Raw genomic sequence first — 56,910 nt, 5'->3', positions numbered from 1 at the left:
AGGTCACGGTGAAGTACGACTTCACGTGCCTGGTGCCGATCGCGGGCGCGGACGTCGGCCGCCCCGATCGCCTGGGCCTGGCGGCGATCCTCGAGCAGTTCCTGCTGTACCGCCAGGAGACCGTCCGCCGCCGCTTCGAGTACGACCTCCGCAAGCTGCGCGAGCGGATCCACATCCTCGAGGGCTTCGAGAAGATCTTCGACGCGCTCGACGAGGCGATCAAGATCATCCGCCGCAGCGACGGCCGCGCCGACGCCGGCCGAAGCTGATGAAGGCGTTCGACCTCGACGAGATCCAGACGGACGCGATCCTCGAGACGCGGCTCTATCGCCTGGCGAAGCTCGAGATCCAGAAGATCCGCGAGGAGCTCGAGGAGAAGCGCAAGGCGGCGCGCAAGATCGAGGCGATCCTCAAGAGCCCCGAGAAGCTGTGGGCCGAGATCAAGAGCGAGCTCGAGGCGGTCGAGAAGGAGTTCGCCGAGCCGCGGCGGACCCGGATCTCCGACGAGGACGTGACGGAGGAGTTCACGGCCGAGAGCTTCATCGTCAAGGAGGACGCGATCGTGCTGGTCACCCGCGACGGGTGGATCAAGCGCCAGCGGACCATCAACCTCGCCAGCACGCGCATGCGCGAGGGCGACGAGGCGCTGGCGCTGGTCGGCGGCAGCACGACCGAGTCGGTGATCCTGCTGACCAACAAGGGCTCGGCCTACAACGTGCGCATCAACGACGTGCCGCAGTCGACCGGCCACGGCACGCCGGTGCAGCAGCTGTTCAAGTTCAAGGACGGCGAGCGCCTGGTCGCGGCCGTCGGCACCGACGCGCGGGTGATGCCGGAGTTCGGCATGCCGAAGCCCGAGCTCGGCGAGGAGTACGAGGAGCCGTACCCGCACTTCCTGGCGGTGACGCGCTCGGGCATGGCGCTGCGGTTCACGCTGTGGCCGCACCGCGAGGTCAGCACCACGCGCGGGCGCATGTTCGGCAAGCTGCGCGAGGGCGACGAGTTCGTGGCCGTGTTCAAGGTCTACGCCGAGGACGACGTGTGCGCGCTGACGCGGTCGGGGCGGCTCTTGTGCTGCACCGCGCAGGAGGTCAGCCTGCTGTCGGGGCCGGGCCTCGGCGTCGTCCTCGTCAAGCTCGACGACGGCGACGAGGTCGCGGGGGCGTTCCCGGGCAGCGTGACGGTCGAGGTCGAGAAGGCCACCGGCGGGTCGATGAAGGTCGGCTCCGGCGCGGTCAAGCCGACGGCCCGCGGCGGCAAGGGTGCGGAGCTGTGGAAGCGCGGCGCGGTCAAGAAGATCACGCTGCCCGAGCCGACGCTGCCCGACCTCGAGGCAAGCGAGGCGGCGAAGAAGCAGAGCAAGAAGGCGTAGCGGGGGAGGACGTTAGCGATGGCCAAGACAACCAACTACGACGCGTCTTCGATCCAGTTCCTCGAGGGCGTGGACCACGTCCGCAAGCGCCCCGGCATGTACATCGGCGGCGTCAGCAAGGAGGGCCTCCACCACCTGCTGTGGGAGATCCTCGACAACGCGGTCGACGAGGTCATCAACGGCCACGCGACCCAGATCGAGGTCAAGCTCGACAAGGACGGCAAGGGCGCCAGTGTGACCGACAACGGCCGCGGGATCCCGGTCGAGAACCACCCGACGCTGAAGATGCCGGCGATCGTCGCGGTGTTTACCAAGCTCGGCGCCGGCGGCAAGTTCGACGGCACGAGCTACAAGCACTCCGGCGGCCTCCACGGCGTCGGCGCGGCGGTCGCCAACGCGCTGTCGGAGCAGCTCGTCGCCAAGGTCTGGCGCGACGGGTCGATGTGGGAGATCGAGTTCGTCCGCGGCGTGCTCGACGGCAAGCTGCGCAAGCTCGGCAACGCCCGCGGCTCGGGCACCGCGATCTACCTGCGACCGGACCCGCAGATCTTCGGCAAGACGACCGCCTTCGACGCGGTGGTCATCCGCGACCGCCTCGAGGCCAAGAGCTACCTGCACAAGGGGCTCAAGATCGTCTTCATCGACGAGACGGCGGGCAAGACCGAGACCTTCCACCACGCCGAGGGCGTGTCGGAGTACCTCAAGAAGCTGATCGAGGTGCGCGCCAAGCCGGCGGTGCACCCCGGCATCTTCTACCTCGACCGCGCCGACGACCCGAAGCTCGAGGTGGCGTTCGCGTGGACCGAGGGCACCGACGACGCGATGCACTCGTTCGTCAACGGCGTGCCGACGCCCGACGGCGGCACCCACGAGCAAGGCCTGCGGGCGGCGCTCGGCAAGGGCATCCGCGCGTACATGCAGACGCACAAGCTCGAGCCGAAGGGCCTCTCGATCGGCCTCGACGACATCCGCGAGGGCATGGTCGCGATCCTCAGCACCTACGTGCTGGAGCCGCAGTTCCAGAGCCAGACCAAGAACCGCCTCAACAACCCGGAGGTCGCGGGCCAGGTCGAGGGCGCGATCCGGGCGGCGCTCGAGCAGTGGCTGCACGAGAACCGCAGCACCGCCGAGGCGATCGTCGCCCGCGTGATCGCGTCGGCGCGCGCGCGGGCGGCCTCCCGCGCGGCCAGCCAGCAGGTCTCGCGCAAGGGCCCCGGCGGGGTGCGCCTCGGCCTGCCCGGCAAGCTCGCCGACTGCTCCGAGCGCGACGCCGCCAAGTGCGAGCTGTTCATCGTCGAGGGCGACTCGGCAGGCGGCTCCGCCAAGATGGGCCGCAACCGCAAGACGCAGGCGATCCTGCCGCTGCGCGGCAAGGTGCTGAACACCGAGCAGGCGAGCCTGGCGAAGGTGCTGGAGAACGAGGAGCTCGGCAACATCGTCAAGGTGCTCGGCTGCGGCGTCGGCAAGGACGTCAACATCGAGCAGCTCCGCTACGGCAAGGTCATCCTGCTGATGGACGCCGACTCCGACGGCCATCACATCGCCACGCTGCTGCTGACCTTCTTCTACCGCCACATGCGCGAGCTGATCCGCAGCGGCCACGTGTACCTGGCCCAGCCGCCGCTCTACCGCGTCGACATCGGCAAGGAGACGCTGTGGGCCGCCGACGACGCCCACCTGCAGCGGATCCTGGCCGACAAGGGCCGCGGCAAGCCCGAGATCCAGCGCTTCAAGGGCCTCGGCGAGATGATGCCCGAGACGCTGCGCGACACCACGCTCGACCCCAAGAAGCGCGCGCTGGTCCAGGTCAAGATCCGCGACGAGCTGCAGACCGACCAGACGATCAGCAGCCTGATGGGCAAGGACGCCGGCGCGCGCTACTCGTTCATCATGGACCGCGCGGCCGAGGCCGACTCGCTCGACGTCTGAGTCGACCGCCTCCGCGCCCGCGCGAGGCGCCCGCAAACAGGAACGGAGGGGCATGCCCCTCCGTTCCTGTTCCGAAGGTACTGTCCTTCAGTACCTGGCTCTTGGTACCTGGTCTCCGGTACCTGGCTCTTCGCTCACGCGGTTCCGCGCCTCAGTCGAGGCCGCGGGTCATGCTGTGCGGGTTGGTGGCGTGGACCAGCTCGACGCGGCTGTGGACGCCGATCCGGCGGTAGATCTGGCGCACGTAGGTCCGCACGGTGCTGAACGAGAGGCCGGTGCGGGTGGCGATCTGCTTGTCGGTGCAGCCCGAGATGACGAGGCGGGCGATCTTGGCGAGGCGCGGGGGGAGCTGCGGCTCGGGGGCGGAGCTCTGGGTCTCCATCGCCATGTCCGGGATCGCCAGCGTGTAGACCTGACCGTCGGTCTGGATGGTCGCGCGGCGCGGCCAGTCCTTCGGGTCAGCCGGGGCGGCGGGCTCCGGGTCGCCGGGCTTGCGATCGAGGGCGCGCATCGCCGGAGCGTTCATACAGAGGATGGCCCCCTGCTCGGTGAGCACGACGGCCGGACGGCGGTAGCCGTGCACCAACTCGGTCAGGACCGACACCATGGACACGGACCGCGTCTCCTTGGCATCGACCTCGGGTTGGCTTTTGGACCAGGAGTTGGCTGCGCCGCGCGCGGCAGTGTCCACAGTGCTTGGATGGGTGCTATCGAGCTGCATACCAGGTTCCGCGTGAGTGACTCGAAGTTGAAGAGTTCAGGCCCGAAGGCCGAAGAGCGCTTGGGGCCCGCTGCCCCGTTCATCGGCCGAGGTAGTGCGGGCCGCGATCCGGTCGATCACACTTTCTTCTGAAAACGCCTCAGGATGAGGAACTGGCCGAAATGCCTGGCCGACACGCGTGGACCGGGGATGCTCCGCGTCGCCGCGGCGAACCTGCCACCTCCAACATGCCTCGTGAATCCGCCTCCGGCAGGGCCTGGATCGCGCCGCCGTGAACGACCGCCGACGCGACCTCTCGGACACGACGATCGAGAGCCGCCGCGACGAGCGACGACCGCCGAACTGCGCCGCCGCAGGTCACTCCTCCGACGACAGTGAACCACGCCGCCGCGGGTCACTCGCGGGACGACCGCCGAACCGCGTTGCCGCGCGTCATTCCCCGGACAACGGGCGCGCAACGATCGGACCCAGCCGTCGAGATCGCTGAAGGTCGCCCGCAACAGCTCGGGGGTCCGGGCCAGGCTGCTCATCTTGTCGGCCAGCGCTTCCTTGGCGCGGCGCAACCGGCTGCGCACCGTGCCCTCGGGGATGGCCAGCACCTGCGCGAGCTCGGGCGCGGCCATGTCCTCCCAGTAATAGAGCTCCAGGACCAATTGGTAGTCGAGCGGGATCCGGCGCAGCGCCTCGAGCAACAGCCGCTGCTCCTCGTGCGCCGCGAACACGGCGCTCGGCGACGGGGTGAGCTCGTCGGTCGACGTCTCGCTGAGGTCGGAGGCCAGGCCCTCGCGCCGCCGCTCCCGGAAGTGCGCGCGCAAGATGTTGTGGGCCACCGCGAACAAGTAGGTGCGGAAGCTCGACTGCTTCTGGAACCGGTCGCGCGCCTCGACGCAGCCCAGGAAGGTCTTCTGGATCAGGTCGTCGACGCCGTGCGTCACCTTGTTGGCGAAGAAGCGACAGACGGCGTCGAAGTGACGCTCGAACAGCGCGTTGCCGGCCTCTCGGTCGCCGGTCCGCCAAGCATCCAGGAGCTCGAAATCCGTCGCCACGGGGCTACGCGATCATTTCTATCACCGCCACCGCCCGAGTTGAAGCCATGGTAAGGTGAGTCGTGCAGCGGGGTAGGTCGGGTGCAGACACGCTGGGCGAGCAGATCCAAGCCGCTCGCGTGTTCGCGCCCGGGCTGGAGATCCAGCAAATCAAATCATCCGTGCGTGCGCGCCTGTTCGGCACCTTCGACGGCGCACCCAGCCTGGGCGGCTACACCCTGCGGCGAATGATCGGCCGTGGCGGCACTGGAGCGGTGTTCGAGGCCGTCGGACGCGACGGCGAGACGGTGGCGCTCAAGGTCCTCCGCGGGTTCGAACCGGCCGCCCTCTACCGCTTCAAGCTCGAATTCCGCGCTCTGGCCGACATTTCGCACCCGAACCTGTCACTGCTGCACCACCTCGTGGTCCGCGGCGACCAGGCGTTTTTGACGATGGAGCTGGTCGACGGGGTCGATTTCCTGTCGTACGTGCGCCAGCACCCCGCACGCCTGCGAGCGTGCCTCGCGCAGCTGACCGCGGGCCTCGAAGCGCTGCACGCGGCCGGCAAGCTCCACCGCGACATCAAGCCGTCCAACGTGCTCGTGACCCGCGAAGGCCGAGTCGTGATCCTCGACTTCGGCCTGGTCCACGAGCTGACCGCCGGCCGCGGCGTCGAAGTGGTGGGAACGCCGGCGTACATGGCCCCGGAGCACGTCCACGGGGCGACGCCGACGCCGGCGTGCGACTGGTACTCGGTCGGCGTGATGCTGTTCGAAGCGCTGACAGGCGCGCTGCCGTTCGCAGGTCCGATGCTCGAGGTCCTGCGCGACAAGTGCGAACGCGTGGCGCCTCCGGCGCTCGGCGCGGCGGCAGAACCGCAGCTGGCGGCGCTGTGCGCGGCGCTCCTGAGCGAGAGCCGCTGCGTCGCGCGGGCGGAGCGGAGATCGCTGCAGTGCTCCTCGACGCCGAAAGTCCGCTGCCTCCTCGAGCGCACGTGCCGCCGAATCAACGCGGTTACGCGTCGCCGCCCGGCGGGCTGATCGGTCGCGAGGTGCCGTTCGCGGCCGTCGGCGCGGCGCTGACGGAGAGCCGCAAGCGCGCCGTGGTCACGCTGCTGCGCGGACGCTCGGGCCTCGGCAAGTCGGCGCTGCTGCGGGCGTTCGCCGAGGCGGCGCAGGCGGGCGTGGCCGGCATCACGATGGGCGCGGTGGTGCTCGCGGGCCGCTGCTACGAGCGCGAGCAGGTGCCGTTCAACGCGTTCGACTCGGTCATCGACGCGCTGACGGGGCTGTTCCTCGGGGTGGCGCCGAGCGAGCTGGCGACGCTGGTGCCGCCCGACATCGCCGCGGTGGCCCGCCTGTTCCCGGTGCTCCGCCGCGTGGCGACGATCGCCGAGGCGTGCCCGCCCGAGCCGCCGGGCGACGTCGACGCGGCGTCGCTGCGCCACGCGTCGGCTGTCCTTCGCGACATGTTCCGAAGGATCGCCGACCGGGTCCCGCTGGTGGTGATCGTCGACGACGTGCAGTGGGGCGACAGCGACAGCGCGTCGCTGCTGGTCGAGCTGCTGCGCGGCCCCGACGCGCCGCGCTGCCTGGTGGTGCTGGCGGCCAGCGAGGGCGAGGCGCTGCCGAGCGCCGACCTGACGACGCTGGTCGAGCGCCTGCGCGCCAACGGGCCGGTGCTCGAGCTCGGGCTCGAGCCGCTGCGCACGCACGAGGCGACGACGCTGGCCGAGCTGCTGCTGCGCCGCGGTCCGTGCGAGCTCGAGGGCGAGGCGCTGCAGACCCGCGCGGCGGTGATCGCCGCCGAGGCCGGCGGGGTGCCGCTGTTCGTCCGCGAGCTGGCCCACCATGTCCGAACGACCATGGTCGGAGAGACATCCCTCGGCGACGTGCGGCTCGAGGCGATGGTGGCCGAGCGCGTCGGACGACTGCCGGCGGCGGCCCGCGAGATGCTGGCGGCGGTGATCGTGGCCGGACGCCCGCTCGAGCTCGAGATCGCGTCGGCGCTGTCGGGCGGCGGTCGCCGCGAGCTGCAGCAGCTGCGCGCGGCTCACCTGGTGCGCGTCAGCAAGTCGCCGCGCGGAGAGCTGGTCGAGGCGTATCACGATCGGATCCGCCTGGCGGTGTTGGCCGGCGTCCGCGACGAGCAGGCGCGGGCGATCCACGGCCAGATCGCGGAGCAGCTGCTGGGCCGCGCCGGCGTGCCGCCCGAGCTGCTGGCCGACCATCTGCGCGCCGCCGGCGACCGCGTGCGCGCGGCCGAGGTCACGCGCGTGGCGGCCCAGCACGCGGCTGAGGCGCTGGCGTTCCGCCGCGCCGCGGAGCTGTACCGCGACGCGGCAGGACTGCTGCCGATCGAGGACGTCGTCGGACGACGCGAGGCGCTGGCCCGCGCCGGAGAAGCGCTGGCGGCCGCAGGTCGCGGTTCGGAGGCCGCCGAGTGCCTGCTCGCCGCCGCCGCCTTGGCGCCCGAGGTGGTGGCGCTGGCGCTGCGTGAGCGGGCCGAAGAGGCGCTCCGCGCGGCCGTGTGAGCGGCGGGGCGGCCCAGCAGGGCGAGACGGCCTGCATCGGCGAGGTGCTCGAGTGGTCCGCGCGGTGCCGACGTGTCGGCCTCGGCGGACGGGAGAGCCCACGAGGTCGGGCACACGCACGGTCGCCGTGGACGGGGACGAGCGCGAGGGATGGCGGCGGTGACAGGGCGTCGGGTCGCGACGGTCGCCGAGCACGATCGACGGGGCGAGTGCGAGTGACGAGTGCGGGTCGCACGATCGCTGGACCTGATCGATACGGGGGCCGCCGGGCAGGTGCGATCGCCAGCCCCGCCGCCGCGGCCGTCACCTGTGAGATGGCGGTTCGGACATGTTTGAAAGGGCAGCCGATCGGGCCCGCGTCGGGCTCGCCTGCGCGCGCCGGGCCGCGCGCGCGTGGGACCTTGCGCCGGGGCGGGCGATCGTTCACCCTCCGCCCGTGATCGAGGGGCCGCTCATCGCCGAGCCTGGACTGCGGGTACCCGTTTGGGCGCTGCGCTGGAAGGCCGTGCGCTCGGGCGGGCCGGGCGGGCAGAACGTCAACAAGGTCGCGTCCAAGGTCGAGCTGCGGGTGACGATCGCGTGCATCGAGGGGCTGACCGCGCAGACAGGCGCCCGCCTGCGCGCGCTGGCCAAGACGCGGCTGGTCGGCAACGACGAGCTGGTGATCACGTCGGAGCGCACGCGCGACCAGGGCCGCAACCTCGAGGACGCGCTGGCCAAGCTGCGGGTGCTGCTCGAGGCGGCTCAGCGCCAGCCGCGGCCGCGGCGGCCGACCCGACCGACGCGCGGCTCGGTCGAACGCCGCCTGGCCGCGAAGCAGCGCCGCGGCGACACCAAGGCGGGCCGGCGATGGTCCGACGAGGGCTGACGGCCGCCCTGGCGCTGCTGCTGGCGCCCGCCGGCTGCGAGCCGCGCGTCGAGCTCAAGCCCGGCGATCCGGAGCTGGTCCGCGCGGCGCGGCAGATTTCGAGAATCGCTGCGCCAACTGTCACGGCCCGCACGGCCGCGGTGACGGCCCGGCCGGGCGGGCCCTGTCGCCGCGCCCGCGTGACTTCGGCGACCCGGCCTGGCAGGCCAGCGTGGACGACGCCCGCCTGCGCCAGGTCATCGTCGGCGGCGGGGCAGCGGTCGGCCTGTCGAGCCACATGCAGGCCAACCCCGACCTGGCCGACAGCCCGGTGCTGGTCGGCGAGCTGATCGGCATCGTCCGGGCCTGTGCTTCAGGACATGATTCGAAGGACATGTTCTCGGGGACAGAGAAGAGCCCGCCCTGAGGCCGACCGGCTCCGCCAACCGTGCGGAAGATGCTTCTCGGGTCAGACGTTCGGGCCGTGAGCTGGATGCGCGGTCCGAACGATATGTCCCGTGGGTCAGGCGCTCGGGCCGTGAGCTGGTGGCGCGGTCCGAACGACATGTCCCATGGGACAGGCTCCCGGCCGCGAGCTCGGCGCAGTCCGAAGGGCATGCCCCGTGGGCGGACGCTCGAGCTTTACGCAGCCCGCAGGACGTGTCCCGTGGGGTGGACGCTCGAGCTTTGCCCGGTCCGCAGGACATGTCCCGCGGGGCGGACGCTCAGCCCGTGAGCTCGCTGGAGCAGCGCATGTCCCTGGGGACAGGCGCTCGTGCTTCAGCCTGGCGGCACGGGGCGGGGCACTCAGACCTTGAGCTGAGCGGCGCGGGCGGCGGCGGCGCGGGCGGCCTCGGCGACGGTGCGCGAGAAGCTGCCGGAGCGGCGCGACAGCGACAGCTCGTGCGGGTCGGAGTAGGGCAGGCGCACCGTGAACATGGTGCCGACGCCGAGCTGCGACTTGACCTCGATGGTGCCGCCGAGCATGTCGCAGAAGGCCTTGGAGATGGCGAGGCCGAGGCCGGTGCCGCCGAACCGCCGCGAGGTCGTGCTGTCGCCCTGCGAGAACGCCTGGAACAGCTTGCCTAGCTGCTGCTGCGTCATGCCGATGCCGTTGTCGGCGACGATGAACTGGATCGCCGGGGTGCCGTCGCGCAGGGTCTTGCTGGCGGTGAGGCGGATCTCGCCGTGGTCGGTGAACTTGACCGCGTTGCTGAGGAGGTTGAGCAGGATCTGCCGCGTCTTGGTGAGGTCGGCGTGGATGAAGCCGATGCTGGCCGGACAGACGACGACGACGCGGTTGTGACCGCGGTCGGCGAGCGGGCGGATCGTGCCGAGGACGGCCTCGACCATGTCGGCGACGTCGAAGGTCTCGAGGTGGACGTCCATGCGGCCGGCCTCGATCTTCGACAGGTCGAGGATGTCGGAGATGAGGCCGAGCAGGTGCTTGCCGGCGAACTGGATCTTGCGCAGCTCGTCGACCGAGCCCTGCAGGCCGCGCTCGTCGGACTCCTCCATGAGCATCTCGGCGTAGCCGATGACGGCGTTGAGCGGGGTGCGCAGCTCGTGCGACATGTTGGCGAGGAAGCGGCTCTTGGCCAGGTTGGCCTCCTCGGCCATCTGCTTGGCCTCGCGCAGCGAACCCTCGGCGCGCTTGAGGTGGGTGATGTCGGAGGCGACGCAGACGGCGCCGATCGGCTCGCCGTGATCGTCACGCAGGTCGGAGCGGGCGTAGAGCACCGGGATCTCGCGGCCGCCGGGGGCCCGGTAGACGCGCTCGACGAGGCCCTGTTGCGGCTCGTGCGGCAGCGGCAGCTCCGACGAGAACTCGGGCAAGAGCTCGGCGAAGGGGCGCCCAGCAGCTGCTCGGGCAGGGCGTCGAGCAGCTTCAAGGTGGCGCGGTTGACGGTCTGGATCCGCCCCGCGGCGTCGACCACCACCAGCGACTCCGCCATCGAGGCGAGGATGTTGTCGGCGTAACGGCGCGCGCGCTGGGCCTCGCCCAGGATCTGCTCGGCCCGCACCTCGCCGGCCCGCGCCCGCCCGAGCGCGTCCTGCAGGCTGTGGACGGCGAGCGAGAGGAACACGCCCGCGGCCGCGAGGTGCAGCATGCGCGACAGGTACGCGCGCGGGCCGTCCTCCAGGACCGCGTCGGCCGGCAACATGCCGCCGACCTCGGCGAAGTAGAGGCCGACCAGCGAGACGAGGCAGAGGCCGAGGATCGCCAGCAAGGTGCGCCGGCCGAACAGCAACATGCCGACGATGACGAGGAGGATGAGGCCGCCCAGCGCCGAGCTGCGCAGGCCGCCGGTGTAGGCCGCGTGCGCGACCATGGTGCTGCCGGCGACGCCGAGCAGCGCGTAGCCGGCGGAGTAGACGTAGCCGTGGTGCAGCAGCGCGAGCAGGCCGAGGCTGAGCGCCGGAAACAGCAGGTCGAGCGGCGAGAGGGCGGCGCCGCGGGTGAACATCACCACCTGCACGACCACGCCGAGGATGCCGATCGCGGTGGCGACGACGAGCGCGAGGTGGACGATGCCGGCGACGCGCGTCCGCTCCTCGTCCGCGAACCGCGGGCCCTCCAACAGGCGGCGCAGCCGTTTGAGCGCGGGCGACGTCATCGGCGCAAAAATCAACCTACCAGGGCCGCGGGCGCGGTCAAGCGCACGTTCGGCGGGCGGCGCGAAAATCAGCCGCGGCGTGTAGGCGGATTCTCAGGGGATGGCTGATCGGGCAGGTCAGCGTTCGCAGCGTCGACGAGGCCCGCACGCAGGGCCGCCGCACGCGCGGCGGCGACGACCTCGGCGGGCGCACCGCGGCGGCTGGTCGTCAGCTCGCGGGGATCCATGTACGGCAGTCGCACGGTGAACGCCGATCCGACGCCGAGCTGCGACGTGACCTCGATGGTGCCGCCGAGCATGTCGCAGAAGGCCCTGGAGATCGCCAGCCCCAGGCCCGTGCCGCCGAACCTGCGGGCGGTCCCGCTGTCGCCCTGGGTGAAGGCCTGGAACAACTGCGCGAGCTGCTTCTGCGTCATGCCGATGCCGGTGTCGGCGACGATGAACTGCAGCATGCGCGGCGCCTCGAGCCCGATCCGCGCGACGGTGAGACGAACGACGCCCTTGTCGGTGAACTTCGCGGCGTTGCTCAGCAGGTTGATGAGGATCTGCCGCGTCTTGGTGAGGTCGGCGTGGACGTAGCCGATGTCGCGCGGGCACGCGACCTCGAGCTTGTTGCGGCCCTTGTCGAGCTGCGGTCGCACGGTGTCGAGGACGGCCTCGACCATGTCGGCGACGTCGAAGGTCTCGAGGTGGATGTCCATGCGGCCGGCCTCGATCTTCGACAGATCGAGGATGTCGGAGATGAGGCCGAGCAGGTGCTTGCCGGCGAACTGGATCTTGCGCAGCTCGTCGATGCCGTCGTCGAGGCCGCGCTCGTCGGCCTCCTCCATGAGCATCTCGGCGTAGCCGATGACGGCGTTGAGCGGGGTGCGCAGCTCGTGCGACATGTTGGCGAGGAAGCGGCTCTTGGCCAGGTTGGCCTCCTCGGCCAGCTCCTTGGCCTCGCGCAGCGACGCCTCGGCGCGCTTGAGGTGGGTGATGTCGGAGGCGACACAGACGGCGCCGAGCGGGGTGCCGTCGTCGTCGAACAGATCGGAGCGGGCGAACAGCACCGGGATGTCGCGCCCGTCGGGCGTGTGGTAGGTGCGCTCGACCAGCGCCGGGCCCTCGCGCGTGCCCTTGCCGCCGTTCTTGGCGGCGCGGAAGCTGGGCAGGATGGCGGTGAACGGCTTGCCCAGCAGCAGCTCGGGCGGGGCGCCGAGCAGCTGCAAGGTGGCGCGGTTGACGGTCTGCACGGTGCCGCCGGCGTCGAGGACGATCAGCGACTCTGCCATCGAGGCGAGGATGTTGTCGGCGTAGCGCCGCGCGCCCTGGGCCTCGAGCAGCAGCGAGGCGGAGCGCAGCTCGCCGGTGCGGGCGCGGTCGAGGGCGTTGCGCAGGCCCTTGACGGCCATCGACAGGAACACGCCGCCGGCGCTGAAGTGGATGAGGTGGGCGATGAAGGCCAGCTCGGGGGTGTCGGGGGTGAGCTGCGGGACGACGACGCCGGTGAGCTCGAGCACGAGGAAGCCGGTGATCGCGGCGGCGCTGAGGCCGATGAACACGAGCATCCACACCTGGCGGAACAGCAAGGTGGCGACGATGACGACGAGCATGTAGCCGCCGATGCTCGGGCTGCGGACGGCGCCGTGGGTCAGCGAGCCGAAGGTGACCGCGAGCCACAGGAGGCCGAGGAAGATGGCGCCGGCGAGGCGCAGCCAGCCGTGGTGGACCAGCATCAGCAGGCCGAAGCTGAGCAGGCCGAGGCCAGGGTAGATGATCAGCGCGGCCGTGCTGTCGGCGAGGTACAGCACCTGCGTGACGCCGGAGACGACGCAGATGGCGATGCTGATGACGAGGATCGTGTGCAGGACACCGGCGACCCGGGCCAGCTCTTCGTCCGCGAACTTCGGCTTCTCAAGCAGTCTGCGCAGCAGCCCCGCCATGTCTCTGCGCCACGCGACCCCTCGTGATCCACGCTACGAGCCGCGCCGGACGGCTGTCAAGGACGGCGGCTGTAGGCCCCGGACGACGGCGGCGCCGGCGCTCGCCGAGGCCGCAGCGCGTGGCTGAGCTGTCCCGTGAAGCAGGTCCTTGGGGGCATGCGGGGAGGCGCCCGCGGCTCGAAGCGCGCCCGCAGGTGGCCGGCGATCGCGGCGATGAACAGGCGGTAGGTGCCGTTGCCGAGGTCGTAGTCGGAGCCCCGCACCTCGCGCGGCGCGATCCCCTGGAAGCGCGCGTCGGCGAGGAGGGACACGCGCGGGCTCACGTCGAGGACGCCGCCCAGGGCGCCGATGATGCGCTGGCCGTCGGGCGAGGCGGTGTCGATCGTCTTCGCGGGCGAGGCCGGCGACTGATAGCCGAGAGTGGCGCTGACGAGGATGCGCTCGGTGGCCCGGAAGCGGCCGCTGGCCTCGACCCAGATCGAGTCCTTCCACAGGCGCGGCAGGTTGACCGCGAGCGTGTCGCCGATGCCGAGCTTGGGCTGGGCCAGGTCGGGCGAGGTGGCGGTGACGCGGAAGGCGTCGAGCTCGGAGTAGCGGACGTACTGCACGAAGCCGTCGACGCGCCAGCGCTCGCCGATGTCGTAGCCGAGGCCGAGAGTGATTCGCTTCGGCAGGGTGTACTCGAGGGTGGCGTCGCCGCGGACCAGCGGCTTGAACTGCAGGCCCTGCGCGGCCAGGTCCTGGGTGAAGAACGGATCGTTGAGGTCGACCGCGAACTTGCCGCGGTAGCGCATCGCCGTGCTGTGGAAGTAGGTGAGGGCGATGTTGAGGCGACGGGTCGGATTGACGGTGATGCCGACGTTGAAGGTGACGCCGTGGGCGATCGCCCGCTTGAGGGAGAACGGCCGCGACAGGACGTCGAGCTCGCGCACTTCGGTCGGCGCCTCGGGCCCGAACGAGTTCTTCTGGCCGAGGGTGTTGAGGCCGTCGGCGAACTCCTGCACGCCGGCGAAGTCCTGCATCTTGCTCAGCTCGGCGAACCCGAGCACGTAGGCGACGCCGGCCCCGAGCGCGACGAAGTCGTTGATCCGCACGCCGGCGCCGAGGTGGATCTGCGAGGTGGCGATGAAGGCCTGCTGGGCCTGCCACTTCTGCGCGCCGGTCTTGGGGAACTTGAGCGCGGCCGCGAACGGGACGTAGATGCCGAGGCCGAGGGTCAAGCGATCCTTGACGACCGGGTAGGCGAGGAAGAAGTTGCCGCTCGGCGCGACGGGGTTGGCCTTGACCTGGTCGCTCGGTCCGGTCTTCATGCCGTCGATGTACGACGGGTCGATCGGCGCGTTGAACTGCAGGGTGTCGGGGGTCTGGTAGGCGCCGGTGCGCTCGCGGTCGTAGCGGATGTCGCCGACGATGAGCCCCACGCCCGCCAGCACCTCGCCCTTCTTCAGGTAGCCGAGGTTGGCCGGGTTCCAGTAGACCGCCGCGGCGTCGCGCGCGGTCGGGTGCGACTGCCCGCTGGTGACGATCGGCGCGTCGAGGCCGGACGCGCGGGCGCTCCCGGGGACGGCGAGGGCAACGAGGGCGCAGGCGGGGACGAGGGCGCGGAGGGAGAGGAGACGCATGGCGAGTGGCGGGGGGCAGGTGCAGGGGACAGGTGCGAAAGACCAGGAACTGGGGGCCAGGTCCGAAGGGGCAGGTCCGAATGCGCAGGTCAGGCTAAGCGCGGGGCGGCGGGGGCGTCAACGGGTGCGGGTGAGCTCGAGCGCGAGGTTGTTGGCGCTCGGCTTGTCGAGCACGGTGATCTTGTAGCGGCGGCGGTCGTCGTCCTCGACGTAGAGCACGTCGCCCGGGGCGACGCGGACCTTCTCGTGGGTGGTGTCGCCCTCGATGTCGGTCTTCGACGAGCGCTTGTCGGTCAGCTCGGGGTCGGCGAAAAAGCCGGGCCGCTCGTAGCCGTAGGGGCGCGCCGGCAGGCCGTCGCCGTCCTTGCGCAGGTCGGCCTCGGTGACGAAGAACAGGTAGTCACCGCCCTCGCCGCCGGCCGTCGGGGCGGGCTTGAAGTAGTAGAAGTCGGCGTCGCCGTCGGCGTTGTCGTTGAGCTGCTCGGTGATGCCGATCAGCGCTTCGGGAGCGCGCTCGAGGTTGGCCTTGATCTGCTTGACGATCGCGTCCTGGTCGAGCGGGATGACGATGTCCTTCAGGGTGAACTCGACGTCGGCGTCGCCCTCGGCCAGGCCGCCGTCGTGCAGCCGGACCTGCGCGACCTCGCTGAGGAGGTCCCAGAGGTAGGCCGGCGGCGGCGGGTTGCCGACGTCGGTGAAGGTGGTCATCTCGGTCCAGCCGGTGGCGTCGACGCAGGCCTCGAAGGCGACGACGTCGGTGCCGAGCTTGTACTCGTCGCAGTGCGGGCCGATGCCCTCGGCGGTGCGCCGGCGGGCCATCTCGGCGATCAGGCGCTCGAACAGCCACGGCGGCAGGTCCCAGGCCGGCGAGTTGCCGGTCGGCAGCGGCTCGCGGGCGTCGCCGCCGGGGATGAAGGCGTCGTCCTCGAGCACGCGCACGGTCATCTCGGAGATCGTGAGGTTCTTCGACAGGCCCTCGACGCGGATCCAGTCGGGGTCGGAGAAGTCGAAGACCTCGTGGATCTGGCTGGCGGTGCTGTTGACGCTGGCGATGTAGTTGGTGGTGAGGTCGACGCCCTTGTACGGCAGCGCGTTGAGGTCGACGCGCACGTACATGGTGAACGCCTCCTCGGTGATGCCGGAGGCGGCGAGGACGAAGCCGGGGTGGACGAGCGCTTCAGGATCGAGGGGGTCGAGCGAGGCGGGGCCGAACCGGTCGGGCAGGCTCTCGAAGGCGTAGACGATGTCGCCGAGGGTGATCGGCAGGGCGCGCGGCGCGATCGGCCACAGGCCGTCGGGGTGGTCGGCGTCGACGGCCCCCTTGCGCGTCTGCGCGGCCGGGTGCGAGCCGAGCAGCTCGTCGAGGAAGGTCTCGGAGACGACCTTGGGCGGGATGGCGTCGTCGGTCACGCCGATCTGCATGAGCGCGGCCAGAGCCCGCGCCGGCGGCACGCCGACCGAGGCCGACAAGGCGATGAGCTCCTCGAGCTTGGTGCCCTCGAGGTCGACGTTGTCGGGGTTCATGTTGAGCAGCCGGCGCAGGTTCTTGGCCGCAGGTGCGAGGGCGTCGGCCTCCTCCGGCGGCAGCGCGCGCAGCTCGTCGAGCACGACGGTGACCGACTCGGTCAGGTCGTAGTCGAGCAGCCACAGGTCGTCGAGCACCTTGCGCGGCAGCTTGCGCATCTGCTCGAGGGTGACCGCCTGCTCGAAGTTGTCGACGTCGAGGCGGAGCGAGCGGAGCACGACCCGCTTCGGCTGGCCGATCGCCGCGTCGGTCGGGACCTCGGCCGCGGGGACGGCGATGTCGTCGATGCAGCCGACCGGCCCGAGGAGGGCCGTGACGACGGAGGTGGCGAGGGCGAGGCGGCGACGCGTGGACATGGACGAGGCTGGCCTTGAGGACAGGTTTCAGCGGGCGCGCGTGACGGTGAGGGCGATGCTGTGCGGGGCGGGCTTGTCCTCGACCACGAGCTTGAACAGCCGCTGCTCGTCGTCCAGCATGTAGAGGACGTCGCCGCCGGCGATCTTGACCTTCTCGTGGCTGGTGTCGCCGTCGATGGCGACGACCTCGGAGGCCTTGTCGGTCAGCTTGGCGTCGCGGAAAAAGCCGGGCTTCTTGTAGCCGTAGGGCCGCACGGGCTCGCCGTCGCCGTCGTTCTCGATGTCGGCGGCGGTGACGAAGTACAGCCAGTCGCCCTGCAGCTCGGGCGGGTTGTCGCCCTTCGGGACGTAGTAGAAGAAGTCGGCCCGGCCCTCGGTGTTCTCGTTGAGCAGCTCGGCGATGGCCGACAGCGCGGCCGGGTTGTCCTGGATGTTGGTCTTGATCTGCGCGACCAGCTGATCGACGGTGGTGCCGACCGGGACCTGCTCGAGCGTGAAGCTGATGTCGGCGTCGCCCTCGTCGAGGCCGCCGTCGTGCAGCCGGACCTGGGCCACCTCGAGCAGGACGTCCCAGAAGTACGACGGGGGGGCGGCGGCGAGTCGAGCTTGACGCTGTCGTCGATGGCGATCGAGGTCCACGACGCGGGGGCGGCGGCGTCGGGGTCGAAGGCGCCGTCCTCGAACGCGCCCTGGCCGAGGCACGCCTGCACGGCGATGAACGGCGGGTCGACCTGTCCCTTGGGCCCGTACTCGGTGCAGTGGGTCGGGATGAGGCCGGCGCGGGCGACCGCGACCTCGGCGATCAGGCGCTCGAACAGCCAGCGCGGCTTCTGCCACACCGGCGAGTCGCCGAGCGGGGCCGGCTCCTGGCTGGCGCCGCTGGCGACGAACTCCTTGTCCTCGTCGATGGTCATCGTCATCTCTTCGACGACCAGCGCCGGCACGAGGCCCTCGATGGCCATCCAGTCGTCGCGGGTGAAGTCGAAGGCGCTCAAGATCTGGCTCTTGGTGCTGTTGACGTTGGCGACTGTCCCATCGGTCAGGTCGAGGCCCTTGTACGGGAGGGCGTTGAGGTCGACCTTGACGACCATCTTGAAGTCGGGCGTGGTCGCCTTGAACTTGAAGGCGCCGCCGATGAAGCCGGGGTGATCGGGGTCGTCGGGGTCGGCGGCCTCGGCCGGGCCGAAGCGCACCGGCATCTCGGCGAAGTCGGTGACGACGTCCCACAGGCTGACCGGCAGGCTGCCCGGCGTGACCGGGTACTTGCCGTCTGGGTGCGCGGCGTCGACGGGGCCGGGGCGGAACTGGGCGTTCGGGTGGGTGCTGACGACGTTGTCGATGACCGCGCGGGTGGTGAGGTCGACGGTGATGATCGGCTCGTTGGGATCGACGGCGATCAGGTCGGCGAGGATGGTGGCCGGGCCGAGGCCGACGGCTTCGCCTACGCCGATGAGCGGCGCCAGCGAGGTGCCGTCGAGGCTGGTCGACTTGGCGGTCATGTTGAGCAGCTTCCACATGTTCTGGGCGCTGCGCGGGAGCTGCGGGACGTCGGCCTCGGGGGTGGCGATCAGCGTCAGCAGGGCGTTGCGGATCAGCGGCTCGAGATCCATGTCGATGAGCCAGGTCTCGCGCAGGATCTTCTCGGGGAACCGCTGCTTGATGTCCTCGAGCGTCAGCGTCTGCACGAAGCCCTTGGCGTCGAGGCGGAGGAACCTCAGCTCGATGCGCCGCTCGTCGCCCAGCTCGACGGGCTCGGCCGCCGGCACGTCGGGCACCGTGACCTCCTCGACGCAGGCAGGCGCGAGCAGGGCGGCGAGGAGGAGGGGGATGTGAGGGGTATTTCGGGACATGGCGGATCGCACAGGAAGGAAGGGACAGGAGACCGTGGGGGCGGACCTGCTGCTCACAGCTTGCGGACGCGGACGACGATCTCGACCGGGTCGGCGCCGGCGGGGACGGTGAAGCGCAGCTCGTAGGTGTCGCCGGCGTCGTCCTGGATGAACAGGGTCGACTCGCCCTCGGGCAGGCGGTACTTCTCGTGCTCGGTGTCGGGGACGCCGTCGATCGTCAGCGAGGAGAGCTTGTCGGTCAGCTCGGGGTCGGCGAAAAACCCGGGCTTGGCGTAGTCCCAGGCGGCGAGCTGGCTCGGATCGTCGGCGTCGGGCCGCTTGTCGTCGGGGCCGACGAAGAAGAGGTAGGGAGTGCCGCCGTCGGCCGCGCGCCGGTAGTAGAAGTCGAGCCGGCCGTTCGAGGTCCAGTAGTTGCCGAGGATGACGTCGGCGATCTTTTCGGCCTGGCTCTGCAGGGTCGGCCGGATCTGCGCGACCATCTCCTCGGCGGTGAAGCCGATCGGCACGCCCTTGAGCGCGAACACCGGGCGCGCGGCGCCCTCCTCGAGGTTGTCGGCGGTGTTCTGCTCGACGCCGACGATCTTGCCGTTCATGTCGCGCATGAAGGCGTCGTTGCCGGCCGGGTCGTGGATGATGTCCTGGGCGACGTCGAGGAGCATCTCCCACAGGTACTGCGGCGCCGGCGAGACGAGGTTCGGGACCTGGATGTCGAACTCGGCCCAACCGGGGTCGACGACGCCGATCGAGGCGCCGGCGAGGCAGGGCAGGCCGGGCGCGAAGCAGTAGAACGGGTAGTCGAGGTCCTTGAAGGCGTCGTAGGCGGCCTGGGCGATGATCCGCTCGAGCGACCACTCGGGCTGCGACCACACGTAGGTGTCGCCGAGCGGGCTGCCCGGAAGGTTGGGCGCGCAGGTGGCGTTGCCCTCGACGCACGAGGGCACCTTGGTGTCGAGCTCGGCGATCGCCATGCGCATGTCGACGGTCGGGCTGGCGGCGATGCCCTCGATCACGACCTTGACGGGGTCGTTGAAGTCGAACGCGAGCGGGGCGGCGTCGAGGCTGAGGAACATCTCGCCGGCGCCCTCGGAGGCGTCGATGCCGTCGACGCGCCGCAGGTTGCTGTCGGCGGTGGCGATCATCTTGAACTCGGGCGTCAGCGCGTCGCTGTAGGTGGTGAAGTCGGCGTCGTCGGGGACGAGCAGGCCGGGGTGATCGCCGACCGGGCCGAGCTTGTCCGACAGCGGCTGCATGTCCATCAGCGCGTCGTAGAGGGTGACCGGCAGCTTGCCCTCGCTGTTGGCGATGTTGGGGTGCGAGGCGAGCAGGGTGACCTTGAGGGCGTCGCGCAGGACGGCGACCGGGATGAACGGCCGCGTGTGAAGGTCACCCTCGTGGGCCTTGTCGAGCTTGGAGTCCTTGAGCTTCTCGGTGCACTGGACCGAGCCGAGCTCGTGGCCGCCGCAGAACAGGCTGGCGGCGAGGACGTCGCTGAAGGTGAGGCCGTTGACGGTCTCGTTGTCGTACAGCGAGAAGAGGTACTGGAAGTCCTCCATCACCGTGGTCGCCACGTCGGCGTTGCGCGGCGTCATGGTGAGCAGGCGGACCATCGCGAACTGCGGCGAGGTGCGCCACTTGGTCGGATCGTTGGCGACCGGATCGCCGTCGTACAGCTTGCCCAGCGCGGTGAGGTTGCAGTCGTGCTGGGGGTCGACCGGGAGGTCGCCGTTCTTGACGGTGTCGTCGTAGACGTTCCACTTGTCGCCGCACGAGCTCTGGATGGTCGCCAGGACGTTGTCGAGCAGCGGGCCGCTGTCGAGCTCGATGAGCTTGATGTCCTTGGCCGCGACCTCGCCGAAGATCTCGAGCGCCTTGGCCTTGTCCATCTCGAGCACCACCGGCGGCGGCGGGGTGTCGTCGATGCGCAGGAAGAAGCGGTCGGTCGGGAGCTGCGGGGCGGAGGGCTCGCCGGTGGTCGGCGCGGTCGTGTCGGTGTCGGTGTCGGCGGCCGTGCCGGTCTCGGTGGTGGTGCCGCCGTCGGTGTCACCCGGGTCGCCGGGACACGCCGCGAGCGCGGGGATGAGCAGCGAGAGCGTGAGCAGGGGGCGGGGATGTCTCATGGCGCAGGCCGTCCGAAGCCCGCAGTATCGCAGCTTCGCCGGCCCTGCGATAGGACGACGAGCGCCCGCGGCCTTGCGCCCCCGCGCCTGCAAGGGCAAAGACCAGGCCTTTGGGCGCGGTGCAGCAGAGCGCGTGGGCCGGTCGCCCGGTCGCCGATCGCAGCCGAGGCGATCACGCGCGCGGCGGACCGGCGGCGAGGACGACGGCGCGGACGGAGAGGCGTCTCTTGCAGGCGAGCGACGTGAACGCGGGCGTCTCGACGCTGGCGACCCAGGTGTCTGCGAGCGAGGCGGACCGGCGATCGGCGCGGACGAGCCGGGCCCTCACTTGCTGCCGGGGGCGGGCGCGGGGGCGGCCTTCGGCGGCGGGGCGGGGCTCGTGGTGGGCGCCGGCGGCGGGGCGCCGAAGCGGCTCTCGAGCTCGACGCCGCGGACGCAGAAGGCGCCCGGCTGGCGCGGATCGGGGTCGCGGTCGACGATCAGGAAGAACTCGTGCTGCTGGGCGAAACCGGCCTGCAGCACGTGGTAGACGCGATCGCTGATGTCGGGGCAGCCGCGGCCCCAGTAGAGCCGCGCGGGCTTCTCGACCGCCTCGCCGAATTGCCGCCAGAACCCGTAGAGGTAGCCGCTGCCGTTCTCGTAGACGACCATGTTCGACAGGCTCGTCGCCCACATGCGCGGCTTGACCTCGCCGGCGCCGCGCGGGGTTCCGAGGGCGGGGGCCGGCGTCGGGGCGGGCGGGGCGGCGGCCGAGAGGTTCGTCGACGCGCCGCTCGGCGCGGCCGCGGCGTCGAAGCCGAGCAGCGCGAGGAGGCCGAGGATCGCCGCGGCGAGGGGGCACGGGCGGAGCGCACAGGCGTGTCGGACATGCGTGAATTGACACAATGCTCACGCGGCTTGTAAAGCGGGGTGCCCCGGTTTTTGCCTCACGCGGCTCGCAACGGGTCGTGTTCGAATCATCGGGCCCGGTTCGCGAGGCGCCGGCGGGACCGCCGGGACCCGCGCCGCGGCGGCTTCACGGGGGCGCAGGACTTTCGGTATAGTCGCGCCGATGCCCGGCTCGTCGCTGCACGGGCGCGCCTTCACGCGCGTCGCCGTGATCGTCGCCCTCTCGCTGACTCCGGCGCTGGCGCAGGCCCAGGAGCCCGCGACGCCCGAGCCGGTGGCCGAAGGGCCCGAGGCGGTCGCAGCGCCGAGCGAGCCGCGACCGCCGGCGGTCGAGGTCCAGCCGGCCAAGCGCGTGCGCCACAACTGGTACGCCGGCTTCGGCGTCGGCCTCGGCGCCGGCAACCTGCGCCGCACCGACACCGGCCGCAACGCGCTGTCGGTGGCGCTGCTCGGCCACGTGCGGGCGGGCGGACGGATCCGCGACAACCTGCTGGTCGGCGGGCTCTTGTCGATGACGCTCGGCGGAGCCCGCCGCGGCCAGGGCCTGTTCTCGGTGCTGGCCGAGGTGATCGGCTACCCGATCAAGGGCAAGGGCCTGGTGCTGCAGGGGGCCGTCGGGCTCGGCACGTTCGTGCAGGCCGATGTCACGGACCTCGTCACTCAGTCTGCCGGGATCAGCCGCGCTGCCGTCGGCCTCGCGTTCGGCGTCGGGCTCGGCTACGAGTTCTGGCTGGCCCGCCGCTTCAACCTCGGCCTGATGCTCCGCGGCGACGGGATGGCGGCGCCGCAGCTCGGGCTGCGCTCGGCCGGGACGGTCGGCCTGACGTTCACCTGGTACTGAGGGCAGGTCCGAAGGGGCAGGCTCGAAGGGGCAGGCTCGAAGGGGCAGGTCCGAAGGGGCAGGTCCGAACGGTCAGGACCCGCCGCCGCCGCTGCGGCGCTCGCGGGCTTGCTCGATGAGGTGCTGGTAGGTGACGTCGCCGAGGACGCCGGCCTCGCCGCGGTCGCAGCGCTCGAACAGCTCGGTGAGGCTGTCGTTGCGCGGCTGGTCGACGTCGGCGCGGAACAGGCGCAGGATGTCGAGCACGCGCAGCTGGTCGAGCGGGCGCGCGGGGACGTAGCCGTTGTCGTCGCCGACGAGCCGCAAGACCACGCCGGCGGCCTCGAGGCGGGTGAGGACGTCGGACAGGCGGGTGGCCTCGACGCGGAACCGCGAGGCCAGGGCCTGCAGGACGAGCGGGGCGCCGCGGCGGTCGTAGTGGTCGCAGATGGCGAGGACGATCCGCGCGGCCAGGCGCGCCGCGCTGACGCCTCCCTCGGGGTCGCGCCGCAGGCTGGGGTTGACGAAGCCGTCGCGGCGGACCACCGCGATGTGCTGGACGACGTAGGCGATCTCGGCGGCGAGCAGGACGATGAGCCACGAGAGGTAAGCCCACACGCAGAACACGGGGATCAGCGCGAGCGCGCCGTAGGTGCCCTCGTAGGTGCGGAAGGTGCCGAGGTAGAGGGCGAAGCCCCGCTTGCCGAACTCGAACAGGGTGGCGCCGACGACCCCGCCGACGACGGCGGCCCTCCAGCTGACGGCGGTGGCCGGGAGGAACCGCAGCAGGACGACGAAGGCGATGTCGGTGCTGAGGTAGGGGATGACGGAGAAGTTCTGGTCGGTGAAGCGGGCGACGATCGACTGGGTGATGCTGAAGAAGATCACCAGCGGCGCGAGCGTGGTGAGCGTGTAGAACATCGCGAACTTGGCGACGATCGAGCGGCGCAGCTTGGCCCGCCAGATCTGGTTCATCGCGTCCTCGAGGGTGATGAACAGCAGCATGGCGCCGCCGATCGAGCCGAGGAAGCCGACGATGCCGAGGTTCTCGACGGTGACCCGCGAGGCGAGGTCGTAGATCTGGGTGCTGATGATCTCGGAGCGGCCGGGGTCGGGGATCAGGGCCCGGGCGACGCGGTTGATGAAGCTGCGGCCGCTGTCCTCGCCGAGCAGGCCGAGCAAGGTGAGGACGAGGCCGGCGAACGGGACCAGCGAGAGCAGAGTCTGCAGCGCGAGGCTCGAGGCGAGGGTGGTGCTGCGATCGACGAACAACCACCGGCGCACGGCGTAGACCGCGGCGAGCCAGACCTGCCGCCCGGGGCTGGGTTCGAAGGTGACTGTCCTCGGGAACAGGTACTCGCGCAGCCACGCCACGCGGTCGCGCCGCGACACGGGCGCTGGCGCGTGGACGTCGGGGTCGGGCTGCGGCTCGTCCATGGCTCCCCGCTCAGTGTGTCCGAGGTCCGTGCGACCCCGCTAGCGGGTCCGGGCGCTCATCCGCTCTGGGCCGCCGGCAGGCGCGGCGGGGCGGTGCGCTTGGCGGCCCGGGCGACTTTCTCGCGCAGCGGCTCGGCGAGCGCCTCGATGTCGTCGCGCAAGGCGCCCAGCTCCTCTTCGAGCTTGCGCACGCGCTTCTCCGGCAGGCCGTCGAGGTCGGGCAGCAGCTCGGCGAGCTTGCGGGCGGCCGCGGAGGCCTTGTTGAGCAGATCGAGCTTGTCGGCGCCCTTGGGCCGCGGGTGCAGCACGGGGTCGAAGCGCTTGCGCAGCTTGGCGACGGGCTGGCCCTCGTCGAACACGGCATTCTTGAGCTCGGTGAGCACCTCGGGGGCGTGAGGGCGCGCAGGCGCGCGGCGCGAGGGCGCGGGCTCCTCGTCGAGGCTGGGGTCGTTGGCCGGGCCGTCACCGATCGCGCGCGAGAAGTAGTCGATCGCCTCGACGGTCGGGATCGTGCGCGCGACGCCGTCCCACTCGAGCACCTCGGGGGCGTGGCGCTGCACGGTCGAGTAGCTGACGGTCAGCTTGTCGACGGTGGCTTTCTTGAGCGTCAGCTCCTGGGCGCAGTAGGCGTGGAAGTCGTCGTAGCCCCAGCGCTCGTAGGCCCGCCCGGCGCGGACCTTGATGAGCGCCTCCGCGAGCTCGATCCACGAGCGCTTGAAGCGCTGGGTCCGCCGCACGACCTCGAGCCGCTGCGCGTCCCCGCCGGTCCGCTCGAGCAGCTCGGCGAGGTCGTCGATCTTCTTGGTTCCCTTGGACACCGGGGCTCCTATATCACCGGGGCCGCGCCCTTTGGTACCGTGGCCGGGTGGCCCCGGACGCACACGCGCTGGCGACGCTGGCCCCGCAGACGCCGGCGGAGCCGCGGTCCGCGTCGGTGCGCCTGACGCGGACGGCCCGGGCGGACTGGCAGCCGGCCGAGGCCGATCCCCCGCTCCAGACCGGGGCGGTGATCGACGGCCGCTACCGCGTGATCACGGTCATCGGCGAGGGCGGGATGGGCCGCGTCTACGAGACGGAGCACCTGTTCTTGCGCCGCCGCCTGGCGCTCAAGCTGGTCCGCCGCGACGCGGGCACCGGCGAGGCGGCGAAGCGGCTGCTGCAAGAGGCGGTGCTGGCCGGCAAGGTGCCGCACGCGACGGTGGTGCCGGTGTTCGACTGCGCCGCCTTGCCCGACGGTCAGGTCTACGTGGCGATGGAGCTGCTGCGCGGCGAGAGCCTCGAGGAGGCGCTGCTGCGGCCGCAGCGAGCGGAGGAAGTGCTGCGCTGGCTGGCCGAGGTGGCGCGCGGGCTGGCGGCGGCCCACCGCGCCGGCATCGTCCACCGCGACGTGAAGCCGGCCAACCTGTTCCTGGCCCGCGCCGGCGACGGAACGGTGCAGCCGCGGATCCTCGACTTCGGCATCGCCAAGCTGCTCCCCGGGCTCGCGGGCGAGGCCGGCGCGGTCGTGCAGACGCAGGCGGGCGCGCTGCTCGGGACGCCGTTCTACATGGCCCCGGAGCGGATCCGCGGCGAGACCGGCGACGGCAGCGCGGACCTCTACGGGTTCGGCGTGATCCTCTACGAGGCGCTCACCGGGCAGGTGCCGTTCCTCGGCGAGGGCTTCATGGAGATCGTCGGTAGACACCTGCGCGAGCCGCCGCTCGACCCGCGCCAGGCGGCCCCGCAGCGGCGGATCCCCGACGCGCTCGCCGAGCTCGCGCTGGCCCTGCTGCGCAAGGAGCCGCAGGCGCGCCCGCACGACGGCGACGCGGTGGCCGCCGCGCTGCTGGCGGTGCTGGAGCGCGAGCCGGCGACGGTGGCGTCGCTGCGGCTCGGGGCGGAGGCGCCGACGTCGGTGTCGGCGGAGGCGACGACGCAGGCGATCGAGGAGGGATCGACGCAGCGGCTCGAAGGACACGTTATTGTGGACATGTCCGGAAAGACAGCCGTCATCGAGGCCGGTGATCCGGGGGACATGTCTGGGAGGACAGGTCCGGCCGCGGTCAGCGTGACGGCGCCGACTCTGGCGCCGGGGCTGGAGGGCGCGAACGGGGCGGCGGCGTCGCGGTCGGAGATGTCCGTGAGGACAGGTTCGGCGGAGATGTCCGCGGGGACAGGCTCGGGGTCGCGGGCGCGGTCGCTGTCCTCGGGGACAGGTGGCTTGGAGCCGACCCCGGAGGGCGGGGCGTCCCTCGTGGGCCGGGCGAGCGGGCAGGAGCCGGCGCGAACGGACATGTCCTCGGGGGCAGGTCGGTCGGCGAGCCTGCGCGCGGCGGCGCTGGTGCTCGCGTGCGCGGCCGGCGGACTGGTGGCCTGGGTGCTGATGCCGCGCGAGGAGGCGGGTGAGGCCGGGCCGCCGATCGTCGAGCCTGCGGCCGTGAGTCGCGAGGTCGGCGCGGGCCTCCCGGTCGCGTCGCCGGCCGATCCGGGTGCGGCGGCGGTCGGGACGACGCAGGCGAACGACGCGGAGAGGGTCGATCCGCCGGCGGCGACGGCAGCGAGCGAGACCTCGGGGCCGGCGGCCGACGATGGCCCCGGACGCCGTCCACGGCGAGCCCTGCGGCCGAACCCGAGGCCAAGGCGGCCGTGCCGGCGGTCTCGTCGACGAAGAAGCGGGGCAAGAAACCGCCGCGCAAAGCTGGTACAACCGAGCCGGGTCCGCAGGGGCCAGGGCCGAAGATCAAGACCGATGTCTACGACGAGTGAGACCCCGGGGTGCCAGCGTCCGCGAGCGGCGGGCTGGCGACGCGCGCTGGTCGGCGCCCTCGTGTTTGCGCTGGCGCGGCCGGCCGCGGCGGCTCCGGGAGCCCCGCCCGAGGCGCCCGCGACCGTCGACGCGGCGCTCGCCGCCGGGGACCTCGGGACGGCCCGCGCGCTGGCCGAGAAGGCCCGCGAGGCCGATCCGAGCGCCGAGAACTGGCGCCGCGAGGCCGAGGTGTGCCAGCGCCTGGCCGACTACGCGTGCGCGCGCGCGGCCTGGAAGGGCACGTGGCGGCCCTGCCGGCGGGGGCCGAGCGCGAGGCGGGCGAGGCTCGGCTGGCTGCCCTCGAGGACATGTCCCGCGGGACAGTCGCCGACGAGGCGACATCGACCCACCGCGCGGCGCTCGACAAGGCCCGCGCCGACAAGGACGCGGCCCTGCGCCCCAAGCCCGCGCTCGCCGAGGGGCCGAAGCCGGCCCCGGCCAAGCGCGAGCGGATCGTGAAGAAGTGGTACTTCTGGGTGACGACGATCGCGATCGCGGCGGCCGCGGGGGCGATCACGGGGATCGCGATCCAGGCCGCCCGCGACGAGCGCGCCGACGACCTCGACGAGGGCGCTCGCCTGCGCTTCCAGCCCGAGGGGCTCGGGCTGCGGTTCTGAGGCGCGCGGACAGCGTGTCCTGAAGGACATGTGGCGCGGGCGATCGGCGCCTGGCCGCAAGGACGGCGGCTCCGAGGCGCGGGCGGCATGTCCTGAAGGACATGTGGTGTGAGCGGTCGGGGACGCGAGGCGCCTGGCCGAAAGGACACGTTACCGCGCGACTCGCTCCTGAAGGACACGTGGCGTGAGCGGTCGGGGACGCGAAGCGCCTGGCCGAAGGGACACGTTACCGCGCGACTCGAGCGCGAGGGCGCTGCTCGCCGCCCGCCGACGGCGGCCTGACCGCCACGGCTGGGGTCGCTGGCCCTGGGTGTCCCCGGGGACATCTCCGGGGCGGGGCGATCTTCGCGGCCGCGCGTGACCGAACCGACGCCGCGCGGTTTCGGGCGGCTAGTAGACCGCGCCGTGGAGGGTGAAGCGCAGGCGCTTGAGCGAGAGAGCGCCGCTGCCGCCCGAGGCGAAGATGCGCAGGCCCTGGAACTCGTTGTTGTCGACGATGCAGGTCTCGAGGTCGACGCCGGTGCTGTGGATCGACCAGTCGTTGGCCATCGAGCCGGTGGCGCCGCACTTGTTGAGCTGGTTCTGCACGGTGAACGTCACCGACGAGCCGACCGAGTAGCTGCGGCCCTGGACGCACACGGTCGCGTATTCGTAGGTGAGGCCGCCGATGCCGAACATGATCTGCAGGGCGCCGTTGCCGTCGACGATCGCGACCCGGCCGATCTGGTCGTCCTCGACCTCGACGTTCTGATAGATGTCCCACACCTCGGGCCACGACTCGCCCTGCGGCGCCCAGTCGGCCTCGCCCCAGCCGGGGGTGGGGGAGTAGGTCCAGTCAGGTTGGTCGAGGTGAACGCGCTGCCGTAGTCGATTTCGAGCCAGACGCCGTCGGACGGGAAGCCGCACGGGTCGACGGCGGGCATGGGCGTGGGTGTGCAGTCGTTCTCGCAGCCGTCGCCGGGGATCTTGTTGCCGTCGTCGCACTGCTCGCCGCCCTCGACGTCGCCGTCGCCGCAGACCGGCGGCGCGGGCGGTCCGCACAGGCCGGCCTGGCACTCGAGGCCGGGGTCGCAGACGTCGGACTGGCCGCAGGGACAGCCGTCCTGTCCGATCGGACAGGGTTCGGCGGTGGTGCCGTCGCTGGTCTCGCCGGTGGTGGTGCTGGTGTCTTCGCCGGTGGTCGCGTCGCTGGCGGCCGTGTCGCCGGACGCGTCGGTCGCCGCGGTGCCGCTCGCGGGCTCGCTGGTGCCCGTGGTGGTCGAGGTGCCGGTGGCGTCGCCTTCGCTGCTGTCCCCGGTCGTGGCCTCGGTCGTGGCCTCGGTCGTCGCCTCGCTCGCCGCGGTCGCAGACCCGTCCGATGTGGTCGGTGTCGGCTCCGAGGAGGTGGAGTCGGACGTCGCCGCGCCGGTCGAACTCGACGCCGTGACCGAGGTGATACCGGCGGAGGCGGTCGACGGGGTGTCCGAGGGATCGCCGCAGGCGGCGAGGAGCAGGAGCGGACCGAAGCGACGCAGGCGCATGGCCGCGGAGGATAGTGGGTGGCTCCGGGGCAGGCGAGGGGTCGAGTGCGGGGTTTGCACCAGACAGGGCCCCGGCCGGCGCAGCACTTTGGTCGCGCGCAGCGGGTCCATGCTACGTTGGGTCGCACGACGACACGCGGGCGCGGGTCCGATCCCGCGCACGGGAGTCGTTTTACGGGCCTCCGGGCCCGACCCGCGCCACGGCCCCCGGGGCCTCCACGTTTCAAGGGCCTGAATCCGCCACTGCACCGAGGGCACGATGCCGGTTAAGAGATCCATCCCCGCATCCGGGACAGACGCCCTGATCGGCCAGACGATCGGCAGCCACTACACCCTGCAGCGCGTCCTGGAGCGTGGGCCGCGGGTTCAGGCGTTCCTCGCCACCCACCGCACCATGCACCGCACCGTCGTCGTGCAGCTGCTGGCGGCGGGGTGGATCGACGGGTCGCCCGCGGCGGTGCGCTTCGACGAGCAAGCCAAGGCGCTGGCCACCCTCGAGCACCCCAACATCGCCGCCGTGCACGACCACGGGCGCGAGTCGGGGCGCGTGTGGATCGCGGTCGAGTACGTCGAGGGCGAGACGCTGGCCGAGTACGTGCGGCGCATGGGCCGACTCCAGCTCGAGGGGTTCGTGCCGATCGCCGCGCAGGTGCTCAAGGGGCTGGGCGGCGCGCACGTGCGCCGGATGGTCCACGGCGACCTCAACGCCGACCAGGTGATGCTGGTCGAGGAGCAGGGCCGCGCCAACTACGTCAAGCTGATCGACCTCGGGATCGCGGCGCTGTTCGAGTGGCCCGAGGGCAGCGACGAAGAGGCGCCGGTGGTCGGCGAGCCGGCCTACCTCGCGCCCGAAGTCATCATGAACCGGCCGGCCGACGCGCGCTCCGACGTGTACGCGGTCGGCGTGCTGTTCTATCACATGCTGTCCGGCCGGCTGCCGTTCGAGGGCGACAGCCCGCGCGACGTGCTGCACAAGCACGTCAACGCCAAGCCGACGCCGCTCGAGACGGTCCTGCCGCCGGACCACAACGTCCCGGACGAGCTCATCCACCTGATCCACGACTGCCTGGCCAAGAACCCCGACAACCGGCCGACGGACGCCAACGAGATCGTGGAGCGGATGATCGATTGCGTGCCGGCGGCGATGTTCCGCCTGCCGGTTGCGGCCCCGCGCGCTCGCGTGGCGGCGAAGGACAACCTGTCCCGTGGGCCAGGTCCGAGCCCGGCCGAGGCGGCCCAGGACCGCGCGCGCTCGGCCACCCTCGCCGCCGCGGTCGAGGCCAGCGGCGCCCACCCGATCCCCGTCATCGAGCCCGCGCCGGCGGCCGTCGCCGAGGCGCCGAGCTCCGGCGGCGGCTCGGGCTGGATCTTCGCGCTGCTGGCGATCGTCGGCGTCGGCGTCGGCGTGTACTTCTACCTCGAGAGCCAGAAGCAACCGCCGCTGCCGCCGCCGATCGCGGCTCCCCCGCAAGAGTCCGCGCCGCCCCAGATCGCCGCCGGCCTGGCCAAGGCGCAGGAGTTCGAGACCGCCGGCAAGCTGTACGAGGCGCTCGCGGCCTACGAGGTCGTGCTGGTCACCGATCCGACCAACGCTCAGGCCAAGGAGCGGCAAGCTGCGCTGAAGGTCCAGATTCAAGAGCTGGAGGCGAAGGGCCAGCTGCCGCCGGAAGACACGAAGACCGAGACGCCGCCGGACACGAAGGTCGAGGCGCCGCCGGACACGAAGACGGACACGCCGCCCGAGACGCCGCCGGACACGAAGGTCGAGACGCCGCCCGACACGAAGGTCGAGACGCCGCCGCAGCCGGCCGGCCCGGTGGCGATCAAGATCGACGCGACGCCCAAGGCCGAGGTGCTGGTCGACGGGGTGTCGAAGGGCAAGACCCCGCTGACGCTCGAGCTGACGCCGGGGTCGCACCAGGTCGAGTTCAAGGCCAAGGGCTTCGACAACTACCTCGAGACGATCGAGGTCGCGGCCGACGGGCAGAAGGAGCTCAAGGCCAAGCTCAAGCGGTCCGACCGCAAGAGCTTCCGCGACGAGGAGAACGCGGCCTCGGAGGAGCTCGACCCCGAGGAGGGCGTCGGCACCAACATCGAGATCACGCGGCCCAAGAAGGGCGGCTGAGGCTCGCGCATCGCGGGCCGAGGCGCCACCTGGCGAAGAAGACAGGTGCATCGCGGCCAGGGGCCGCGCGCAGCCTCGCCTCGGCCGCGAGTAGCGATGGTACCTGGCGGAGAGACCAGGTGCACCGGTCGCTCAGTCCGCGCGCAGGACGACGATCCGCAGCGGCTCGTCTTGTCCGCGCTGCTCGCGGAGCACCACCGCGGCCGGCCCGAGCGCCGCGCTCGAGTCCTCGACCAGCCACCCGCCCTCGACCGTGAGCGCGGGGGCGAAGTCGGGTCGGCGGAGCACGGTGAAGCGCCGCTCCTGGCGACCGGCGACGAAGCCGGCGCCGAGCCACTCGATCCCGGGGGTGTCCTTCGGGACAGTTTGCAGCACCTCGCCGTCGCGGCTCAGCAGGGCCACCTCCGACCCGCCGAGCCGGATGTAGCCGTCGCTCGCGGGGTCGCGGGTCAGCGACTGGTCCTTCGCCAGGGTGTGCTCGCGCAGCGTGGCGCCTTTGTGCAGATCGAGCCACACGTAGGTCGTCGTCTGGGCGAACGCGAGGACGTCGGTGTCCTCGCCGGGGGCCAGGGCGACGCGGTCGGGCGGCAGCGTGCGGCGCCACCGCTGCTTGCCGGTGGCGACGTCGCGCAGCTCGACCTGCAGCTCGCTCTCGGAGTGCCGGCGCACGAGCAGCAGCCCCGGCGCCACCACGTGCGCCTCGCTGCTGAACTGATGCGCCTCGCCGGGGAACTGGGCCCGCCAGCGGATCTGTCCGGTCGAACATGTCCAGGCGACCATGCTCGTGCCGTCGATCGACCAGCACGCGTCGGCGGCGCCGTCGCCGTCGAACCGCCGGTACGGCTCGACCGCGGCGGACAGCTCCGGCCGGCGCCACAGCACCTTGCCCTCGCCGTCGACCGCGATCGCCTCGTAGGCGTCGGGCCTGGTCCGGACGCCGAGCAGGTACTTGCCGCCGATCCGCCCGAGCAGGTTCGGCGCGCCAACGCACATCATGCTGGCCGACTGCTCCAGTTCGTCGTGGAGGTGTATCTCGCTGCCGTCGAAGGGCTTGCCGATCGGCGCGCCGGTGTCGCAGCGGAACAGCCGTCGGGTGCAGGTGCAGGCGGTCGCGCAGGCGGTGAGCGCCGGATCGTCGACGGTCCAGCGGCGCCCGCGGGCGGCGAAGCCGTGGGTGATGTCGAGGCGGCAATGCGAATCGCCGCCGTTGTAGGCGCGCGCCGAATGGGTCGCCACCAGCTCGCCGCGGCGCGCGTCGACGGCGACGAGGTCGGGCCCGGCGTACAGCAGCACGCGATCGCCGACGGCATACAGGGTGTGTTCCCCGCGGGCCTCCGGCTGCGCCTGGACCCGCCACAGCTCGGCGCCCGTGACCGGATCGAAGCCGCGGAGGTGGCGGAAGTCGTCGTCGAGCACGACGACGCGATCGGGCAGGGCGACGACCCCCCGGCCGCGCACGTCGAGCGCGACGCGAGCGCCCGGCCCGGGCGCGAGCGCGGACGGCGGGGCTGCGGCCTGGTCGTCAGGACCGGTCTTTTCGGGCATGTCCGCAGGGACAGCCACCGGATCGACCGCCGGGCTCGGGGGCGCCGGCTTCGGCGCGCAGGCGACGAGCGCGAGCAGGACCGGCGAGAGACGCACCCGGAGAGCGTGCCGCAACGCGGCGAATTTCACACCCGGAGTCCGCGGCTCCGGCGGTAGCGCTGGCACAGGTCGCTGCCGGCCTCGACGCTGCGGCACGGCATCGGCCGCTCGCGATAGATCTCACAGCGCACCCGCGCGCCGATCCGCCCGCGCAGCGCGACGCAGCGGCCGTCAGGGTGGAGCCGCAGGTGCGCCGCGCCGTCGTCGTCGCGGACCACCAGCTTGCGCACCAGGTCGGGGCGGCGCCACAACGGCGCCGCGGGGTCGACCTCGATGTACTGCGCGAAGCCCTCGGACTGGTTCTCCGGGGTGTTCTGACAGCAGGCGCCGCAGCTCAGGCAGTCGTAGCGGGCCATGGCGGTCAGCCTCGCTCCCACGGGCGCGCGGGGGAGGGCCGGTGCGCGGGCGCGGCCGCGCTCGCCGATGCGACCTCGGCCGTCTCGCCGCGGCAGCACTCCTCGAGGTTGGTGCCGCAGCGGACGCACTGGCCGTGGCCGTGGACCCACACCAGCGCGAGTGGTTGACCGCACCAGGGGCAGCGCCTGTCGCACACCGGTTGCACGCGCGCACGGTAGCGTCGTCGCGCGGGCTTGTCGACCCGCCGGCGGCCGAGTCCGCGCCGCGCGCCGCGGCGTGTGGCAAGATCGCGGCGCATGCCCGCCTTCGTCGATCACTACCGGGTCCTGGGGGTCGCGCCGTCCGCCTCGGAGGCGGAGATCCGTCGAGCCTTCCGCAGCGCGATGCATCGCCACCACGCCGATCGCAACCCCCACGACGCGGCCGCCGGCGCGCATGCGGGCCATCGTGACCGCCCGCGACGTGCTCTGCGATCCGCAGCAGCGGGCCCGCTTCGACCTCGCGCGAGCGGGGCGGGGCGCGCCCGAGGTGCCCGTCGATCCGCTGTTCCAGGCCGCCGCCCGCGCGTGGGGTCAGGCGCCGCCGCCGAGCCAGCCGGCGCCGCCTCCCGCCCAGGCCTACGGCTGGGGCGCCGCCGTCGTCGCCGGCGCGGCCGGCCTCGCCGCCGCGCTCGGGCTGTCGCTGCTGGCGGCCGCCGGCGTGGCCCGCTCGGTCAAGACCCGCGGGCAGCGGTGACGGTCCCTGAGGACATGCTCTCGAGGACATGATTGAAGGGGCATGTCCCCGGAGACATGCCCGAACGACCACGAGCGCCGAGCGCGGGCCTGAGCGGCGCTCCGGTCGAGCAGTTCACGCGAGTCGGGCGCGCGACCGAAGCGTCCGAGGGCCATGTCGATACGAACATGTCGCTTCAGACATGCAGCCCGCGGCCCACGTCGGCGCGGCCGGCGACCGGCGCGGACCGCCCGACTGCGCGTCCGCCGGGAAACTCGATGTCTCGCGGGGCGCCCGGGAGGGCCGCGGAGCGCCGTTCGGCTGCATAACTTCCCGGCGCGCGGCGGCGCCCGTATAGTCTGGGGCAATCGTGCGCGTTCGCCCCCGACTTCGAACCATCCTCGGTCTGTCCACCCTCGCCGTCGCTTGCGGCGGCACCCGCGAGCGGGTCGTCCGCGACTGTCCGCCCGCCGCAGCGCCGGCGCCCGAGACCCCGGCGGCCGAGGCCCGGGCCGCCGCGCCCGAGCCGTTCGTCGATCAAATGATCGCCCCGCCCGGGCAGCACCCGTTCTCGGTGCTCGACCTGCTCGCGTTCGATCGGATCAGCGACCCCCAGGTCGCGCCCAACGGCAAGAAGGTCGCGTTCGTGCTGCGCAAGACCGACCTCGAGCACAACCGCGGGCGCAGCGACATCTACGTGATGGGGATCGACGGCTCGGGCCCGATCCGCGTGACCTCCGACCTCGACAGCGAGTCCAGCCCGCGCTGGGCCGGCGACAGCGAGACCCTGTACTTCCTCGGCAAGCACGAGGGCACGCAGCAGGTGTTCCGCGCCGCCATCGGCGAGACGCCGACGCGCGTCACCGACTTCCCGGTCGACGTGGGCGCCATCGTGCTCAGCGACGCCGGCCAGCTGGTGTTCTCTGCCGAGGTGTTCCCCGAGTGTGACGCGGCGCCCGAGGGCTCGCTCGCGTGTACGGCCGCGCTGCTGCGCGAGCGGGCGCGCAAGGACCACGGCACCGGCACGGTCTACAACCGCCTGTTCGCGCGCCACTGGGACGAGTGGGAGGACGGCCGGCGCGCGCAGCTGTTCGCCTGGACGATCAGCGGCGGCGGCGGCCAGCCGGTCCACGTCTCGCGCGGCATCGACGGCGACGTCCCGTCGAAGCCGTTCGGCGGCGCCGAGGAGCTGACGCTCACGCCCGACGGCAAGGGCGTGGTGTTCGCGGCCCGCGTCGCCGGCCAGACCGAGCCGTGGTCGACCAACTTCGACCTCTTCTACGCCCCGCTCGACGGCTCCGCGGCGCCGAAGAGCCTGACCGCCGGCAACCTCGCGTGGGACACCCGCCCGGCCTTCTCGCCCGACGGCAAGACCCTGGCCTACGCGGCCATGACCCGCCCCGGCTACGAGGCCGACCGCTTCAGCCTGGTCCTTCAGCCATGGCCGGAAGGACAGTCGAAGATCCTCACCGGCGGCTGGGATCGCTCGGTCGAGGAGTTCGTGTGGAGCGGCGACGGCAAGACGATCTACGCCGCCGCCGACGACATCGGCCGGCTGTCGCTGTTCGCGGTCGACGTCGCCAGCGGCGGCGCGCGCGAGCTGATCCGCGGCGGGGCCATCCACGACGTCCAGCGCTTCGGCGACCGCCTGCTGTTCCTCCGCAACGACCTCGCGCACCCCGACGAGATCTACACCGCGGGCCTCGACGGCAAGATCGAGCAGCTGTCGCACGTCAACGACGCCAAGGTCGCCGCGGCCGACGTCGGCGTGGCCGAGCAGTTCAGCTTCCCCGGCCACAAGAACGAGACGGTGTACGGCTGGGTGGTGCGCCCGCCGGGCCTGGCCGAGGGCGCCAAGGCGCCGGTCGCGTTCCTGATCCACGGCGGCCCGCAGGGCTCTTTCAGCGATCGCTGGAGCTACCGCTGGAACCCGCAGACCTACGCGGGCGCCGGCTACGCGGTGGTGATGATCGACTTCCACGGCTCGACCGGCTACGGCCAGGCCTTCACCGACGCGATCCAGGACGACTGGGGCGGGGCGCCGCTCGTCGACCTGCAGAAGGGCCTGGCGGCGGCGCTGGCCCGCTACCCGTGGCTCGACGGCGACCGCGTGTGCGCGCTCGGGGCCTCGTACGGCGGCTTCATGGTCAACTGGATCGCCGGTCAGTGGCAGGCCCCGTTCCGCTGCCTCGTCAACCACGACGGCGTGTTCGACAACCGCATGATGTATTACGCCACCGAGGAGCTATGGTTCCCCGAGTGGGAGCACCGCGGCCCGTACTGGCAGTTCGCCAAGCAGCACGAGGCCCACAACCCGGCCAACTACGTCGACCGCTGGCGCCTGCCGATGCTCGTCATCCACGGCGGCAAGGACTTCCGGATCCCCGAGACCCAGGGCATCGCCACCTTCACCGCGCTGCAGCGGCGCGGGGTGCCGAGCCGCTTCCTCTACTTCCCCGACGAGAACCACTGGGTGCTGAAGCCGGCCAACAGCAAGGTGTGGCACGACAACGTGCTGGCCTGGCTCGACACCTGGCTGCGCGCGCCGGCGGCCGCGAAGTAGGCTGTCCGTTCGGGCAGGCGGACGGGTCCGAAAGCGCAGGTGATGGGGCCTGTGCTTCCGGACATGTCCCGCGGGGCATGTCCCGTCAGCTGCGCTTCGGGCCAGGTGAGGCTGCCCGCAAGGACAGCTCGACCGGACTCGCGTTCAGCCGCGGCGAGCGGCGCGGGCGGCCGCCGCCGGGCCGGACACGCGCGGGGCCTTCGGGGCCAGCAGGGTCGCCTGGATCAGCGCCGCCGCGGCGAAGCAGCTGTAGGCGAGCGCGCCGATCAGCTTGGCCGTGGTGTCGGTGAGGTCGGTCTGCGCCGTCTTGTGGGTGGCGACCAGCCAGACGTCGACGACCAGGAACGCGGCGCCGCCGAACGCCATGAGCAGGTAGGGCAGGGCGATGCTGCCGCCGACGATCGGGCGCAGCAGCCACACGAGGTAGAGGCCGCCGGCGAACACGATCGCGTCTGACAGGGTGCTGATCCCGCTGCTGACCGCGCCGGCCCACGCGTCGCTGGTGGAGGGCATGCCGCGGCTGGCCAGCTCGAACACGTTGTAGGCGATGAACGCCAGGCCGGCGAGGGCCAGCGAGCCGATGACGAGGAGGGCCCGGGCCGCGCGCCGCCTGTCCGTTCGGACAGCAGCTCCGAGCTGCCGAGCACCCGGCCGAAGCCGATGATCGAGCCGGCGAAGAAGATGTTGCCGAAGATGAGGAGGATGTTCTGCAGCTGGACGCCGGCGATCGACCAGCTCTGCCAGGTGGCGAACCGGATCAGCGGGACCACGGCCATCGACAGCAGCAGCACCGTCCACGGCCGTCGCGGCGGGTCGCCCGCGCTGAAGCGGAACACCACGAAGGCGAGCACCGCGACCACGAGGACCTCGAGGCCGCGCTGCCAGGCGTCGCCGGCGCTCGCGCCCAGCAGCAGCTTGGCGGCGTAGCGCCCGCCGACGGCGACCAAGCAGAAGAGCAGACCCAAGCCCCGCGGCGCGTTCATGACGCCTCCTCCGCGCCGAGGTCGGCGAGCACGCGGACCGTCACCTCGTTGCCGATCAGCGTCCGCAGCATCGGCCGCAGCGTGGTCTGGGCCACCTCGAGATCGTCGAGCCCGAGCTCGGCGGCGTCCTTGCCGGCCCGCTTGCAGATCATGGCCAGCGCGCGCTTCGCCGTGTGCGGGCCGAGCAGCGGCGTCAGCACGCTGACGACGCGCTCGGCGAGGGGGCCATCGATGGGCTGTACAGGCGGCACAACCGTCGCTCAGGTGACGGCGCCGGCCACGGCGCCCAGGGTCGATGCAGCTTATCGCACCTTGTCGTCGCGCGATCGCCGGGGTCGCCGACGGATCACGACTGGCGAGCGGCCGCGCCGTGAGATTGATTCGTGATCGTGCGTGCGCAGGAGCGGCGCGCGAAGTCGTCAGGTAACGCACGCCTTCGCGCGTGCGCGCACGTTCGTGGCGGTTAGTCTCCCGCCACCTTTCGAGGGAGCAGGTATGGCTGCGATCGAGATCCGCGAGGCGTTGACGTTCGACGACGTGCTGCTCGTCCCGGGCTACAGCGAAGTGCTGCCGGCGCAGGTCGAGGTGCAGAGCCGGCTGACGCGCGACATCATGGTCAACATCCCGCTGGTGTCGGCGGCGATGGACACCGTCACCGAGGCCGCGACCGCCATCTGCATGGCGCGTCACGGCGGCCTCGGCGTGATCCACAAGAACCTCACCCCCGAGCAGCAGGCTCAGGAGGTGCGCAGGGTCAAGCGCAGCGAGAGCGGCATGGTGGTCGACCCGATCACCGTCACCGCCGAGCACACCCTGCGCGAGGCGCTCGCGCTCATGCACGCGCACGGCTTCTCGGGGCTCCCCGTGGTCGAGGGCAAGCGCCCGGTCGGGATCCTCACCAGCCGCGACGTCCGCTTCGAGACCAACCTCGACCAGCCGGTCGGGCGCGTGATGACGCGCGACCCGATCAGCGTGCGTCAGGGGATCGCCCTCGAGGACGCGCTCGCGCTGCTGCACAAGCACCGCATCGAGAAGCTGCTGGTCGTCGACGCCGGCGGCGAGCTGCTCGGGCTCATCACCGTCAAGGACATCCGCAACGCCCAGACCCACCCGCACGCGATCAAGGACTCGAGCGGGCGGCTGCGCGTCGGCGCGGCGGTGGGCGTCGGGGCCGACACCGAGGCGCGCGCGCAGGCGCTCGTCCACGCCGGCGTCGACGTGCTCGTCGTCGACACCGCGCACGGCCACTCGAAGGGCGTGCTCGACACCCTGCGCGGGATCCGTCGCAGCTTCCCGGATCTGCAGATCATCGCCGGCAACGTCGCCACCCCGCAGGGCTACCGCGCTCTGGTCGAGGCCGGCGCCGACGCCGTGAAGATCGGGATCGGCCCGGGATCGATCTGCACCACGCGCGTGATCGCGGGCGTCGGCGTGCCGCAGATCTCCGCGATCCTCGAGGCCGCCGAGGAGGCCAAGAAGCTCGGCGCGCCGATCATCGCCGACGGCGGCATCAAGTACTCCGGCGACGTCGTCAAGGCGCTGGCCGCCGGCGCCGACACGGTGATGATCGGCTCGCTGTTCGCCGGCACCGACGAGGCGCCCGGCGAGCTCGTGCTCTACCAGGGCCGCAGCTACAAGGTCTACCGCGGCATGGGCTCGCTCGGGGCGATGAAGGCCGGCAGCAAGGACCGCTACTTCCAGGGCGGCGTGTCCGACGATCGCAAGCTCGTGCCCGAGGGCATCGAGGGCCGCGTGCCGCACCGCGGGCCCTTGGCCGAGAGCCTCTACCAGATCGTCGGCGGCATCCGCTCGGGCATGGGCTACTGCGGCGCCGCCGATCTCAAGGCGCTGCGCGAGGGCTCGGTGTTCCGCAAGATCACCGCGCAGGGCCTCCGCGAGAGCCACGTGCACGACGTCATCATCACCAAGGAAGCCCCGAACTACCGGGTGGACGGATAACGCCTCATGGCCCATCAGACCCTCGTCGTCCTCGACTTCGGCTCGCAGGTCACCCAGCTGATCGCCCGGCGCGTGCGCGAGCTCGGGGTCTACGCGGAGATCCTGCCGTACCACACCTCCGCCGAGAAGCTGGCGCGCGCGCGCCCAAGGCCATCATCCTCAGCGGCGGTCCGTCGTCGCTCTACGACGAGGGCGCGCCGCTCGACCCCGCCGTCCTCGAGCTCGGCGTGCCGGTGCTCGGCATCTGTTACGGCCTCTACTTGATGGTCGCCGGCTCCGGCGGCCAGGTCGATCGCGCGACCCGGCGCGAGTACGGCCCGGCCGTGTTGACCGTCGCGCGCCCGGAGGGCCCGCTGAAGCGCCTGCACGCCGGCGATCGCCTCGGCGTGTGGATGAGCCACGGCGACCGCGTCGTCTCGCTGCCGCCGGGCTTCCACAACCTCGCCTCGTCGGACAACTGCGAGCACGCCGTCGTCTTCGACCCCGACCGCAAGCTGTGGGGCGTGCAGTTCCACCCCGAGGTCACCCACACCGAGCGAGGGGACGAGATCATCGCCACCTTCCTCGACGCCGCCGGCTTCGCCCGCGACTGGAGCGCGGCGCGCTTCGTCGACGAGGCCGTCGCCGCGGTGCAGGCCCGCGTCGGCACCTCCGGCTCCGTGATCTGCGGCCTGTCGGGCGGCGTCGACTCCTCGGTCGCCGCGCTCCTCGTCGAGCGCGCCATCGGCGAGCGGCTCCACTGCATCTTCGTCGACAACGGCGTGCTGCGGAAGGACGAGCGCGCGGACGTCGAGCGCATGTTCGCCGGCCGCCTGCACAACAAGCTGATCGTCGCCGACGCCCGCGAGCGCTTCTTCGCCGCGCTGCAGGGCGTCACCGACCCCGAGGTCAAGCGCAAGCGGATCGGCGCCACCTTCATCGAGGTGTTCGAGGAAGAGGCCAAGAAGCTCGGCGGCGCCGACTTCCTGGTCCAGGGCACGCTCTACCCCGACGTGATCGAGAGCGTGAACCTGCGCGGCGCCTCGGTCACCATCAAGACCCACCACAACGTCGGCGGTCTGCCCGAGCGCATGCGCATGGGCGTGGTCGAGCCGCTGCGCGAGCTGTTCAAGGACGAGGTCCGTCGCCTCGGCCTGCTGCTCGGGCTGCCGGAGGAGATGGTGTGGCGCCACCCGTTCCCCGGCCCGGGCCTGGCGGTGCGGGTCCTCGGGGAGGTGACGCCCGCGCGCTGCGATCTGCTGCGCGAGGCCGACGCGATCATCGTCGAGGAGATCCGCAAGGCCGGGCTCTACCGTCAGCTGTGGCAGGTGTTCGGCGTGCTGCTGCCGGTGCAGAGCGTCGGCGTGATGGGCGACGGCCGCACCTACGAGAGCGCGCTGGCGATCCGCGCCGTCACCAGCACCGACGCGATGACCGCCGACTGGGCCCGGCTGCCCTACGAGCTGCTGGCGACCATGAGCGCGCGCATCATCAACGAGGTCCGCGGCATCAACCGCGTCTGCTACGACATCAGCAGCAAGCCGCCGGCGACCATCGAGTGGAGTGACGCCCGGTGGCCGCGGGCCGTCTGCTGGGCTATCGTGGTCCGACCATGCGCGTCCCTCACGATGACGGCCCGCCGCCGCCCCCGCGTCCGCCCAAGGGTCGCAAGCGGCCCGGCGAGCGGCCGGTCGAGGCTGGCGCATCGGACATGTCGCAAGAGCCAGGCCGTGCCGCGGTGACGCCGACGTCCGGCGGCGGCGAGGCGGGGAGGGGCCGTCGCTGCGTCCGCAGTCCCTGGCCGAGTACGTCGGCCAGGCCGCGCTCAAGCGCAAGCTCGAGGTGTTCGTCCGCGCCGCTCGCGGCCGCGACGAGCCCCTCGACCACACGCTGCTCCACGGGCCGCCCGGCCTCGGCAAGACGACGATGGCGCACATCCTCGCCCACGAGCTCGGGGTGCGCATGCACCTGACCTCGGGGCCAGCCATCGAGCACAAGGGCGTGCTCGCCGGGCACCTCACCGCGCTGGGGTCGCGCGACGTCCTCTTCATCGACGAGATCCACCGGCTCGCGCCGACGGTCGAGGAGAGCCTCTACTCGGCCATGGAGGACGGCCGCATCGACCTGCCGGTCGGCGAAGGCAACCGCGCGCGCACGATCGGCTTCGAGCTGGCGCCGTTTACCCTCATCGGCGCCACCACCCGCACCGCGCTGCTCAGCGGGCCGCTGCGCGACCGCTTCCAGATCATCGAGGCCATCGAGTTCTACGGCGACGACGAGCTGGCGGCGATCGTCTGCCGCACCGCGTCGATCCTCGGCGTCCCGGTCAGCGGCGCGGCGGCGCTCGAGATCGGCCGGCGCTCGCGCGGCACCCCGCGGATCGCCAACCGACTGATCCGCCGCGTCCGCGACTTCGCCCAGGTCCGGGGCGCGCGCTCGATCGAGCTCGCCGACGCGACCGCGGCGCTGCTCGAGCTCGGAATCGACAGCGAGGGCCTCGACATGCTCGACCGCCGCCTGCTGACGATGATCGTCGAGAACTTCCGGGGCGGCCCGGTCGGCGTCGACGCCCTCGCGGCCAGCCTCGGCGAGCCGCGCGACACCCTCGAGAGCGTCGTCGAGCCGTTCCTGCTGCAGCGCGGCTTCCTGCTCCGCACGTCGCGGGGGCGCGTCGCGACCATGAAGGCCGCGCGTCACCTCGGCCTCGAGCTCCCGCCCGGCTGGCAGGGCGCGCTCGATCTGTAGGAGCGGCGTTCATCGGCTCGCGGTGGCACGAACCACCGTTCGCCGCGCAACTGACACCGACGCGCGCGGGTGAGCGCCTGAAGCCGAGATGTAGGGCCTCCTCCTGCCGTTTTACGCGTGATGGGTGTGTACGCCCCCAGACTTCGTCGCCCGTGATATCCTGGCCGTCGAGTGGGTGAGGGGGTTCGTAGACATATGAGAGTCGAGCATTGGTTGGCGAGTGGCTGTGCGTCGTTGGTTCTGTTCGCGTGCTCCGACGACGGCGCGGGCGGGTCCACTGCGGGCACGATGGGCAATCGGGGACCGGGATCACGAGCGCCGCGAGCGAGGCCACGGCCGGCACCGCCGGCACGGCCGACGAGTCGGAGACGGGCGGTTCGGAGGGCTCGGGCTCGGCGACCGCGACCGGGACGACGGCGCCGACCACCGGCGCGCCGACAACGACCACGACGGGGCCGACGAGCTCGACCACCGCCGAGCCGATGACCGGGACCGCGAGCACCACCGAAGGCCTGTCCGAAGGGACATCCGAGGGCACGAGCCAGGGCACGACCACCAACGGCCTCACCGACGGGACCACCACGAGCACCACCGGCCTCGAGCCGGGCGTGTGCGGCGACGGTCAGCTCAACGTCGGCGAGCAGTGCGACAACGGCCCCGACAACGGCCCCGACGCCGCCTGCAGCGAGGAGTGCCTGCTCAACACCTGCGGCGACGGCAAGGTCGATCCGGGCGAGACCTGCGACCTCGGACCGGACAACGGCCCCGACAACGGCTGCTCGGTCACCTGCGACATCCTGCCGACCTCGTGCGGCACGCAGGAGGCCGAGGCGGAGCTGATCCCGAAGCCGGTCGACATCATCATCACGATCGACAACTCGGGCAGCATGGGCAACGAGATCGTCGGCGTCCAGGACAACATCAACGTCAACTTCGCCCAGATCATCGAGAACAGCGGCCTCGACTACCGCGTGATCATGGTGTCCCGTTTCGGCAACGACTCCGCCGAGAGCGTGTGCATCGAGGCGCCGCTCGGCGGCATCGGCCAGGGCGGCTGTACCAACCCGCCCAACAAGCCGGTCAACGGCGACCGGTTCTTCCACTACAGCGTCGAGATCGGCAGCCACAACTCGTGGTGCCGGCTGCTGGCGACGCTGAACGGCAACACCAAGGACGAGTACAACTTCGCGCCGATGGGCTGGCAGCAGTGGCTGCGCCCCGACGCGTTCAAGATCTTCCTCGAGCTCACCGACGACGGCGTCGAGTGCTCGTACAACAACATCAGCTACGACGACAACAACAACGTCAACAGCGGCCTGACCGCGGCCACCAAGTTCGACGAGCGGCTCATCGCCGTGGCCCCGCAGCACTTCGGCGACTCGAAGGAGAACCGCAACTACAAGTGGTACAGCATCGTCGGCATGGCCTACAACAACCCGGCCGACAAGCCGTACTCGGACGTGGATCCGATCGTCACCGGCAAGTGCCCGACGGCCGCCGACAACGGGACCGGCTACCAGACGCTGAGCAACATCACCGGCGCGCTGCGCTTCCCGCTGTGCGACACGAGCAAGTACGACGTCGTGTTCCAGGCGATCGCCAACGGCGTGGTCGCGGACGCCAAGATCGCCTGCGACTTCGAGATCCCGCCGCCGCCGGAGGGCAAGACGCTCGACGAGAACTCGATCGTCGTCGAGTTCACGCCGACCGGCCAGATGAACCCGCTGCTCCTCGGCAAGGTCCCGAGCATCGACCAGTGCGACTCGATGTCGTTCTACGTCGAGAACGGCAAGGTCATCCTCTGCCCCGACGCCTGCGACCTGGCGCAGGACGACAAGGACGCGACCCTCAAGGTCGAGTTCACGTGTGACCCGCTGATGCCGCTGTGAGCGGCGGGTTCACGCGGTGGACGACGCCGCGGGGACCTCGACCTCGCCGACGAAGGCGACCCGCGCCGGCCCGGTCATGGTGATCGAGCCGCCGGCGCGGTCCTGTCGCAGCATCAGAGGCCCGCCCGGGAGGCGCACGACCACGTCGCGGGCGTGGGGCGCGAGGCCCTCGGCGATCGCAGCGGCCAACGTGGCGCAGGCTCCGGTCCCGCAGGCCGACGTGATGCCGCAGCCGCGCTCCCACACCCACAGAGTGATGCTGCCGTCGGCCTCCAAGCGGGCGAACTCGACGTTGGTGCGGTCGGGGAACTGCGGGTCGCGCTCGACCGCCGGACCGTCGCCGCGCGCCAGCGCCTCGGGGTCCTCGTCGCGGACGAACGCGATCGCGTGCGGGTTGCCCATCGACACCGCCGCGAACGCGCGCCCGCCGACGCGCCGCGGGCCGAGCAGATCGGGCGGGCCCATGTCGATCGCAACCTGCCCGGAAGGACATGTCCCCGGGTGGAACTCGCGCACCGCGCACGGTTTGGGACCGGCGTCGGTGTCGATGACCAACTGGTGGACTGCACCGGCGACGGCCAGGGCGACGCAGCGGAGGCCGTTGCCGCACATCTCCGGGCGCGAACCGTCGTGGTTGACGACGATCATGGTCGCCGCGGCCTCGGCGGTGCGCGGCGGCCCGACCACGAGGATGCCGTCACCGCCGACGCCGAGGCGCCGATCGCAGAGGGCAGGGGCCGCGGCGCGGAGGCGGGCGACCAGCGCGTCCAGGACCGCCGGAGAGGCGTCGCGCCGGTCGAGCAGCAGGAAGTCGTTGCCGAGCCCCTCGACCTTGGCGAAGCGCTCCAGCATCGCTCAGGGGGCCTCAGCGGGCTCGGGCGCGGGAGCAGGCGCCTCCGCGGGGGCCTCGGCGTCGGCGGCAGGAGCCTTGGTGGCCTTCTTGGCCGCGGCCTTCTTTGGGGCCGCCTTCTTGGGGGCCGGCGCGCCCGCGTCGGCCGGAGCGTCCGAAGCCGGCGTGTCGGAGGCCGGTGCTGCCGGAGCATCGGCGCCGGCGGGAGCGGCAGCCGCGGCACCCGCGTCGGCGGCGGCCGGGGTGCCGGAGTCGGCAGGCGCGGCCTCGGCAGCCGGAGCGCCGGTGTCGGCCGCCGGAGTCGGCTCGGCCGGGGCTTCGCCGTCGGCCGCAGGAGCGTCCACGGGGGGCGCAGCGGGCTCTTCAGCCGGGGTGGGGGTCGATGCCTCGGCGGGCTCGGCGTCGCCGGCGGGCGCCGAGTACGCCTCCAGGTTGACCGGGTTGGGCCCGATCGCCTCCCAGTTGATCTCCCCGGCGGCGTCCTCCTCTGCGGGAGCCGTCTCCTCGCTGCGCGCCTGCAGACGATCCGACCCGGAGTGGCTGCCGGCGTACGCGAGGAACATCGCGAAGACCATGAAGCTCATCGCGCAATTGCGTAACCTTTGCCAAAACGTCGGAGCTGCCGCCGCCGCCGAAGACGCTCTGGCTGGCCCCGCCACCGAGCGCCGTGCCCATGCCGCCGCGCCCTGCCTGCAGCAGGATGACCAGCACCATGAACAGGCACACCAGGATGTAGAGGACCGAGACGATGGTGACGATGATGTCGAACATGGGGAGCTGCTCGGCTTAGCTGGCCTCGGCGACGAGCCGGACGATCTGCAGGAAGGCTTCGGCCTCGAGCGAGGCCCCGCCGACGAGGAAGCCGTCGACATCGCCCGCGGCCATGAGTCCGGCCGCGTTTCCGGGCTTCACACTACCACCGTACAGGATCGATCTGTCGGCGCCGGTCGCGCCATACTGTTCGGTGAGCCAGGTGCGGATGCGCCGGTGCATCGCCCCGGCATCGCGGGCGCTGGCCGTCTTGCCGGTGCCGATCGCCCAGACCGGCTCGTAGGCGATGATCAGGCGGTCCTGAAGAGTTCAGAATCGACTCCAGCGAGTGAGGCCGAAAGCTGCGAAATGACGTAGTTTTCGTGCTCGCCGCTCTCGCGGATCTCGAGCCCCTCGCCGACGCACAGCACGGCGCGCAGTCCGGCCTGCAGGGCGCACTGGACCTTGCGAGCGACGAGCGCGTCGTCCTCGTGAAAGTGGGCCCGGCGCTCGGAGTGACCGAGGATCGCGCCGTGGGCGCCGACATCGGCGAGCTGACCCGGGCCGACCTCGCCGGTGAAGGCTCCCTCTTCCTGCGCGGCGCAGTTCTGGCTGAACAGATAAAGCGGCCCGGCCGGGCGGCTCCACGGGGCGAGGGCGTCCAGGGCGACCAACGTCGGCGAGACGCCGATCTTGGTCCGCACCGGCCCTTCGAGCAGCTCGGGCGGGAGGCCGTCGACGATCTCCGTCGCCAACAGCTCCGCCGTGCCGCGAAACAGGTTCTGCTTCCAGTTGCCGATCGTCCAGCGAACTCGTGCCACGTCACGCGCTCCGGTTCGTGAGCAGGACATCGATGCCCGGCAGGCTGCCGCCGGACTCGATCATCTCCAGCGAGGCGCCGCCGCCGGTGGAGACGTGATCGATCTTGTCGGCCACCCCGCTGTCCTGCAGGGCCGCGACGCTGTCGCCGCCGCCGACCACGGTATAGCCGCCGCAATCGGCAACCGCCTTGGCGACCGCAAGGGTCCCCTCGGCGAACAGCGCGTTCTCGAACAGCCCCATCGGCCCGTTCCAGAACACCAGCTTGGCGCCGAGGATGGCGGCGCGGAACCGGGCCGCGCTGGCGGGGCCGATGTCGAGGGCCATCTCGTCGTCGCCGAGGGCACCGCTCTCGACCTGGATCACCCGGGCCGAGGTCGCCTTGGTGCCGACCCCGACGCGCAGGTCGGTCGGCAGCATCACGCGCACGTCGCGAGCGCCGGCGCGGGTCAGCAGGTTCTTGCAGTCGGCGAACCGATCGGGCTCGAACAGCGAGGCGCCGACCTCCACGCCGGAGGCGGCGAGGAACGTGTTGGCCATCGCACCGCCGATCAGGATGCTGTCGCCCGGGCGCAGGCGCTCGAGGATCGCCAGCAGCACCGGCAGCTTGTCGCTGACCTTGGCGCCGCCGACGACCGTCACGAACGGGTGCTCGGTGTTGTGGATGACGCGGCCGAGCGCCTCGACCTCGGCCTGCAGCAGGAGCCCGGCGGCCTTGTCGGCGACCAGCCCCGGCACGCCCACGATCGAGGCGTGCGCCCGGTGCGAGGCGCCGAAGGCGTCGTTGACGTAGGCGTCGCACAGCGAGGCCAGCGCCTGCGCGAAGGCGGGGTCGTTGCGGGTCTCGCCGGGGTGCCAGCGCAGGTTCTCGAGCAGCACGATCTGCCCGGCCCGCGTGTCGTGCACCAGCTTGGTGACGCCGTCGCCGACGACCTCGTCGGGCAGCCGCACCTCGCAGCCGAGCAGCTCGGCGAGTCGGGCGCCGACAGGCTCCATCGAGAACTTCGGGTCAGGTGCGCCGTCCGGCCGGCCGAGGTGCGAGCCGAGGATCAGCCGGGCGCCGCGCTCCTGCAGCTTGCGGAGGGTGGGCAGCGTGGCCTGGATCCGGGTGTCGTCGCGGACCTGGCCGTCCTTCAGCGGGACGTTGAAGTCGACCCGCACGAACACGCGACGATTGCCGACGTCGAGCCGGTCGAGCGTGTTGAGAGCGAGCGGGGCGTCTGCGGTAGTCGCCATGGCGGACCCATACCGACCCTCCGCGGGCAAGTCCACGCCGACACGCGTGAGTTCTCAGGGCGCAGACAGGGGCCAGGCGGACGACGGCCCCGACATCGGAAGAGAAATGCGTCGGGCCCGCTCACTCGGCGGCCCAGCGGGCATCCGTCGCCTCGCGGACCTGACGAAGATCGTGGCTGACGAGCTCGAGCAACTCGGACGACAGCGCGACGATCTGTTCCGGTGTGCAGCCTTGCTCGCGCATCTGACGGAACAGGGAGCGGGCCAGGATGCTGAGGGCGCGGCGGTTGTCGGCGCGGGATGCCCCCTCGGGCGACGGTACTTGAGCGACTGGGATCATGCGGCGTCCTTCTCGGCCAGGCCGCCCTGCAAGCCTCGGGCAGGGTCAGGACGATATGTCGCCAGCTCGGAAGAAGAGTCAATATTGGCGCACGGTTAGGCCAGTCACGACCCGCGGGCCGAGGCGCGGACTCGCAGCCCGTGTGCATCTGGATGCACGCCGAACCGCAACATCGTCCTCTCCGGCGCGTGCATCCAGATGCACAGCGCGTCACGATCTGCACCCCCGCGCGCGGGCGCGCCGGGCGATTCGCGCTCAGCTCGCGGCCGGCGTCGGCAGGTTGATCTGGCCGAACAGGATCTTGAGCAGCACATCGAACCGCTGCCACACGTCGGGCGTCGGCTGCGAGAACGCGACGCCGACCTGGTATTGCCCCTCGGTGGGCGTCAACCACAGCACCTGCCCGAGCAGCGGCAGCGGCTCGCTCATGCCCCACTCGAACACGAGCCGCAGGTGCGCGGTGACGTTGATGCCGGCGCCGACCGGATCGCCGATGACGCAGCACAGGCCGGCCTCGGTGATGTCCCGGATCCGTCCGGAGATCCGCGCGCGCCCGGTGTCGAGCTCGACGGCGAGGTCACAGACGAAGCGATCGTTGGCGGGCCGCGCGGCGGTCACGAGCGCGGAGCTTATCAGAACCGGAGGCCGGTGAGGCCGGTCAGCACGGCCTCGATCTCGGCGACCCGCACTCGCCGACCGATCGCCTCCTTGCCGTCGCGGGCCGGGAGCAGGGCGATCTCGAGCAACAGCTGCTGTCGCTCGAAGTAAAGCTGGGTCACCGCCACCAGGATGCGCTCGCGCTCGGCCGCGGCGTCGAGGATCGCCCGGGCGGCCCGCAGCTCGTCCGGGTTGAAGACGAGGCGGCCGAGATCCCAGGTCGCCCGGACCCTCGCGCCTCGCCCAGCGCCCAGGTCCTGCGTCAGCGCGTCGGCCGTGCCCGCGGCCTGGTCGAGCTGGTAGTCGCGGTCGATCGTCTGGTCGTATTCGCCTTGCACGCTGGGCAGGGCGGCGGCCCGCGCCCGCGCGAGCAGCCGCCGCGCGGCCCGGGGCCCCAGCGCCAGCCGCTGGACCACCGCCTGCTGGACCTCGGCGATGCTCGGCCGCGCAGGAAGGGCCGCCAGGGCTCGCTCGAGAGCGGCCGGCTCGGGCACCGGCGTGGGCGGAGGCGCCGGCGCGAACGCCAGCGTCCATAGAAGGAGGGAGCCGGCCGCGATCATCGGACCTCTCCTCCGCACACGAGCGCCGCCAGGGCCTCGCGCTCCTGCATCGCCAGCGGTCCGCGGCTGCGCGTCGCCGGCAGCTCGCGCAGCTGCGGATGACGGGCCGCGTGCAGCTCTCCCCAGGCGAGCTGACGACCCACCCAGCGCAGCGGGTCGAAGGCGACGCCGAGGCTGGCGACCACCGACGTGCTCGTGGTCGCCTCGGTGGCCGGTCCCACGCCTTGGCGCGCGTCGGCCCGCAGCTCGATCCGCACGAAGACGTCCAGGGCGAGAGGGCGCCGGAGCCGACCGATCGCCGGGCCGCGGACGCACTGACCGGCCGGTAACGGGCAAGGGGAGGGCGCCCAGGCCCAACTGCCGCGGCTGTAGATCGGGACATGTCCGCTGGGACTGCAGGCGATCGCGACCAGTCGCTCGCGCGGATCGATCGCCGCGTCGGCGGGCTGCAGCGAGGGATCGCCGCGCGTCAGCACGAACGTCGCGTCGTCGGCCCCGCGCACCACCGCGGTGGCGGCGTCGAGGAAGGCCGCACGCGCCTCGCGGGGATCGGGCGCGCCGGGCGGAAGGTCGACGCGCTGCCAGCAGGCCGCGTCGGGAGCACCGCGACGGCTGCCGTCGTCCCAGCAGACCCACAAGGCCGACCGGACCGCGCCGAGCCAGGCTCGCGGCGCGGCGCCTCCGCCGTGCAGCAGCAAGGCCGGCGGCTCGTGGACGGCCGGCGAGAACAACAAGAAGAGAGCGAGGACTGGGGTCACACGGTGAGGTCGTTCGAACCGGGCTCGCTCTTGCACCGCCGCGAAAAAAAGTCGTGCTGCAAAAGAGGCCCGACTTCGACCGACCTCACCGTGTGCATGCGAATTTCTTCTTCACGCTGTCGCTCGTGTCGGCCGCTCCGCTCGCGCCGCTCGACGTCGGGCCCGGCCTCGCGCCGCCGTCGTCAGGTCCCGGCTTCCACTTCATCGATGTCGGCCAGGGCTCGGCGCTCCTCCTCGTCGGTCGCGAGGGTCACGCGGTGCTGATCGACGCCGGTCCGCCGCCTGCGAGCGAGCCGATCCTCGCGGCTCTGGCCGCGCACGACCTCGCCGCGGTCGACCTGTGGATCTTCTCCCACTTCGACAACGACCACATCGGCGGCTTCGCTCGCGCGCTCGCCGGGCCCGACAACCTCGCCGGCACCGACGACGATCTCGAGCTGCGCGAGCGCTGGGATCGCGGCATGGACGGCATGCCCGAGACCCCCGCCGCGCTCGCCTACGCGGCCGCCACTTCGCCTCGCACCGCCGCGCGTCCCGGAGACCGCTGGGACGCGCCGGGCATCACGGTCCGCGTCGTCGCAGCGGGTTCGCCGCCGGAGCGCGCGGCCGAAAACGAGCGCGGTCTGGCCCTGTGCATCGAGGTCGAAGGCACCACGCTTCTCGCTCCAGGCGATCTCCCGTTCGTACAGGTCGAGGCCGCTGCGCGTGCATGCGGCGCCGTCGACGTGTTGTGGACCAGCCACCACGGCAGTCGCACCGGGATCTCCCAGGCAGTTCTTGCCGCTGCAGCGCCCGCGCTGGTCGTCATCTCCGCGGGCGGCGACAATCCCTACTGTCACCCGCACCCCGAGACGCTGTCTTTGCTCCAGACATACGCAGTGTGGGCGACAGACCTCGCTGGAGCCTCGCCGCACGGTCCCTGTCCAGGCCTGGCGGCCGCCTGGGGCCCCGAACATCACCTCGCGCTGGCCGATCTGTGGTTGCCAGCGGGCGGGGCCGATTGACCCCGAGTGAATGTCTGGGCTGCTCAGGCGCGCCGTGGTGCTGGCTCCGCATACGCTGTTACACTGGCGCCGCCCGTGCGGCCCTCCAGCTCCCCCCAGGTCCTTCTCGGCGTCGCTCTCGTCTCCGTGGTGGCCACGGGGTGCAGCGGCTGGGTCGGCTACGGTAACACCTACTACAAGCGCCGTGAGACGTCGGTCTCGCATGAAGCGACCTACAGCTTCGGAAGCCCCGGCTCGGCCTGGCGTCCGCTCTCGCAAAAGGGCACCCAGGTCGCGTGGTACAATGACGGGCTCGACGCCGTCATCGTGCTCGACAGCCAGTGCGAGATGCACGGCGACAGCTCGCTCGAGCAGTTCACCGACCACTTGCGCATCGATTTTCGTGAGTGGGAGGTGGTGTCGCAGGATCGCGTCACGCTGGTCCAGCGCGACGCGGTCCGCACCGTCGTGCTTGCCTCCATCGACGGGGTCATCAAGACCCAGATGGAGATCTACGTGGTGAAGAAAGACGGCTGCCTGTTCGACCTCGAGTACATCGCGCCGCCGCGCAGCTTTGAGAGCGGACGCGGAGACTTCGCCAAGGTCGTCAACGGGTTTGCCTTCCCGATCCGGGGCGGGTGAGCGTGCGCAGACCGTTCGAATACATCGGTGAAGCGATCCGCGCCGGCTTCGACTGGGCGGGCGGCATCTCGCTCCTGCTCGGGCGGTCGCTGATCCGCGGCGTCCAGCGGCCGTGGGGCATCTACGACATATTCTCGCAGATCGTCGCCCTCGGCATCCGCAGCCTCCCGCTGTCGACGCTCATGGGCGTGTTCGTCGGCATGGCGCTGACGTGGCAGTTCGGCGAGGCGCTGATGGGTTTCGGCGCCAAGAACGCCGTCGGCTCGGCGGCCGCGCTCGCGCTCGTGCGCGAGCTCGTGCCCACGCTGATGGCGCTGACGATCGGCGCCAAGATCGCGACGGGCGTCACCGCCGAGCTCGGGTCGATGAAGGTCTCGGAGCAGATCGACGCCATCGCCTCGCTCGGCGCCGACCCGATCAAGAAGCTGGTGTGGCCGCGCCTCGTCGCGTCGACCGTCACGCTGCCGCTGCTCAACATCTACGGCAACGTCCTCGCGCTGATCGGCGGCGCCTTCATCGCCGACCTCGTGTTCGACGTCCCGGCCGAGTACTTCTACGAGACGTACATCGACGAGCTGTACCCGATGGACTACATCTCGGGCCTCGTGAAGTCGTTCACGTTCGGCCTGCTGGTCGGTCTCATCGGCTGCTACCAGGGTTTTCAGACCAAGTTCGGCACCGAGGCGGTCGGTATCTCCACCACCAACACCGTGGTCGCCACCAGCGTGGCGATCATCGTGTTCGACTTCGTGCTGACGACGATCTTCCTGCCGGTCGGATAGTTCGCCATGGCGCCGATCATCGAGCTCCGCAACGTCTACAAGCGCTTCGGCGACAACATCATCTACGAGGACATGAGCTTCGCCGTCGAGCCCGGCGAGACGTTCACTGATCATCGGCGGCAGCGGCATGGGCAAGAGCGTGTGCCTCAAGCTGATGATCGGGCTGCTGCCGTACGACGCCGGCCACGTGTTGTACCGCGGCAAGGAGGTCGGCGAGATGGACGCCGAGAACCTCCGCGAGCTGCGGCGCAACGTGGCGATGGTGTTCCAGGGCGGCGCGCTCTTTGACTCCATGAGCGTGTTCGACAACGTCACTTACGCGCTGCGCGAGCACACCAAGATGTCGGACCAGGAGATGCTCGAGCGCGCGAGGGAGTGCCTCGACATGGTGGGTCTCGGGTACGACAAGGACATCCTCTATCGGATGCCCGCCAGCCTCAGCGGCGGCATGCGCAAGCGCGCCGCGCTCGCGCGATCGATCGCTATCAAGCCCGAGGTGATCTTGTACGATGAGCCGACGACGGGCCTCGACCCGGCCAACATCGAGCGCATCGGCCACATGATCCGGAAGCTGCAGAAAGAGCTCGGCGTGACCAGCATCGTCGTGACCCACGACATGCCGATCGCGTGGAACTGCTCGAACCGCGTGGCGATGTTGTGGCAGCGGAAGTTCCCGTACATCGGCACGCCCGCCGAGATCCAGGCGAACCCGGCGCCCGAGGTCCACGAGTTCATCAACGGCATCTATCACGAGGACCAGGACTGATGGCCAACCGCAAGGACGAAGCACGCCTCAACATGATCGTCGGCCTGTTCGTGCTGGGCCTCGGCGCCGTCGGGGTGCTGTCGATCTTCATCATCGGTCAGGGCAAGGGCACCTGGAAGGAGAAGGGCCTCGTCTACGCCGACTTCCGCCAGGTCTCGGGCCTCAAGAAGGGCAGCCCGGTCCAGCTCGAGGGCATCGAGATCGGGGTGGTGCAGGACCGCGAGTTCGTCGAGCTCGAGTACCCGTGCAACCCGCTGACCGAGGACCGCGGCCGCTTCGGCCAGGAGCGCACCGACGACTGCGACCGCACCATGTTCTGCGCGCCCGAGGGCAAGTGCGCCGAGCTCGAGGCGTACTCCTTCAACAAGGACCTCCACCCGCCGTGCGAGGAAGACTCGCAGTGCCGCGAGGACGAGGTGTGCGTCACGCAGGAGTTCCGCCGCCGCTACCGCCGCGTCTCGTGGACCGGCAACACGGGCGTGTGCGACGGCTTCACGACCGACCACAAGCGCATCCGCGTGACCCTCAGCGTGTTCGCCGACAGCCTGCAGCACATCCGCGAGGACAGCCGCGCGACGGTGTCGCAGAACGGCCTCCTCGGCGATCAGCTGGTCCAGATCTCGGTCGGCCGCGGCGCGCCGATCCCCTCCGGCGGCCGGATCCAGACCACGCCTTCGCTCATCGAGGAGCTCGACAACGTCAAGGAGCGCGTCGACGGCGTGTTCGGCAAGGTCGAGGAGACGATCGGCGGCATCGCCGAGCTCGCGTCGGCGATGGGCGACGAGAAGACGATCCGCAACGTCCAGGGCCTGCTCGCCAACGTCAACGAGGTGTCGCGCCAGATCGCCGAGGGCAAGGGCCTGGTCGGCGCGCTGCTCAACGACGACCAGTACGTGCGCGACTTCGGAGCGACGCTCCGCAGCGTCCGCGACACCGCGCAGAACCTCAACGGCTTCGTCGCCAAGGCCAAGAGCAGCATGACGAAGATCGACGACAACCTGCAGCCGCTGGTCGACGACGGCCGCAAGGTGATGTCGGACGTCTCGACGGTCATCAAGGACCTCAAGGACCCGAACAACAAGAGCCTGCTCGCCAAGGTCGTCTACGACCCGAAGGGCGAGATGGTGAAGGACCTCGAGGAGACGCTCGACAACGTCAGCAAGGTCGTCTCGACCATCGAGAAGGGCGACGGCACGCTCGGCAAGCTGCTCAAGGACCCCAAGGCGTACGACGACCTGGTGAAGATCCTCGGCAACATCGAGCGCAACAACACCATCAAGAAGCTGGTCCGCTTCGTCGTCGAGAAGGACGAGGCCGCCAGCTCCGCGGCGCCCACCGCGAAGCCCAAGTGAGACCGGCGCGGACCTGAGCCGGTAGACCCTTCGCTGCTCAGACCCCGCCGCGGCGAGCGTGCCCCTGGGGAGAGCTGGGGGCTCTGCGGGCCGCGCCTGATCGAGCTACGAGCCCCGGGCCGCGGGGAACCGATCGTGGATGCTCGTCTGTGCACGCCGCCCTCGCGAGGACGCGCGACTGCCCGCGGTGACGGAGCCGATCGAGGGAGCTCGCGGGACGCGCGGAGCCGGGCGCGCGTCGATGCCAGGAGCATGGACCCGGAATACTCGACGGCGACGCCTCCGGCCAAAGGGCGCGGTGATGCCGGGAGCGCCGATGACGGACGCGGACGACGCTGGCCCCGGGGACGAAGGCAGCCGTTTCTCATGGCCCTTCGGCCATGTCCCGAAGGTCATGTCCCCGAGGACATCGAGGGCGCCACGGTGTGGTCGATGAAGCCGGCGATCTCGTCGGCGATCTCCAGCGGGAATTCGGCCGGCAGCGCGTGCGTGGCGGCGGGGTAGACCTTCCACTGGGCGCGGGGGATCTGGGCCACCAGGGCCCGCATCGTCGCCAGCGGGACGAAGTTGTCGCGCGCCCCGGCGACCACCAACGTGGGCACGGCGATGGTCGGCAGGACATCGGCGGCGCTGTGGCGCTGGGCCTCGTCGACGACCGCGAGGAACAGCTCGGGGTTCATCGCCGCGATGCCGCGCATGTACAGCTCGAGGTCGGCGACCTCGATGCGCTCGGCGTTGACCTGGCCGCTGCGCAGGCTGAGCTCGCGCGAGAGGGGCGAGGGCAGCCACTTGCGCCACGTACGGGTCGTGACGTCGCGGGCGATCTTGGTGGCCGCGAGCGCGAGCGGCAGCAGGCGGCGGAAGTTCTGCGTGCCCTGGAAGCTGTCGAGCACGCGGCCGCTGGGCCCGGCGAGCGAGAGCAAGCCGGCCACGCGTTCGCGGTGCCGGCGGTACAGCTCCAGCGCGACCGGGAAGCCCATGGAAAAGCCGACCGCGACCACCGGGCCGATGCCGAGGTGCTCGCATGCCGCCGCGGCGTCGTCGGCCAGCGTGGGAATGCTGAGCCGCCACGGCCGCGGTGGGTCGGGGGATTGTCCATGCCCGCGATAGTGCATGAACACGACGCGCCGCTGCTCGCTGAGCAGCGGCACGATGCGTTCAAAGGCCCATCCTGCACAGCCGAGGCCGTCCAGGATCAGGATCGCGGGCGGGGAGCGTCCTTGGGGCCGCTGACGAAGAGGCGAATCGAGGCCCCGTCGTCGCGCCGCAGGCGAAGCGCGAGCGGCCCCGCCGCAAGGGGGTCGAGAGCGCGGTTACTCGTTCCGCCCGCGCTCGTCATCCGGGGCGTCATCCGCGAGCTCGTTGACGCTGGGGTACTTCATGATGTCCTTGCGCGCGATCTTCCAGGCTTTCTGGACGATCCACGAAAGCGAGCGGTCTTGGCGATTCGCCTCCTCCTGGATCTCCTTTAGCATTTGTTCGGGGAAATAGAGCGACTGCTTGCGCTTGTCCGAGCTAGCCATGCCGATGTGGTCTCCGCTGGTGAAAATCGCGGAATTTAGGGTAGGCTTCGCGGCGTTTGGCTGTCAACCGCGAGCATGACGCCGACCACGGCGCGCCGGGGATGGACGAGGGGACAGGACCGGCCGCCGAGGGCGCCTCGCCGCCGCCGATCCGCGCGGTTTTGGCCGCCTGCGGCCGGTTGCGGGGCGACCGGACTCGGCCGCGGACGAAGGGGCCGCGAGCGAGGCTGAAGGCGGTACGGACGGCCGTTCTGCGCGTGCGCAAGCGCGGCGGGAACAGCGACGCGGGCTCATCCTGGCGGCCGCCACCCAGGTGTTCAAGGAGAAGGGCTACCACGCGACGTCGGTCGGCGACATCATCGACGCCGCCCGGATCGCGCGCGGCACTTTCTATCTCTACTTCACGAACAAGCGTGAGATCTTCGCCGCTCTTTCGGCGGGGTTTTTGGCGGTCATTCGCGGCAGCGTCCGCAAGATCTCGCTCGACCCGACCGAGGGCGAACCGCTGGCTCAGATGCGGGCCAACTTTCGCCGTGTGATCCACACCGTGCTGCAGCACGAAGATCTCGCGACGATCGTGCTCCGCGACGACGCGCTCGATGCCGAGGCGCGGGCGCAGCTCGACTTGTTCTACGAGCAAGTGATCGGACTGATCGGACAGGCGGTCCGCGTCGGGCATCGCCTCGGGATCGCGCGCGAGTGCGACGAGACGATCATCGCCGTCAGCGCTCCGGTGCGCTGAAAGAGATCCTCACGCGCATGCTCGCGGGACGACGCGCGACCTCGACCGCGCCGACTGCGCTCGCGGGCGAAGCGAGCGAGCCTTCGGCGTCGTCGGCAGCGAGCGGGCCAGACGACGCCGGTGTCGCCTCCGCGGCGCCGGCCACGCCCTTCGCCGATCCAGATCGGCTCGCTGACGAACTCCTGAGCTTCTTTGTCCGCGGGGTGTTTACCCAGGACACTCGCTAAGCTACCCTGCCGCCCCATTCTGGCGGTCCGCCCTGGACAACCTGCGAGCCCGGGCCCCACACTGCCTGACCGGGGATCTGTTCGGTGCGCACCCCAGAGAGGACGGAGTCGTCACGATGGCCTTGACGAAAGCTCAGAACGAGAAATTCCGCGCGATGCTCATCGAGCGGAGGAACGCCCTCATCAGTCAGGCACAGCGTACGCTCGAGAGCGACATGGTGCTGTCGCCCGACGATCGCTTCGACGAGGTCGACCAGGCGTCCAGCGAGTACATGCAGGCGTTCAGCTTCCGCCTGCGGGGGCGCGAGAAGTTCTTGATGGAGAAGATCGACCTCGCGCTCCGCAAGATCGACCAGAACACCTACGGCACCTGCGAGGAGTGCGAGGAGCCGATCTCGCTCAAGCGCCTGCAAGCACGGCCGGAGACGCCGCTGTGCATCCAGTGTAAAGAGGCGCAA

Annotated in this window: 54 protein-coding genes and 4 pseudogenes (2 of these 58 only partly in view); 27 read left to right on the top strand and 31 right to left on the bottom strand. The window is 71.3% G+C overall.

The window, feature by feature from the left end; translation table 11 throughout:
* The 3 genes in view from OV079_RS13940 to OV079_RS13930 are tightly spaced (at most 18 nt apart) and all read left to right on the top strand, a layout consistent with a single transcriptional unit that may run on beyond the window.
* Positions 1-269 carry the 3' portion of a DNA gyrase subunit A gene (locus OV079_RS13940; RefSeq protein WP_267768923.1) on the top strand. Its footprint begins 1,102 nt before the window's first position, so only the last 269 of its 1,371 coding nucleotides appear in the window; its start codon lies beyond the left edge, outside the window; it ends in the stop codon at positions 267-269.
* The gene (locus OV079_RS13935; protein ID WP_267768922.1) at positions 269-1,372 is read left to right on the top strand and encodes a DNA gyrase C-terminal beta-propeller domain-containing protein; all 1,104 of its coding nucleotides are present in this window, start codon (positions 269-271) and stop codon (positions 1,370-1,372) included. Before OV079_RS13940 ends, OV079_RS13935 begins: the two co-directional genes overlap by 1 nt.
* An 18-nt stretch (positions 1,373-1,390) precedes the next feature.
* On the top strand, positions 1,391-3,301 hold the full coding sequence (locus OV079_RS13930) for a DNA gyrase/topoisomerase IV subunit B (protein WP_267768921.1): 1,911 nt from the start codon (positions 1,391-1,393) through the stop codon (positions 3,299-3,301).
* A gap of 151 nt (positions 3,302-3,452) precedes the next feature.
* Here OV079_RS13930 and OV079_RS13925 read toward each other — a convergent pair whose 3' ends face one another.
* Positions 3,453-3,908, bottom strand: coding sequence for a helix-turn-helix domain-containing protein (locus OV079_RS13925; protein ID WP_245914033.1), 456 nt, complete (start codon positions 3,906-3,908; stop codon positions 3,453-3,455).
* Between the two features lie 230 nt (positions 3,909-4,138).
* On the bottom strand, positions 4,139-5,068 hold the full coding sequence (locus OV079_RS13920) for an RNA polymerase sigma factor (protein WP_267768920.1): 930 nt from the start codon (positions 5,066-5,068) through the stop codon (positions 4,139-4,141).
* Between the two features lie 119 nt (positions 5,069-5,187).
* On the opposite strand from OV079_RS13920, the gene OV079_RS13915 reads away from it, so the two are divergent.
* The 4 genes from OV079_RS13915 (at position 5,188) to OV079_RS60600 (ending at position 8,854) form a co-directional block, all read left to right on the top strand.
* Positions 5,188-6,087 carry a serine/threonine-protein kinase gene (locus OV079_RS13915; RefSeq protein ID WP_267768918.1) on the top strand — a complete coding sequence of 300 codons (900 nt, stop codon included), beginning with the start codon at positions 5,188-5,190 and terminating at the stop codon, positions 6,085-6,087.
* Positions 6,042-7,580 carry an ATP-binding protein gene (locus OV079_RS13910; RefSeq protein ID WP_267768917.1) on the top strand — a complete coding sequence of 513 codons (1,539 nt, stop codon included), beginning with the start codon at positions 6,042-6,044 and terminating at the stop codon, positions 7,578-7,580. The genes OV079_RS13915 and OV079_RS13910 overlap by 46 nt, the downstream gene beginning before the upstream one ends.
* 436 nt (positions 7,581-8,016) lie before the next feature.
* A complete protein-coding gene (gene arfB / locus OV079_RS13905) occupies positions 8,017-8,448 on the top strand; it encodes an alternative ribosome rescue aminoacyl-tRNA hydrolase ArfB (RefSeq protein WP_267768915.1) in 432 nt (143 codons plus the stop codon).
* 34 nt (positions 8,449-8,482) lie between these two features.
* A complete protein-coding gene (locus tag OV079_RS60600; RefSeq protein WP_476703788.1) occupies positions 8,483-8,854 on the top strand; it encodes a c-type cytochrome in 372 nt (123 codons plus the stop codon).
* 380 nt (positions 8,855-9,234) lie between these two features.
* Here the strand turns inward: OV079_RS60600 and OV079_RS13895 are convergent, their stop codons facing one another.
* Positions 9,235-10,263 (bottom strand): sensor histidine kinase, encoded by a 1,029-nt coding sequence (locus OV079_RS13895; RefSeq protein WP_267768911.1) that lies wholly within the window; start codon positions 10,261-10,263, stop codon positions 9,235-9,237.
* Positions 10,264-10,490: 227 nt separating this feature from the next.
* On the opposite strand from OV079_RS13895, the gene OV079_RS13890 reads away from it, so the two are divergent.
* The gene (locus OV079_RS13890; protein WP_267768909.1) at positions 10,491-11,153 is read left to right on the top strand and encodes a hypothetical protein; all 663 of its coding nucleotides are present in this window, start codon (positions 10,491-10,493) and stop codon (positions 11,151-11,153) included.
* On the opposite strand, the gene OV079_RS13885 is transcribed toward OV079_RS13890, so the two are convergent.
* From OV079_RS13885 to OV079_RS13855, 7 genes are all read right to left on the bottom strand, one after another.
* The gene (locus OV079_RS13885) at positions 11,114-12,970 is read right to left on the bottom strand and encodes an ATP-binding protein (protein ID WP_267768907.1); all 1,857 of its coding nucleotides are present in this window, start codon (positions 12,968-12,970) and stop codon (positions 11,114-11,116) included. The genes OV079_RS13890 and OV079_RS13885 overlap by 40 nt on opposite strands.
* Positions 12,971-13,026: 56 nt before the next feature.
* Complete coding sequence (locus tag OV079_RS13880) at positions 13,027-14,592, bottom strand: OmpP1/FadL family transporter (protein WP_267768905.1); 1,566 nt, start codon at positions 14,590-14,592, stop codon at positions 13,027-13,029.
* A 117-nt stretch (positions 14,593-14,709) separates the two neighbouring features.
* The gene (locus OV079_RS13875; protein WP_267768903.1) at positions 14,710-16,473 is read right to left on the bottom strand and encodes an acetyltransferase; all 1,764 of its coding nucleotides are present in this window, start codon (positions 16,471-16,473) and stop codon (positions 14,710-14,712) included.
* 27 nt (positions 16,474-16,500) lie between these two features.
* A complete protein-coding gene (locus OV079_RS13870) occupies positions 16,501-16,728 on the bottom strand; it encodes a hypothetical protein (RefSeq protein WP_267768901.1) in 228 nt (75 codons plus the stop codon).
* Positions 16,677-18,323 (bottom strand): hypothetical protein, encoded by a 1,647-nt coding sequence (locus tag OV079_RS13865; protein WP_267768898.1) that lies wholly within the window; start codon positions 18,321-18,323, stop codon positions 16,677-16,679. The genes OV079_RS13870 and OV079_RS13865 overlap by 52 nt, the downstream gene beginning before the upstream one ends.
* Before the next feature lie 53 nt (positions 18,324-18,376).
* On the bottom strand, positions 18,377-20,440 hold the full coding sequence (locus OV079_RS13860) for a hypothetical protein (RefSeq protein WP_267768897.1): 2,064 nt from the start codon (positions 20,438-20,440) through the stop codon (positions 18,377-18,379).
* 324 nt (positions 20,441-20,764) lie between these two features.
* Entirely contained in the window at positions 20,765-21,325 is a 561-nt protein-coding gene (locus OV079_RS13855) for a hypothetical protein (RefSeq protein WP_267768896.1), read from the bottom strand.
* Positions 21,326-21,491: 166 nt separating this feature from the next.
* Here OV079_RS13855 and OV079_RS13850 point away from each other — a divergent pair, with 166 nt between their 5' ends.
* Entirely contained in the window at positions 21,492-22,169 is a 678-nt protein-coding gene (locus OV079_RS13850; RefSeq protein ID WP_267768894.1) for a hypothetical protein, read from the top strand.
* A gap of 72 nt (positions 22,170-22,241) precedes the next feature.
* Here the strand turns inward: OV079_RS13850 and OV079_RS13845 are convergent, their stop codons facing one another.
* Positions 22,242-23,585, bottom strand: coding sequence for a YhjD/YihY/BrkB family envelope integrity protein (locus tag OV079_RS13845; protein WP_267768893.1), 1,344 nt, complete (start codon positions 23,583-23,585; stop codon positions 22,242-22,244).
* 56 nt (positions 23,586-23,641) lie between these two features.
* Positions 23,642-24,403, bottom strand: a complete 762-nt coding sequence (locus OV079_RS13840; RefSeq protein ID WP_267768892.1) for a hypothetical protein — start codon at positions 24,401-24,403, stop codon at positions 23,642-23,644.
* Positions 24,404-24,450: 47 nt separating this feature from the next.
* On the opposite strand from OV079_RS13840, the gene OV079_RS13835 reads away from it, so the two are divergent.
* Both OV079_RS13835 and OV079_RS13830 read left to right on the top strand, forming a co-directional pair.
* Positions 24,451-26,829, top strand: coding sequence for a serine/threonine-protein kinase (locus tag OV079_RS13835; protein WP_267768889.1), 2,379 nt, complete (start codon positions 24,451-24,453; stop codon positions 26,827-26,829).
* Entirely contained in the window at positions 26,826-26,987 is a 162-nt protein-coding gene (locus OV079_RS13830; protein WP_267768887.1) for a hypothetical protein, read from the top strand. Before OV079_RS13835 ends, OV079_RS13830 begins: the two co-directional genes overlap by 4 nt.
* Positions 26,988-27,377: 390 nt before the next feature.
* On the opposite strand, the gene OV079_RS13825 is transcribed toward OV079_RS13830, so the two are convergent.
* Entirely contained in the window at positions 27,378-27,893 is a 516-nt protein-coding gene (locus OV079_RS13825; RefSeq protein WP_267778875.1) for a hypothetical protein, read from the bottom strand.
* A gap of 38 nt (positions 27,894-27,931) precedes the next feature.
* A pseudogene (locus OV079_RS57855) lies at positions 27,932-28,507 on the bottom strand (DUF4215 domain-containing protein); the annotation flags it as partial.
* 259 nt (positions 28,508-28,766) lie between these two features.
* Here OV079_RS57855 and OV079_RS13815 point away from each other — a divergent pair.
* A complete protein-coding gene (locus OV079_RS13815) occupies positions 28,767-30,632 on the top strand; it encodes a protein kinase domain-containing protein (RefSeq protein WP_267768886.1) in 1,866 nt (621 codons plus the stop codon).
* A gap of 132 nt (positions 30,633-30,764) precedes the next feature.
* On the opposite strand, the gene OV079_RS13810 is transcribed toward OV079_RS13815, so the two are convergent.
* The 3 genes from OV079_RS13810 to OV079_RS13800 all read right to left on the bottom strand — a co-directional run bounded on the left by OV079_RS13810 (position 30,765) and on the right by OV079_RS13800 (position 32,838).
* Complete coding sequence (locus OV079_RS13810; protein WP_267768884.1) at positions 30,765-32,177, bottom strand: outer membrane protein assembly factor BamB family protein; 1,413 nt, start codon at positions 32,175-32,177, stop codon at positions 30,765-30,767.
* A gap of 125 nt (positions 32,178-32,302) precedes the next feature.
* Positions 32,303-32,632, bottom strand: coding sequence for a YkgJ family cysteine cluster protein (locus OV079_RS13805; protein ID WP_267768882.1), 330 nt, complete (start codon positions 32,630-32,632; stop codon positions 32,303-32,305).
* A gap of 5 nt (positions 32,633-32,637) precedes the next feature.
* Positions 32,638-32,838 carry a hypothetical protein gene (locus OV079_RS13800; protein WP_267768880.1) on the bottom strand — a complete coding sequence of 67 codons (201 nt, stop codon included), beginning with the start codon at positions 32,836-32,838 and terminating at the stop codon, positions 32,638-32,640.
* 91 nt (positions 32,839-32,929) lie between these two features.
* On the opposite strand from OV079_RS13800, the pseudogene OV079_RS57850 reads away from it, so the two are divergent.
* The 3 genes and pseudogenes from OV079_RS57850 to OV079_RS55860 all read left to right on the top strand — a co-directional run.
* A pseudogene (locus OV079_RS57850) lies at positions 32,930-33,049 on the top strand (J domain-containing protein); the annotation flags it as partial.
* Between the two features lie 31 nt (positions 33,050-33,080).
* The gene (locus tag OV079_RS13795) at positions 33,081-33,368 is read left to right on the top strand and encodes a hypothetical protein (protein ID WP_267768877.1); all 288 of its coding nucleotides are present in this window, start codon (positions 33,081-33,083) and stop codon (positions 33,366-33,368) included.
* 349 nt (positions 33,369-33,717) lie between these two features.
* Positions 33,718-35,910 (top strand): S9 family peptidase, encoded by a 2,193-nt coding sequence (locus tag OV079_RS55860; RefSeq protein WP_267768875.1) that lies wholly within the window; start codon positions 33,718-33,720, stop codon positions 35,908-35,910.
* 144 nt (positions 35,911-36,054) lie between these two features.
* Here OV079_RS55860 and OV079_RS13785 read toward each other — a convergent pair whose 3' ends face one another.
* Complete coding sequence (locus tag OV079_RS13785; RefSeq protein WP_267768874.1) at positions 36,055-36,447, bottom strand: hypothetical protein; 393 nt, start codon at positions 36,445-36,447, stop codon at positions 36,055-36,057.
* A 123-nt stretch (positions 36,448-36,570) separates the two neighbouring features.
* Here OV079_RS13785 and OV079_RS13780 point away from each other — a divergent pair, with 123 nt between their 5' ends.
* Positions 36,571-36,837 (top strand): hypothetical protein, encoded by a 267-nt coding sequence (locus OV079_RS13780; protein ID WP_267768872.1) that lies wholly within the window; start codon positions 36,571-36,573, stop codon positions 36,835-36,837.
* A gap of 52 nt (positions 36,838-36,889) precedes the next feature.
* Here the strand turns inward: OV079_RS13780 and OV079_RS13775 are convergent, their stop codons facing one another.
* Positions 36,890-37,144, bottom strand: a complete 255-nt coding sequence (locus OV079_RS13775) for a hypothetical protein (RefSeq protein WP_267768870.1) — start codon at positions 37,142-37,144, stop codon at positions 36,890-36,892.
* Positions 37,145-37,388: 244 nt separating this feature from the next.
* On the opposite strand from OV079_RS13775, the gene guaB reads away from it, so the two are divergent.
* The 4 genes and pseudogenes from guaB to OV079_RS13755 all read left to right on the top strand — a co-directional run bounded on the left by guaB (position 37,389) and on the right by OV079_RS13755 (position 43,465).
* Positions 37,389-38,852 (top strand): IMP dehydrogenase, encoded by a 1,464-nt coding sequence (gene guaB, locus OV079_RS13770; protein ID WP_267768868.1) that lies wholly within the window; start codon positions 37,389-37,391, stop codon positions 38,850-38,852.
* Between the two features lie 6 nt (positions 38,853-38,858).
* Positions 38,859-40,393 (top strand): annotated as a pseudogene (gene guaA / locus OV079_RS13765) (glutamine-hydrolyzing GMP synthase); the annotation flags it as partial.
* A 142-nt stretch (positions 40,394-40,535) separates the two neighbouring features.
* Positions 40,536-41,576: a Holliday junction branch migration DNA helicase RuvB gene (gene ruvB / locus OV079_RS13760; RefSeq protein WP_338089074.1), complete on the top strand. Its 1,041-nt coding sequence runs from the start codon at positions 40,536-40,538 to the stop codon at positions 41,574-41,576.
* Between the two features lie 248 nt (positions 41,577-41,824).
* Positions 41,825-43,465: a hypothetical protein gene (locus OV079_RS13755; RefSeq protein WP_267768866.1), complete on the top strand. Its 1,641-nt coding sequence runs from the start codon at positions 41,825-41,827 to the stop codon at positions 43,463-43,465.
* Positions 43,466-43,474: 9 nt separating this feature from the next.
* On the opposite strand, the gene dapF is transcribed toward OV079_RS13755, so the two are convergent.
* The 10 genes and pseudogenes from dapF to OV079_RS13705 all read right to left on the bottom strand — a co-directional run bounded on the left by dapF (position 43,475) and on the right by OV079_RS13705 (position 49,435).
* Positions 43,475-44,317, bottom strand: coding sequence for a diaminopimelate epimerase (gene dapF / locus OV079_RS13750; RefSeq protein WP_267768864.1), 843 nt, complete (start codon positions 44,315-44,317; stop codon positions 43,475-43,477).
* A gap of 3 nt (positions 44,318-44,320) precedes the next feature.
* A complete protein-coding gene (locus OV079_RS13745) occupies positions 44,321-44,899 on the bottom strand; it encodes a hypothetical protein (RefSeq protein ID WP_267778874.1) in 579 nt (192 codons plus the stop codon).
* Positions 44,900-44,969: 70 nt separating this feature from the next.
* A pseudogene (locus tag OV079_RS57845) lies at positions 44,970-45,029 on the bottom strand (hypothetical protein); the annotation flags it as partial.
* A 72-nt stretch (positions 45,030-45,101) separates the two neighbouring features.
* Complete coding sequence (locus tag OV079_RS13735) at positions 45,102-45,350, bottom strand: triose-phosphate isomerase (RefSeq protein ID WP_267778536.1); 249 nt, start codon at positions 45,348-45,350, stop codon at positions 45,102-45,104.
* A gap of 26 nt (positions 45,351-45,376) precedes the next feature.
* Entirely contained in the window at positions 45,377-45,886 is a 510-nt protein-coding gene (locus tag OV079_RS13730; protein WP_267768862.1) for a triose-phosphate isomerase, read from the bottom strand.
* Between the two features lies 1 nt (position 45,887).
* A complete protein-coding gene (locus tag OV079_RS13725; protein WP_267768860.1) occupies positions 45,888-47,120 on the bottom strand; it encodes a phosphoglycerate kinase in 1,233 nt (410 codons plus the stop codon).
* A gap of 121 nt (positions 47,121-47,241) precedes the next feature.
* A complete protein-coding gene (locus OV079_RS13720; protein WP_267768859.1) occupies positions 47,242-47,460 on the bottom strand; it encodes a hypothetical protein in 219 nt (72 codons plus the stop codon).
* A gap of 255 nt (positions 47,461-47,715) precedes the next feature.
* A complete protein-coding gene (locus OV079_RS13715) occupies positions 47,716-48,078 on the bottom strand; it encodes a PilZ domain-containing protein (RefSeq protein WP_267768858.1) in 363 nt (120 codons plus the stop codon).
* A 14-nt stretch (positions 48,079-48,092) separates the two neighbouring features.
* Complete coding sequence (locus tag OV079_RS13710; protein ID WP_267768857.1) at positions 48,093-48,677, bottom strand: hypothetical protein; 585 nt, start codon at positions 48,675-48,677, stop codon at positions 48,093-48,095.
* Positions 48,674-49,435, bottom strand: a complete 762-nt coding sequence (locus OV079_RS13705; RefSeq protein WP_267768855.1) for a hypothetical protein — start codon at positions 49,433-49,435, stop codon at positions 48,674-48,676. Before OV079_RS13705 ends, OV079_RS13710 begins: the two co-directional genes overlap by 4 nt.
* 53 nt (positions 49,436-49,488) lie before the next feature.
* Between OV079_RS13705 and OV079_RS13700 the strand changes: the two genes are divergently transcribed.
* The 5 genes from OV079_RS13700 (at position 49,489) to OV079_RS13680 (ending at position 53,960) form a co-directional block, all read left to right on the top strand.
* Complete coding sequence (locus OV079_RS13700; protein ID WP_267768852.1) at positions 49,489-50,439, top strand: ComEC/Rec2 family competence protein; 951 nt, start codon at positions 49,489-49,491, stop codon at positions 50,437-50,439.
* Positions 50,440-50,514: 75 nt separating this feature from the next.
* Positions 50,515-51,060 (top strand): hypothetical protein, encoded by a 546-nt coding sequence (locus tag OV079_RS13695; RefSeq protein WP_267768850.1) that lies wholly within the window; start codon positions 50,515-50,517, stop codon positions 51,058-51,060.
* Positions 51,057-51,842: an MlaE family ABC transporter permease gene (locus OV079_RS13690; protein WP_267768849.1), complete on the top strand. Its 786-nt coding sequence runs from the start codon at positions 51,057-51,059 to the stop codon at positions 51,840-51,842. The genes OV079_RS13695 and OV079_RS13690 overlap by 4 nt, the downstream gene beginning before the upstream one ends.
* Positions 51,843-51,969: 127 nt before the next feature.
* Entirely contained in the window at positions 51,970-52,608 is a 639-nt protein-coding gene (locus tag OV079_RS13685; RefSeq protein WP_267768848.1) for an ABC transporter ATP-binding protein, read from the top strand.
* Positions 52,608-53,960 (top strand): MlaD family protein, encoded by a 1,353-nt coding sequence (locus tag OV079_RS13680; RefSeq protein ID WP_267768847.1) that lies wholly within the window; start codon positions 52,608-52,610, stop codon positions 53,958-53,960. Before OV079_RS13685 ends, OV079_RS13680 begins: the two co-directional genes overlap by 1 nt.
* 392 nt (positions 53,961-54,352) lie before the next feature.
* Here the strand turns inward: OV079_RS13680 and OV079_RS13675 are convergent, their stop codons facing one another.
* Entirely contained in the window at positions 54,353-55,156 is an 804-nt protein-coding gene (locus tag OV079_RS13675; RefSeq protein WP_267778535.1) for an alpha/beta fold hydrolase, read from the bottom strand.
* Positions 55,157-55,273: 117 nt separating this feature from the next.
* The gene (locus OV079_RS13670) at positions 55,274-55,483 is read right to left on the bottom strand and encodes a TIGR04563 family protein (RefSeq protein ID WP_096334150.1); all 210 of its coding nucleotides are present in this window, start codon (positions 55,481-55,483) and stop codon (positions 55,274-55,276) included.
* A gap of 169 nt (positions 55,484-55,652) precedes the next feature.
* On the opposite strand from OV079_RS13670, the gene OV079_RS13665 reads away from it, so the two are divergent.
* On the top strand, positions 55,653-56,225 hold the full coding sequence (locus OV079_RS13665; RefSeq protein WP_338089073.1) for a TetR/AcrR family transcriptional regulator: 573 nt from the start codon (positions 55,653-55,655) through the stop codon (positions 56,223-56,225).
* 343 nt (positions 56,226-56,568) lie between these two features.
* A protein-coding gene (locus OV079_RS13660) for a TraR/DksA family transcriptional regulator (RefSeq protein WP_096334152.1) crosses the window boundary here: on the top strand, positions 56,569-56,910 show its 5' portion. Its footprint extends 33 nt past the window's final position; the window shows 342 of its 375 coding nt (coding positions 1-342); the start codon lies at positions 56,569-56,571; the stop codon falls past the right edge of the window.

Origin of the sequence: Nannocystis pusilla (assembly GCF_026626665.1) — a bacterium.
GTDB classification, from domain to species: Bacteria; Myxococcota_A; Polyangia; order Nannocystales; family Nannocystaceae; genus Nannocystis; species Nannocystis pusilla.
The sequence above is the reverse complement of the archived record's forward strand: the minus strand, read 5'-3'. Positions and strand labels throughout refer to the sequence as shown.

Coding starts and splice junctions, on each gene's coding strand:
- OV079_RS13935 (WP_267768922.1), top strand. CDS start 269: ATGAAGGCGTTCGACCTCGACGAGATCCAGACGGACGCGATCCTCGAG.
- OV079_RS13930 (WP_267768921.1), top strand. CDS start 1,391: ATGGCCAAGACAACCAACTACGACGCGTCTTCGATCCAGTTCCTCGAG.
- OV079_RS13925 (WP_245914033.1), bottom strand. CDS start 3,908: ATGGTGTCGGTCCTGACCGAGTTGGTGCACGGCTACCGCCGTCCGGCC.
- OV079_RS13885 (WP_267768907.1), bottom strand. CDS start 12,970: ATGGCGGGGCTGCTGCGCAGACTGCTTGAGAAGCCGAAGTTCGCGGAC.
- OV079_RS13880 (WP_267768905.1), bottom strand. CDS start 14,592: ATGCGTCTCCTCTCCCTCCGCGCCCTCGTCCCCGCCTGCGCCCTCGTT.
- OV079_RS13875 (WP_267768903.1), bottom strand. CDS start 16,473: ATGTCCACGCGTCGCCGCCTCGCCCTCGCCACCTCCGTCGTCACGGCC.
- OV079_RS13865 (WP_267768898.1), bottom strand. CDS start 18,323: ATGTCCCGAAATACCCCTCACATCCCCCTCCTCCTCGCCGCCCTGCTC.
- OV079_RS13860 (WP_267768897.1), bottom strand. CDS start 20,440: ATGAGACATCCCCGCCCCCTGCTCACGCTCTCGCTGCTCATCCCCGCG.
- OV079_RS13850 (WP_267768894.1), top strand. CDS start 21,492: ATGCCCGGCTCGTCGCTGCACGGGCGCGCCTTCACGCGCGTCGCCGTG.
- OV079_RS13845 (WP_267768893.1), bottom strand. CDS start 23,585: ATGGACGAGCCGCAGCCCGACCCCGACGTCCACGCGCCAGCGCCCGTG.
- OV079_RS13815 (WP_267768886.1), top strand. CDS start 28,767: ATGCCGGTTAAGAGATCCATCCCCGCATCCGGGACAGACGCCCTGATC.
- OV079_RS13810 (WP_267768884.1), bottom strand. CDS start 32,177: ATGCCCGAAAAGACCGGTCCTGACGACCAGGCCGCAGCCCCGCCGTCC.
- OV079_RS13805 (WP_267768882.1), bottom strand. CDS start 32,632: ATGGCCCGCTACGACTGCCTGAGCTGCGGCGCCTGCTGTCAGAACACC.
- OV079_RS13780 (WP_267768872.1), top strand. CDS start 36,571: ATGATCGAGCCGGCGAAGAAGATGTTGCCGAAGATGAGGAGGATGTTC.
- guaB (WP_267768868.1), top strand. CDS start 37,389: ATGGCTGCGATCGAGATCCGCGAGGCGTTGACGTTCGACGACGTGCTG.
- dapF (WP_267768864.1), bottom strand. CDS start 44,317: ATGCTGGAGCGCTTCGCCAAGGTCGAGGGGCTCGGCAACGACTTCCTG.
- OV079_RS13745 (WP_267778874.1), bottom strand. CDS start 44,899: ATGAGCTTCATGGTCTTCGCGATGTTCCTCGCGTACGCCGGCAGCCAC.
- OV079_RS13725 (WP_267768860.1), bottom strand. CDS start 47,120: ATGGCGACTACCGCAGACGCCCCGCTCGCTCTCAACACGCTCGACCGG.
- OV079_RS13720 (WP_267768859.1), bottom strand. CDS start 47,460: ATGATCCCAGTCGCTCAAGTACCGTCGCCCGAGGGGGCATCCCGCGCC.
- OV079_RS13710 (WP_267768857.1), bottom strand. CDS start 48,677: ATGATCGCGGCCGGCTCCCTCCTTCTATGGACGCTGGCGTTCGCGCCG.
- OV079_RS13685 (WP_267768848.1), top strand. CDS start 51,970: ATGGGCAAGAGCGTGTGCCTCAAGCTGATGATCGGGCTGCTGCCGTAC.
- OV079_RS13680 (WP_267768847.1), top strand. CDS start 52,608: ATGGCCAACCGCAAGGACGAAGCACGCCTCAACATGATCGTCGGCCTG.
- OV079_RS13670 (WP_096334150.1), bottom strand. CDS start 55,483: ATGGCTAGCTCGGACAAGCGCAAGCAGTCGCTCTATTTCCCCGAACAA.